Source organism: Salinimicrobium tongyeongense, from assembly GCF_026109735.1.
GTDB lineage: Bacteria > Bacteroidota > Bacteroidia > Flavobacteriales > Flavobacteriaceae > Salinimicrobium > Salinimicrobium tongyeongense.
The window spans coordinates 2,188,995-2,246,665 of record NZ_CP069620.1 but is presented as its reverse complement, the minus strand read 5'-3'; the positions used below and the strand labels follow the sequence as shown (position 1 = coordinate 2,246,665).

43 protein-coding genes, 4 tRNA genes and 3 rRNA genes (2 of these 50 cut by a window edge) are annotated in these 57,671 nt (G+C 43.4%); 19 read left to right on the top strand and 31 right to left on the bottom strand.

Annotated features, from left to right (window positions below; genetic code table 11):
* The 3 genes from JRG66_RS09950 to JRG66_RS09940 form a co-directional block, all read left to right on the top strand.
* A protein-coding gene (locus tag JRG66_RS09950; protein ID WP_265162617.1) for a M3 family metallopeptidase crosses the window boundary here: on the top strand, window positions 1-1,241 show its 3' portion. 796 nt of this gene lie to the left of the window's left edge; the window shows 1,241 of its 2,037 coding nt (coding positions 797-2,037); its start codon lies off the left edge, out of view; it ends in the stop codon at window positions 1,239-1,241.
* 92 nt (window positions 1,242-1,333) lie between these two features.
* On the top strand, window positions 1,334-1,885 hold the full coding sequence (locus tag JRG66_RS09945; RefSeq protein ID WP_265165431.1) for a sigma-70 family RNA polymerase sigma factor: 552 nt from the start codon (window positions 1,334-1,336) through the stop codon (window positions 1,883-1,885).
* 1 nt (window position 1,886) lies between these two features.
* On the top strand, window positions 1,887-2,147 hold the full coding sequence (locus tag JRG66_RS09940) for a hypothetical protein (RefSeq protein ID WP_265162616.1): 261 nt from the start codon (window positions 1,887-1,889) through the stop codon (window positions 2,145-2,147).
* On the opposite strand, the gene JRG66_RS09935 is transcribed toward JRG66_RS09940, so the two are convergent.
* Entirely contained in the window at window positions 2,133-2,960 is an 828-nt protein-coding gene (locus tag JRG66_RS09935; RefSeq protein ID WP_265162615.1) for a UbiA prenyltransferase family protein, read from the bottom strand. The genes JRG66_RS09940 and JRG66_RS09935 overlap by 15 nt on opposite strands.
* Before the next feature lie 100 nt (window positions 2,961-3,060).
* Here JRG66_RS09935 and gcvP point away from each other — a divergent pair, with 100 nt between their 5' ends.
* From gcvP to JRG66_RS09915, 4 genes are all read left to right on the top strand, one after another.
* Window positions 3,061-5,910, top strand: coding sequence for an aminomethyl-transferring glycine dehydrogenase (gene gcvP, locus JRG66_RS09930; protein ID WP_265162614.1), 2,850 nt, complete (start codon window positions 3,061-3,063; stop codon window positions 5,908-5,910).
* A gap of 224 nt (window positions 5,911-6,134) precedes the next feature.
* Complete coding sequence (locus JRG66_RS09925; protein WP_265162613.1) at window positions 6,135-7,193, top strand: 3-oxoacyl-ACP synthase III family protein; 1,059 nt, start codon at window positions 6,135-6,137, stop codon at window positions 7,191-7,193.
* Window positions 7,193-7,714 (top strand): class I SAM-dependent methyltransferase, encoded by a 522-nt coding sequence (locus JRG66_RS09920; RefSeq protein WP_265162612.1) that lies wholly within the window; start codon window positions 7,193-7,195, stop codon window positions 7,712-7,714. Before JRG66_RS09925 ends, JRG66_RS09920 begins: the two co-directional genes overlap by 1 nt.
* 122 nt (window positions 7,715-7,836) lie before the next feature.
* The gene (locus JRG66_RS09915) at window positions 7,837-8,685 is read left to right on the top strand and encodes a glycosyltransferase family 2 protein (RefSeq protein ID WP_265162611.1); all 849 of its coding nucleotides are present in this window, start codon (window positions 7,837-7,839) and stop codon (window positions 8,683-8,685) included.
* Here the strand turns inward: JRG66_RS09915 and pafA are convergent, their stop codons facing one another.
* Window positions 8,686-10,350, bottom strand: a complete 1,665-nt coding sequence (pafA, locus tag JRG66_RS09910) for an alkaline phosphatase PafA (protein WP_265162610.1) — start codon at window positions 10,348-10,350, stop codon at window positions 8,686-8,688.
* A 111-nt stretch (window positions 10,351-10,461) separates the two neighbouring features.
* Here pafA and JRG66_RS09905 point away from each other — a divergent pair, with 111 nt between their 5' ends.
* Together JRG66_RS09905 and JRG66_RS09900 are read left to right on the top strand one after the other, a co-directional pair.
* The gene (locus JRG66_RS09905) at window positions 10,462-11,199 is read left to right on the top strand and encodes an MlaE family ABC transporter permease (protein WP_265162609.1); all 738 of its coding nucleotides are present in this window, start codon (window positions 10,462-10,464) and stop codon (window positions 11,197-11,199) included.
* Complete coding sequence (locus JRG66_RS09900; protein ID WP_265162608.1) at window positions 11,199-11,963, top strand: ABC transporter ATP-binding protein; 765 nt, start codon at window positions 11,199-11,201, stop codon at window positions 11,961-11,963. Before JRG66_RS09905 ends, JRG66_RS09900 begins: the two co-directional genes overlap by 1 nt.
* Before the next feature lie 8 nt (window positions 11,964-11,971).
* Here JRG66_RS09900 and JRG66_RS09895 read toward each other — a convergent pair whose 3' ends face one another.
* From JRG66_RS09895 to porV, 9 genes are all read right to left on the bottom strand, one after another.
* On the bottom strand, window positions 11,972-13,396 hold the full coding sequence (locus JRG66_RS09895; RefSeq protein ID WP_265162607.1) for a DUF389 domain-containing protein: 1,425 nt from the start codon (window positions 13,394-13,396) through the stop codon (window positions 11,972-11,974).
* 3 nt (window positions 13,397-13,399) lie between these two features.
* Window positions 13,400-14,482, bottom strand: a complete 1,083-nt coding sequence (locus JRG66_RS09890; RefSeq protein WP_265162606.1) for a mannose-1-phosphate guanylyltransferase — start codon at window positions 14,480-14,482, stop codon at window positions 13,400-13,402.
* A gap of 1 nt (window position 14,483) precedes the next feature.
* Window positions 14,484-15,089 carry a SprT-like domain-containing protein gene (locus tag JRG66_RS09885; RefSeq protein WP_265162605.1) on the bottom strand — a complete coding sequence of 202 codons (606 nt, stop codon included), beginning with the start codon at window positions 15,087-15,089 and terminating at the stop codon, window positions 14,484-14,486.
* A gap of 5 nt (window positions 15,090-15,094) precedes the next feature.
* Entirely contained in the window at window positions 15,095-15,775 is a 681-nt protein-coding gene (locus JRG66_RS09880; RefSeq protein ID WP_265162604.1) for an SDR family NAD(P)-dependent oxidoreductase, read from the bottom strand.
* Window positions 15,772-16,764: a M28 family peptidase gene (locus JRG66_RS09875; protein ID WP_265162603.1), complete on the bottom strand. Its 993-nt coding sequence runs from the start codon at window positions 16,762-16,764 to the stop codon at window positions 15,772-15,774. Before JRG66_RS09875 ends, JRG66_RS09880 begins: the two co-directional genes overlap by 4 nt.
* A 63-nt stretch (window positions 16,765-16,827) precedes the next feature.
* Window positions 16,828-18,486: a pyruvate dehydrogenase complex dihydrolipoamide acetyltransferase gene (locus JRG66_RS09870; RefSeq protein ID WP_265162602.1), complete on the bottom strand. Its 1,659-nt coding sequence runs from the start codon at window positions 18,484-18,486 to the stop codon at window positions 16,828-16,830.
* A gap of 5 nt (window positions 18,487-18,491) precedes the next feature.
* Complete coding sequence (pdhA, locus tag JRG66_RS09865; RefSeq protein ID WP_265162601.1) at window positions 18,492-19,490, bottom strand: pyruvate dehydrogenase (acetyl-transferring) E1 component subunit alpha; 999 nt, start codon at window positions 19,488-19,490, stop codon at window positions 18,492-18,494.
* A 109-nt stretch (window positions 19,491-19,599) separates the two neighbouring features.
* Window positions 19,600-20,082 (bottom strand): cytidine deaminase, encoded by a 483-nt coding sequence (gene cdd / locus JRG66_RS09860; protein ID WP_265162600.1) that lies wholly within the window; start codon window positions 20,080-20,082, stop codon window positions 19,600-19,602.
* 121 nt (window positions 20,083-20,203) lie between these two features.
* Window positions 20,204-21,361 (bottom strand): type IX secretion system outer membrane channel protein PorV, encoded by a 1,158-nt coding sequence (porV, locus tag JRG66_RS09855; RefSeq protein ID WP_265162599.1) that lies wholly within the window; start codon window positions 21,359-21,361, stop codon window positions 20,204-20,206.
* 425 nt (window positions 21,362-21,786) lie between these two features.
* Here porV and gldJ point away from each other — a divergent pair, with 425 nt between their 5' ends.
* Entirely contained in the window at window positions 21,787-23,448 is a 1,662-nt protein-coding gene (gene gldJ, locus JRG66_RS09850) for a gliding motility lipoprotein GldJ (RefSeq protein WP_265162598.1), read from the top strand.
* 64 nt (window positions 23,449-23,512) lie between these two features.
* Window positions 23,513-24,790 (top strand): UDP-N-acetylmuramoyl-tripeptide--D-alanyl-D-alanine ligase, encoded by a 1,278-nt coding sequence (locus JRG66_RS09845; RefSeq protein ID WP_265162597.1) that lies wholly within the window; start codon window positions 23,513-23,515, stop codon window positions 24,788-24,790.
* Between the two features lie 55 nt (window positions 24,791-24,845).
* Here JRG66_RS09845 and JRG66_RS09840 read toward each other — a convergent pair whose 3' ends face one another.
* The 8 genes from JRG66_RS09840 to JRG66_RS09805 all read right to left on the bottom strand — a co-directional run bounded on the left by JRG66_RS09840 (window position 24,846) and on the right by JRG66_RS09805 (window position 31,623).
* Window positions 24,846-26,423, bottom strand: a complete 1,578-nt coding sequence (locus tag JRG66_RS09840; RefSeq protein WP_265162596.1) for an NADP-dependent glyceraldehyde-3-phosphate dehydrogenase — start codon at window positions 26,421-26,423, stop codon at window positions 24,846-24,848.
* Window positions 26,424-26,657: 234 nt separating this feature from the next.
* A tRNA-Val gene (locus tag JRG66_RS09835) sits at window positions 26,658-26,732 on the bottom strand.
* 42 nt (window positions 26,733-26,774) lie between these two features.
* Window positions 26,775-26,849: transfer RNA gene (locus JRG66_RS09830), tRNA-Val, on the bottom strand.
* A gap of 104 nt (window positions 26,850-26,953) precedes the next feature.
* Entirely contained in the window at window positions 26,954-28,171 is a 1,218-nt protein-coding gene (locus JRG66_RS09825; RefSeq protein ID WP_265162595.1) for a bifunctional folylpolyglutamate synthase/dihydrofolate synthase, read from the bottom strand.
* Between the two features lie 5 nt (window positions 28,172-28,176).
* Complete coding sequence (locus JRG66_RS09820) at window positions 28,177-28,995, bottom strand: energy transducer TonB (protein WP_265162594.1); 819 nt, start codon at window positions 28,993-28,995, stop codon at window positions 28,177-28,179.
* A gap of 72 nt (window positions 28,996-29,067) precedes the next feature.
* The gene (locus JRG66_RS09815; RefSeq protein WP_265162593.1) at window positions 29,068-29,460 is read right to left on the bottom strand and encodes an ExbD/TolR family protein; all 393 of its coding nucleotides are present in this window, start codon (window positions 29,458-29,460) and stop codon (window positions 29,068-29,070) included.
* 1 nt (window position 29,461) lies between these two features.
* Complete coding sequence (locus JRG66_RS09810; RefSeq protein WP_265162592.1) at window positions 29,462-30,163, bottom strand: MotA/TolQ/ExbB proton channel family protein; 702 nt, start codon at window positions 30,161-30,163, stop codon at window positions 29,462-29,464.
* A 233-nt stretch (window positions 30,164-30,396) separates the two neighbouring features.
* Window positions 30,397-31,623, bottom strand: a complete 1,227-nt coding sequence (locus tag JRG66_RS09805; protein WP_265162591.1) for a Glu/Leu/Phe/Val dehydrogenase dimerization domain-containing protein — start codon at window positions 31,621-31,623, stop codon at window positions 30,397-30,399.
* 392 nt (window positions 31,624-32,015) lie between these two features.
* On the opposite strand from JRG66_RS09805, the gene JRG66_RS09800 reads away from it, so the two are divergent.
* From JRG66_RS09800 to JRG66_RS09790, 3 genes are all read left to right on the top strand, one after another.
* Window positions 32,016-32,354, top strand: coding sequence for a P-II family nitrogen regulator (locus JRG66_RS09800; RefSeq protein ID WP_265162590.1), 339 nt, complete (start codon window positions 32,016-32,018; stop codon window positions 32,352-32,354).
* A 46-nt stretch (window positions 32,355-32,400) separates the two neighbouring features.
* The gene (locus JRG66_RS09795; protein WP_265162589.1) at window positions 32,401-33,648 is read left to right on the top strand and encodes an ammonium transporter; all 1,248 of its coding nucleotides are present in this window, start codon (window positions 32,401-32,403) and stop codon (window positions 33,646-33,648) included.
* Between the two features lie 94 nt (window positions 33,649-33,742).
* Window positions 33,743-34,852: a porin gene (locus JRG66_RS09790; protein WP_265162588.1), complete on the top strand. Its 1,110-nt coding sequence runs from the start codon at window positions 33,743-33,745 to the stop codon at window positions 34,850-34,852.
* A 121-nt stretch (window positions 34,853-34,973) separates the two neighbouring features.
* Here the strand turns inward: JRG66_RS09790 and JRG66_RS09785 are convergent, their stop codons facing one another.
* Entirely contained in the window at window positions 34,974-36,035 is a 1,062-nt protein-coding gene (locus JRG66_RS09785; protein WP_265162587.1) for an anhydro-N-acetylmuramic acid kinase, read from the bottom strand.
* 90 nt (window positions 36,036-36,125) lie between these two features.
* Here JRG66_RS09785 and JRG66_RS09780 point away from each other — a divergent pair, with 90 nt between their 5' ends.
* Window positions 36,126-37,268, top strand: coding sequence for an acyl-CoA dehydrogenase (locus tag JRG66_RS09780; protein WP_265162586.1), 1,143 nt, complete (start codon window positions 36,126-36,128; stop codon window positions 37,266-37,268).
* A 306-nt stretch (window positions 37,269-37,574) separates the two neighbouring features.
* On the opposite strand, the gene rrf is transcribed toward JRG66_RS09780, so the two are convergent.
* The 6 genes from rrf to JRG66_RS09750 form a co-directional block, all read right to left on the bottom strand.
* Window positions 37,575-37,684 (bottom strand): 5S ribosomal RNA (gene rrf, locus JRG66_RS09775).
* A gap of 177 nt (window positions 37,685-37,861) precedes the next feature.
* Window positions 37,862-40,694, bottom strand: a 23S ribosomal RNA gene (locus JRG66_RS09770).
* A 251-nt stretch (window positions 40,695-40,945) separates the two neighbouring features.
* Window positions 40,946-41,019 (bottom strand) — tRNA-Ala (locus JRG66_RS09765).
* A gap of 158 nt (window positions 41,020-41,177) precedes the next feature.
* Window positions 41,178-41,251: transfer RNA gene (locus tag JRG66_RS09760), tRNA-Ile, on the bottom strand.
* Between the two features lie 208 nt (window positions 41,252-41,459).
* Window positions 41,460-42,982: ribosomal RNA gene (locus JRG66_RS09755) — 16S ribosomal RNA — on the bottom strand.
* Together the 16S, 23S and 5S rRNA genes with 2 tRNA genes alongside form the textbook arrangement of a ribosomal RNA operon.
* Window positions 42,983-44,020: 1,038 nt before the next feature.
* The gene (locus JRG66_RS09750; RefSeq protein WP_265162585.1) at window positions 44,021-45,967 is read right to left on the bottom strand and encodes a putative porin; all 1,947 of its coding nucleotides are present in this window, start codon (window positions 45,965-45,967) and stop codon (window positions 44,021-44,023) included.
* A 211-nt stretch (window positions 45,968-46,178) separates the two neighbouring features.
* On the opposite strand from JRG66_RS09750, the gene JRG66_RS09745 reads away from it, so the two are divergent.
* Window positions 46,179-46,847, top strand: a complete 669-nt coding sequence (locus JRG66_RS09745) for a hypothetical protein (RefSeq protein WP_265162584.1) — start codon at window positions 46,179-46,181, stop codon at window positions 46,845-46,847.
* 788 nt (window positions 46,848-47,635) lie between these two features.
* Here JRG66_RS09745 and JRG66_RS09740 read toward each other — a convergent pair.
* From JRG66_RS09740 to JRG66_RS09730, 3 genes are read right to left on the bottom strand one after another with little or no spacing between them, the layout of a single operon-like run.
* Window positions 47,636-48,544 carry a hypothetical protein gene (locus JRG66_RS09740; protein ID WP_265162583.1) on the bottom strand — a complete coding sequence of 303 codons (909 nt, stop codon included), beginning with the start codon at window positions 48,542-48,544 and terminating at the stop codon, window positions 47,636-47,638.
* Between the two features lie 16 nt (window positions 48,545-48,560).
* Entirely contained in the window at window positions 48,561-50,015 is a 1,455-nt protein-coding gene (locus JRG66_RS09735) for a RagB/SusD family nutrient uptake outer membrane protein (RefSeq protein WP_265162582.1), read from the bottom strand.
* Between the two features lie 13 nt (window positions 50,016-50,028).
* The gene (locus tag JRG66_RS09730; RefSeq protein WP_265162581.1) at window positions 50,029-53,028 is read right to left on the bottom strand and encodes a SusC/RagA family TonB-linked outer membrane protein; all 3,000 of its coding nucleotides are present in this window, start codon (window positions 53,026-53,028) and stop codon (window positions 50,029-50,031) included.
* A 335-nt stretch (window positions 53,029-53,363) separates the two neighbouring features.
* On the opposite strand from JRG66_RS09730, the gene rnhB reads away from it, so the two are divergent.
* Together rnhB and JRG66_RS09720 are read left to right on the top strand one after the other, a co-directional pair.
* On the top strand, window positions 53,364-53,963 hold the full coding sequence (gene rnhB, locus JRG66_RS09725; protein ID WP_265162580.1) for a ribonuclease HII: 600 nt from the start codon (window positions 53,364-53,366) through the stop codon (window positions 53,961-53,963).
* A gap of 22 nt (window positions 53,964-53,985) precedes the next feature.
* Complete coding sequence (locus JRG66_RS09720; RefSeq protein WP_265162579.1) at window positions 53,986-56,409, top strand: hypothetical protein; 2,424 nt, start codon at window positions 53,986-53,988, stop codon at window positions 56,407-56,409.
* A gap of 129 nt (window positions 56,410-56,538) precedes the next feature.
* Here the strand turns inward: JRG66_RS09720 and lipB are convergent, their stop codons facing one another.
* Together lipB and JRG66_RS09710 are read right to left on the bottom strand one after the other, a co-directional pair.
* Window positions 56,539-57,237: a lipoyl(octanoyl) transferase LipB gene (gene lipB, locus JRG66_RS09715; RefSeq protein WP_265162578.1), complete on the bottom strand. Its 699-nt coding sequence runs from the start codon at window positions 57,235-57,237 to the stop codon at window positions 56,539-56,541.
* 11 nt (window positions 57,238-57,248) lie between these two features.
* The gene (locus JRG66_RS09710; RefSeq protein ID WP_265162577.1) at window positions 57,249-57,410 is read right to left on the bottom strand and encodes a YqaE/Pmp3 family membrane protein; all 162 of its coding nucleotides are present in this window, start codon (window positions 57,408-57,410) and stop codon (window positions 57,249-57,251) included.
* 120 nt (window positions 57,411-57,530) lie between these two features.
* Between JRG66_RS09710 and lysS the strand changes: the two genes are divergently transcribed.
* Window positions 57,531-57,671, top strand: the start of a protein-coding gene (gene lysS / locus JRG66_RS09705; RefSeq protein ID WP_265162576.1) for a lysine--tRNA ligase. 1,557 nt of this gene lie beyond the right edge of the window; the window shows 141 of its 1,698 coding nt (coding positions 1-141); the start codon lies at window positions 57,531-57,533; its stop codon lies off the right edge, out of view.

Sequence of the window (57,671 nt, the reverse complement as noted above, 5' to 3'; positions counted from 1 at the left end):
ACAAAAAAGCAAACCTTTTGGGCTACCCAACCTATGCGCATTTCAAGCTTGAAGAACGTATGGCCGAAACTCCTGAAAAAGTAAATTCCTTCATGGAAGAACTTTTAGAAAAAGCCAAACCTGCAGCCGAAAAAGAATTCGCAGAACTTGAAAACTTTGCCCGCGAGCTTGACAATATTGACCGACTAGAAAAATGGGATGCTGCCTATTATTCAGAAAAACTGAAACAAAAGCTCTTCGATCTCGATGACGAACAGCTCAAACCTTATTTTGAGCTCAACAACGTGATCAAAGGCGTCTTCATGGTAGCCGAAAAACTTTACGGCCTCAGGTTTCAGCAGGTTTTTGATGTGGAAACCTATCACCCCGAAGTACTTACATACCGCGTGAAAGATGAAGAAGATAAAGAAGTGGCCCTGTTCTATGCCGATTTCCACCCACGGGAGGGAAAACGCGGCGGGGCGTGGATGACTTCTTATAAATCTCAGTACCGCCAAAAGGGCAAAAATGAACGCCCCCATATTTCCATAGTTTGCAACTTCACAAAACCTACAGACGAAGAGCCCTCGCTGCTCACTTTTAACGAGGTCACTACCCTTTTCCACGAATTTGGCCACGCCCTGCACGGCATGCTGGCAGATACTGTTTACCCAAGTATTTCGGGGACTAACGTCTTCTGGGATTTTGTTGAGCTGCCAAGCCAGGTGCTCGAAAACTGGTGCTATGAAAAAGAAGCTCTAAAACTTTTTGCCACGCACTACGAGACAGGCGAAGTAATTCCCGATGAGCTTATCCAAAAGATCAAAGATTCGGCTGCTTTCCACGAAGGCATGGCTACCTTAAGGCAGTTGAGCTTTGGAATGCTTGACATGAGCTGGCACAGCGAAGACCCCTCGGGCATTGATGATGTCAAGGCCCATGAAGAAAAAGCCTTTGAACCCACCCAACTTTATCCCGAAGTGAAAGAGAACTGCATGAGCACTTCCTTTTCACATATTTTCCAGGGTGGCTATGCCGCCGGTTATTATTCCTATAAATGGGCAGAAGTGCTGGACGCCGATGCTTTTGAATTCTTTACTGAAAATGGCATTTTTGACAGGGAAACCGCCAATAAATTCAGGGAAACCATACTTTCACAGGGAGGCACCGAGCATCCGTTGACCCTGTACAAACGCTTCAGAGGAAAAGAAGCTGCCCCCGAAGCCTTGTTGCGAAGAGCAGGATTGCTTCCGAAGAAATAAGACCACACATCTTACAAGATAAGCAGAAGGTTTGGCGAATGCACAAAGCATTAACCAAATCTTTTGCTATTTTTGAGACAGACCGGCCAGTTATGGAAACAAACAGCATTAATCCCGAAAATTGGGTAGACAGGTATGCCGATTACCTGTTCAACTACACCATTGTGCGCGTGAATGACCGGGAAATAGCGAACGACCTTGTTTCTGAAACCTTCCTGGCAGGCCTCAACTCCATGAAAAATTTCAAGGGAGAGGCCTCGGAAAGAACCTGGCTCATTTCGATCTTAAAACGAAAGATCATTGATTATTACCGCCGCAACAATTCTCAAAAAGGCCAGGCCGAAGTAAAAATGCAATTTGGCGACAGTGAAAATGAAGGCGACTGGCTGGAAGAAAGGGTTGCCGACCTCTCTCACATGACTGCCGAAGATGAGATGGAAAACCACGAACTGGGGCTGGCAATTCTCGAGTGCCTTAACCAGTTAAACGAGAAACAGGCAGCCATTTTTAAAATGAAGACCATTGATGGCGTAGATACCGATACCATCTGTAATGAATTTGAAATTAGTCCGTCTAACCTTTGGGTGATCATTCACAGGGCCAGAACCTCTCTGGCCAAATGCCTGGAGAAAAATTGGTTTTAGCATGAAGAGACTACATTTTATGAAACTTAGCTGCGCCGAAGCAGAAAAAGTTTGCACAAAGGCCGAATATCAAGAGGCCGGTTTTATAGAAAAACTAAAACTGAAGCTTCACCTCTACTTCTGCCGAACCTGTAATGATTACTACCACAGCAATAAAAAACTAAGTAATCTTCTGAAAAAAGCCGATCTTAAAACCTGCTCTTCCAAGGAAAAGGAAGTTTTTAAAAATAAGATCAAAAACGGAACTTCAAAAGACGCTTAACACCCAAAGGATTATTAACCAAAAGACAGGAATGGCTTCTACCCAGAAAGCAGTAAAATAGCGGCTTCGGTGTTCTTTACTGGCCATTACAAAAGCGCCGGTAAGAAGGCACATAAGAACAAGGGCATAAAAAGAGGCCTGTGACCCCGAAGCCTTCAAAAAATCTGTCACCATCACGATTGCCAGTAACAGCAAACCCACAATTTTTGTTTGTGTCACCCCTATGCGCTGCGGAAGGGTTCCAAGTTGCTCGAGGTCGTACTTCAGGTCCCTTATCTCGAATGGCAGGATCCAGACCAGCACCAACAAAAACCGCTGAAAAAGCTCCACGAAAAGGTCTTCCAAAATGACATTTTTGACACCTGTCACCGGGAGAATTACCGTCACCCCGGCCCAAACAATTCCTATAATAAAGATCTTGAGCCCCGAGATGCTTCTCAAATTTCTCTTTTTGCTAAAAACCGGCAGGGCGTAAAGCGCAGTTAGGGATCCAAAAATGGCACTTAGCAGCAGGATTTTTACATCAACAAAAAAGGCGGAAACAAGCAACCCTAAAAAACACAAAAAAGAAAAAATCTGGATGTTTTGGAGACCGCGGGTGAGGGTGCGGTGGTGCAGGCCGGCTACTCCGGCGTACTTCACAAAATTATACCCCGTAATCACCGAAAAAAAGATAAAAATTAGCAGGCTAAGCTCAACCTGCCCCCCAAAATGCAAGCTCGTGACAAGGCAAAGCGAAATGACTGCCAAAGCCACGTGAATACTACTGTTAATATAGAAATCAAATATTTTTTTCACTACCTCAAAGGCCACAGCCAAAAGCTTGAAAACTTTACCAATCTTGCTGTTTTAAATCATTAAAAATTAGGTTGAAAATGCTTATTTTCGCCCTTCAAAACACAACTTTTACTTGATGAATACTTTTTCTTTTGCTACACGTCATATAGGCCCCCGGGAACATGATCTAAAGGATATGTTGGAGACTATTGGAGTTGACTCTATAGATCAACTAATTTACGAAACCCTGCCCGATGATATTCGCCTAAAAAAAGATCTTGAGCTTGCCCCGGCCATGAGCGAGCATGAGTATATTGCCCACAGCATCTCCCTGGCTGCCAAAAATAAGGTTTTCAGGACATATATCGGGCTTGGTTACCACCAATCTATTACGCCCCCGGTGATTCAGCGAAATATTTTGGAAAACCCGGGATGGTATACCGCCTACACTCCTTACCAGGCCGAGATTGCCCAGGGAAGGCTGGAAGCCCTTTTGAACTTCCAGACCGTAATAGCCGATCTTACCGGAATGGAACTGGCCAATGCCTCCCTTCTTGATGAAGGTACCGCTGCTGCCGAAGCCATGTCGCTGCTCTATGAAGTGAGGGAACGGGATCAAAAGAAAAGCAACGTAAATAAATTCTTTGTTTCTGAAGTTGTACTTCCGCAAACCATAGACCTTCTTAAAACCCGTGCAATTCCCCTGGGCATTGAACTTGTTATTGGCGATCATGAGGAATTTGATTTTTCCGAAGAATTTTTTGGAGCTTTTTTACAGTATCCGGGAAGGATGGGCCAGGTTTACGACTATTCAGGATTTGTTGCCAAAGCTAAAGAACACAATATAAAAACTGCAGTTGCCGCCGATATTCTGAGCCTGGTGAAACTGCGTGCTCCGGGAGAATTTGGAGTAGACGTGGTTGTGGGAACCACCCAGCGCTTCGGAATTCCGTTGGGCTACGGCGGCCCTCATGCTGCATATTTTGCCACAAAAGAAGAATACAAACGCAGTATTCCCGGCCGCATCATTGGTGTTACCAAAGACACCGACGGAAACTATGCCCTTCGAATGGCACTTCAAACCCGGGAGCAACATATTAAAAGAGACCGGGCCACTTCTAATATTTGTACCGCACAGGTACTTTTGGCTGTAATGGCGGGAATGTACGCTGTTTACCACGGCCCACGCGGACTCAAATTTATCGCGAACAGGGTTCACAGCCTTGCCGCAACTGTTGCTGAAAACGTTGAAAAATTAGGATATTCTCAGCTTAATTCAACATTTTTCGATACTGTACTCATTAAAGCCGAAGCAGCGAGAGTAAAGGAAATTGCAGAGCGAAACGAGGTGAATTTCTACTACCCTTCTTCAGATGTAGTGGCAATTTCCCTGAATGAGGCCACAAACCTTGATGATGTTAATACCATACTCGCAATTTTTGCTGAAGCTGCCGGTAAAGACGCCATTAAAGCTACTGACCTTTCAGAAAAAAGCTACATCCCTGCTTCAGTAGAACGCAAAACCGAGTTCCTTAAAAATGAGGTTTTCAACTCGTATCATTCAGAAACAGAGTTGATGCGGTACATCAAGAAGCTGGAGCGCAAGGATCTTTCCCTTAACCACTCCATGATCTCGCTGGGTTCATGCACCATGAAACTGAATGCCGCTGCCGAAATGCTCCCCATAAGTTACCCGCAGTGGGGCAACCTGCATCCTTTTGTTCCTGTAGACCAGGCCGAAGGTTATCAAATTGTACTGAAGCGGCTGGAAGAACAACTCACCGAAATCACCGGATTTGCCGGTACTTCCCTACAGCCAAACTCGGGCGCCCAGGGAGAATACGCCGGGCTCATGGTAATTCGCAAGTACCACGAATCACGCGGGGAAGCACACAGGAACATTTGTCTTATTCCGTCTTCGGCACACGGCACCAACCCTGCATCGGCAGTGATGGCCGGTATGAAAGTGGTGGTTACAAAATCTACCGAATCTGGCAATATTGACATTGAAGATCTTAAGGAAAAAGCCCTTAAACACAAAGATAAGCTGGCGGCACTCATGGTGACTTATCCTTCTACGCACGGCGTGTTTGAATCGGCCATTGTGGAAGTTATTGATATTATTCACCAGTACGGCGGGCAGGTTTATATGGATGGTGCAAACATGAACGCGCAGGTAGGCCTTACCAGCCCCGGAGTGATTGGTGCCGATGTTTGCCACCTCAATCTACACAAGACCTTTGCCATACCGCATGGTGGTGGTGGCCCTGGAGTTGGCCCCATATGCGTTGCAAAACAGCTGGTGCCGTTCCTTCCAGGAAACCCGGTAGTAAAAACCGGAGGCGATGACGCCATAACCGCAATTTCTTCTGCTCCATGGGGATCGGCCCTGGTTTGCCTTATCTCTTACGGCTACATTAAAATGCTGGGCGCAGAAGGCCTGAAAAAGGTGACCCAATATGCCATTTTGAACGCCAACTATATCAAGTCGCGTATAGAAGAACATTACAAGACACTTTACAGCGGTGAACGCGGAAGGGCTGCCCACGAAATGATCGTAGATTGCCGCCCGTTTAAAGCTAAAGGAATTGAAGTGACCGATATTGCAAAAAGGCTCATCGATTACGGTTTCCACGCTCCCACAGTGTCATTCCCGGTTGCCGGAACCCTCATGATAGAACCTACCGAAAGCGAGAGTAAAGCTGAACTCGACAGGTTTTGCGATGCCCTTATTTCCATCCGCAAAGAAATTGATGAGGCTACCGAAGATGAACCTAACAACGTACTGAAGAATTCCCCTCACACCCTGGCCATGCTAACTGCCAACGAGTGGAATTTCCCATACAGCAGGCAAAAAGCAGCCTTCCCTATGGATTACCTGGCCGAAAATAAATTCTGGCCCTCTATTCGACGGGTAGATGAAGCATTTGGAGATCGAAATCTCATTTGCACCTGCGCTCCAATAGAAGAATATATGGAAGATTAAAAAGGAGAAGACCGGAGGCAAATCACCTCCGGTTTTTTTAGCTAAACCACCATTAACAGCACCTTAACAAAAAGGCAGAAATTTTTATAACTTTTAAGCATATTCAAAGATTTTACCACTTCCTTTAGAGATGTCGCAAAAGTTAATTTTAATGTAAAAAATATAGCGAAACCGCAATAACATTTCTTAATTTTGATACTTGTCAACTTTATAACTGACACAGAATGAGCATAAAAATTACCGGAGTAGGAAGTTACATCCCCAGCAGAGTTGAAAAAAATTCAGATTTTCAAAAACATGAATTTTTGTATGAAGATGGCACCAACTTCTCACAGCCAAATGCAGTTATCATTGAAAAATTCAAAGCCATAACCGGAATTGCCGAAAGGCGCTATGTACACAATGAACTCAATAATTCCGACATCGCGTATCTCGCTGCCAACAGCGCAATAGAAGATGCCGGTATTGATCCCGAAGAACTCGATTATCTTATCGTTGCCCACAACTATGGCGACGTGCTTCACAATGACCAGCAAAGTGATACCGTTCCCAGTATTGCCACAAGAGTAAAACACAAGCTGCGCATCAAGAACCCAAAATGTGTTGCCTACGATATACTTTTTGGCTGCCCGGGCTGGGTTGAAGCCGTGATTCAGGCCAAAGCCTTTATACAAAGCGGGATGGCTAAAAAATGCCTCGTAATAGGTTCTGAAACCCTGTCTCGTGTGGTAGACAGGCATGACCGTGATTCCATGATCTATTCAGACGGGGCCGGGGCTACAGTGATTGAAGCCAGTGAAGAGGAAGGAGGGATTTTAGCCCATGAAAGTGCCACTTACTCTTTTGAAGAAGCTAACTTTATTTTCTTCGGAAAATCAAATAATTCAAAAGCGGCCGATGACCGCCGGTATATCAAGATGCACGGCCGTAAGATCTACGAATTTGCCCTGAGCCATGTACCAGGCGCCATGCAAAGCTGTCTTGAAAAAAGCGGCAAAAAAATAGAAGACATCAAGAAGATCCTCATCCACCAGGCGAACGAAAAGATGGATGAAGCTATCGTAAAGCGGTTTTACAGGCTATACGGGCAACAGATGCCTGAAGGCATCATGCCCATGAGTATTGATAAACTTGGCAACAGCAGCGTTGCTACCGTACCTACCCTGCTCGACCTCATTCTCAAGCAAAAAATGGAAGGCCAGTCTCTGGAAAAAGGAGATGTGATTATCCTGGCCAGCGTTGGCGCCGGAATGAATATTAACGCTATTGTGTACCAGTTCTAATGTACGAGAAGACCTTCCCGAACAAGCGCTACAAACACACTTTAGAATTTTTGAACAAGGCTGCTCCCGCTCCCGCCAGTATCCTGGACCTGGGCGTGAGAAATCCGTTCAGTGAACTCATGGAAGCACAGGGCTATAAGGTTACAAACACCAGAGGGGAAGACCTTGATCTCGACACCAGCAGCGTGAAAAATTCTACAGCCGAAATTGTCACTGCTTTCGAGATTTTTGAGCACCTCGTGGCACCATTTAACGTGCTTCGCGACATACAAGCTAAAAAGCTGGTGACCACAATCCCCTTAAATCTATGGTTCTCTCCTGCCTATCGCAGCAAAACCGATAAATGGGACAGGCACTACCACGAATTTGAAGACTGGCAGTTTGACTGGCTGCTGGAGAAAGCAGGCTGGGAAATCAGGAAACGCCATAAATGGACCAATCCGGTGAAGAAGCTCGGAATACGCCCACTGCTCAGGCAATTCACGCCCCGCTATTACGCCGTATATGCCGAAAGAAAATGATCGCTGAAAATGCCATTTTTGGGACCCCGTTCGGGAGCTGGCTTTAAATGTTCCATTCCTCTTTATACATCTTCCGGCGGAAACTAATGGAAGTCGTATTTTAGCCGAAAGTTATTATAACATTGAGATTCTACATCGTCATCCCAGCACATAATGAGGCAGCATTTATAGGGCAAAGCCTGAAGTCGCTTTGTAAACAAAGCCTGAAGCCAGCAAAACTGGTGGTGGTTGACGATCAATCTTCAGACGAGACGGCACAGGTGGTGAAAGATTACGCTCAAAAGCACCCCTTAATTTCCCTGGTGAGCACCACTTCTTCCGAAGCACATTTGCCCGGCAGCAAAGTGATAAAGGCTTTCAATCACGGCCTGAAGCATTTGGACGAGAACTACGACATTATCTGCAAATTTGACGCCGATCTTATTTTTCCTGAAAACTACCTCGAAACCATTAGCAGGCATTTTGAGGCAGACCCAAAGACAGGAATGGCCGGCGGATTTTGCCATATCAAAAAAGACGGAGCCTGGCGGCTTGAGAATTTGACCGGGAAAGACCACATTCGTGGGGCGCTAAAGGCTTACCGAAAAGCCTGTTTTAACGACATTGGGGGGCTTAAACCTTCTATGGGCTGGGACACTGTAGACGAGTTACTGGCACAATTTCACGGCTGGGAAATCAAAACTGATGCTTCCCTTGCCGTAAAGCACCTGCGGCCAACCGGTTTTACCTATAACAAAGCTGCAAAATGGAAACAGGGAGAGGCTTTTTACAAGCTGCGCTACGGCTGGATCATTACTGCGATCGCTTCGGTCAAACTGGCGCTTAAAAAAGGCAATGCCGCACTTGCACTAGATTACCTGGAAGGCTATAAAAGGGCAAAGGCTTCAAAAATGCCATTTTTGGTAGGTAAAAAAGAAGGAGCCTTCATAAGAAGGCTCCGCTATAAAAAGATGTTGTCGAAAATTTTCTAACTATTTTTCAAAGACCATATATAAGGGCCGGCCGGTAGCACCGCTTGGAAACGGAATGCCAAGCAGGGCCGAAATAGTGGGTGCAATATCTACAATTTCGGTTCTTTCAAGACTGTTCCCGGCTTTAATGCCTTTTCCGAAGAAAATAAGGGGCGCATGTGTGTCATAATTATTACCCGAACCATGAGTTGAGCCGGTGCGTGAATAAGAGATCACCGACGGATCGAGGAGCAGGGCAATATCGCCACTTCTTTTTTGGTTGAAACCGGTATCAACGGCCGATGCGATTTTTTCAGAAAAACTCGACGCCTGCAACTGACTCCTGGTAAAAACCCTGCTGATATTCTCATACTGAAGCAGAAAATGCAGGATCTCTCCCTGAAGATCTTCCGAAGAAATATCCATTTTTAGCACCTCATCATAGTTGAAAAAGATCTGGTTATTAGAAATATTCTCTATAAGGTTATCTTTCTGAAATTTCCCGCTAAGGAAAGCATTCAGTTCTTTTTTGAGCTTGTCCCAGTCAAAATATCCCGACGGCACTTTCACTGTTTCGAGATAAGCCGGAACCTGCACCCCACCGTGATCTGAGGTGAGGAACAGGGTGTAGTTGCCCTCTCCCACTTTTTGGTCCAGGGCCTTCAGCAATTTGGCAAGATCGCGGTCTAACCTAAGGTAAGTGTCCTGCACCTCTTTTGAGTTCACCCCAAAGTTATGGCCCACATAATCTGTTGAGGAAAAACTAACTGTTAGAAAATCGGTGTCGGCATCCTGCCCAAGCTGCTCCCCATCGAGTGCTGCTATGGCAAAATCGGCTGTGAGGCTGTTTCCGTAAGGCGTGGCCTTTAAGATGTCATAGCCCCCGTTTTGCTCTTTTAGAGACCTGAGGTCGTAAGGAAACCCTGTATCGGGTTTTCCTTTAAAACCTCCTTCAAAATCATTAATATCAGTACCACTTTCAATATAGGTGTTAATGTCGGCTAAGGTAGTCCAGGGTTTCAGGTAGCTTTCGGCTTTTCCTGAAGCATTGAATTTTTGCACCCATTGAGGCAGTTGGGTGGTATAGAATGAGCTGGTGATCCAGCTGCCTTCGCCTTTACCGTGAAACCAGTATGCCGCATTGGCCGTATGTCCTGCCGGAAGAACGGCACCACGGTCTTTGATAGCGATACCAATGGTTTTACCCCGCATTTGGGTATGAAGGCGGTTTTCATCGGCCACCGTGGTGGTAATTAGGCGGTGCGGAGACATTTTCCCGGCATCGTCTTTGGTTCCCACAGGCGCTACTGAAGCATCCTCAACACAGTAGACGTATTCCTTCTCAAATTTATTATACCAGTTATTTCCAATGATGCCGTGGGTTTGAGGCGCTGCACCAGTATATACCGAAGCATGGCCCGGCGCAGTATAGGTAGGGATGTAATTGAAATGGTTGTTGCGAAGATTAAAACCTTCAGAAACTAGCCTTTTAAAACCATCGTCTCCAAAATGGTTCCAGAACCTGGTGATATAATCATAACGCATTTGGTCTACCACCACGCCAACCACAAGTCTGGGAGTGGCATGAAGGTCTTTTTCAGGATCAAAAGATCGTTGGGGGACTTCCTGTGCACTTACCGCAGTAAAGCAGAAAGCCAGCAGGAACATCTGAACATAATATTTCATTGTAAAAATTTTAGTGTTGTAAAAATACGAAGTTTAAGGAGTATAAAGATTAAGTTAAGCTTAAATACATTCTTTCAAAAATTAGTATTTTAGCCATAACAAAAGCTTACAATGAGGTACCTGCAGTCTATTGGGGAATATTTTTTAATGTTGAAGGGCGTGTTTGGTAGAATGACCAAACGTTCGGTTTTAAGAGAACTGATATTTAAGGAAATAGACGAAATCATTATGGGGTCCCTGGGGATTGTGGCCTTTCTATCATTCTTTATTGGTGCGGTGGTTGCTTTGCAGACGGCGCTTAACCTCAACAACCCGTTAATCCCGAAGAGCCTTGTCGCTTTTGCCGCAAGGCAATCTATCATTCTTGAGTTTGCCCCTACTTTTATCTCTATCATTATGGCAGGTAAAGTGGGATCTTTTATTACTTCTAGCATAGGCTCAATGAGGGTTACGGAACAGATTGATGCGCTTGAGGTGATGGGGATCAACTCGTTAAATTACCTGATTTTCCCTAAGATCATTGCCATGCTCACCTATCCTTTTCTTATTGCGATTTCGATGTTCTTAGGAATTTTAGGGGCTTACACTGCCGCAGTGATGGGAGGTTTTGTACCTGCCGATCTCTTTTTACAGGGCCTGCAGGAAGAATTTGATCCATACCACCTTTTTTACGCGTTCTTTAAGACTTTCCTGTTTGCTTTTATCCTGGCAACCCTGCCTTCTTACCATGGCTATTACATGAAAGGAGGTTCTCTTGAAGTAGGGCAGGCCAGTACCACCTCATTTGTATGGACAAGTGTTGTTATTATTATTACAAATTACATAGTCACCCAGTTACTACTAAGCTAATGATTGAAGTAAAAGGATTACAGAAGAGTTTTGACGATGAGCACATCCTTAGAGGGATTGATTTTGTATTTGAAACAGGAAAGACCAATTTAATTATAGGCCAATCGGGTTCGGGAAAAAGCGTGTTGATGAAATGCATGCTTGGGCTTTTCACTCCTGATGAGGGAATTATAGAATACGACGGAAAACCATACTCTTCTTTTAGCGATGAACAAAAACGGGGATTAAGGCAGGAAATGGGAATGCTGTTCCAGGGAGGCGCGTTATTTGACTCCATGACCGTTCAGGAAAACGTGATGTTTCCACTCAGGATGTTCACCAAAAAGAAGAAAAGAGATCTAAAAGACCGGGTTGACGAAGTACTTGAAAGGGTAAACCTTGCCGATTCGGGTAAAAAATATCCTTCAGAAATTAGTGGAGGGATGCAAAAGCGGGTAGCAATTGCCCGCGCGATCGTTAACCGTCCAAAATACCTTTTTTGCGATGAGCCAAACTCTGGGCTTGATCCGCGCACTGCTACGGTGATCGATAACCTGATCCACGAACTCACTGTGGAGTACGACATCACTACGGTGGTGATTACTCACGATATGAATTCGGTACTCGAAATTGGTGAAAATATCGCCTTTTTGAAAGATGGCGTGCTGGCCTGGAAAGGCGATAAAAGCAAGGTCTTTAAAACCGATGACAAAACGGTGACCGACTTTGTTTATTCTTCCGATCTATTTAAAAAAGTACGGGACGCCCAGCAGCAAGGACTGTAATTTACACCTTAATCTACAGATCGAACTACCAGCGTGTCCAGTGACAGGCGCACCTGTAACCACTGTTCAAGTTGTTGCATCTGAGTTTTTCGGGCTGAACCCTTTAGTTTAGGAGACCATTTCACATTAAAGGTGGGGATGGTATCTATCTGCGAGAAATTTGTGACAAGGCTGTTGGCATAACTCATCTCCTGGACTCCAGAATAATTGATACGCACTTCTTTGGAAATACTTTCAAAAGGAATTCCCGCACTACGGTATTTAAGCAGTTCCTGCTCCAGCAGCTGTATACGCGCATCTTTATTTTCTACCAGTTGCTGATTTTTCACGTAGAGATCTTCCAGGATTCCTGCCCTTACTTCCGTAGAAAGCCGGGTGGCCATTTCTGAAGTTTGGTCAGAGCCCTGATGCACTTCGAGCACCACATCTTCCAGATTTGGCACCTGGGTGATGGCCTGCACCCACTGGTCAATTTGATCTTGCGGCACGGGCCGGCCTATCAGGTAAATTTCAATGATCTTTGTTTTGTAATCCTGTTCAAATTTCACCACTTCGGCCCCGGGGTAATTCACAACTTCGTGAACAAATTCTTTTGTTTTACTTACAAAAACCTGCTCCCGCAACAAATTCACGAACAGAATGATACTGGGTATCATCACGAGAACTGCCACCAAAGAGGCAAGGCGTGCAGTGTTCCTCCTTCTTTTGCTGTTCACGTACTTCACCAGTGGGAAACGCAGCAATTTTGCCATCAGGAAAGTAGAAAGCGCGATAAAAATAGAGTTGATGGTAAAAAGATAGAGAGCCCCGCCGGCATATTCCCAATTCGCTATTGCCAAACCGTAGCCTACCGTACATAAAGGTGGCATAAGAGCGGTGGCAATGGCAACCCCCATGATCACACTTGCAATTGCTCCTTTCTTTGTTTTTGCTATTATAAGCGCTGAGCCTCCAAAAATGGCAATTAGAACATCGAGTATGGTTGGATAAGTTCGGGCGACGAGCTCGGGAGTTTCTTCTTTGATGGGAGAGATCAAAAAGTACAAATAAGCGGTAAGCACACTTAAGAACACCATCACCCCAAGGTTGACAAGGCTGCGTTTTAAGGTATCAATATCATTTATGGCCACCGAAAAACCAATCCCCACAATGGGGCCCATTAAGGGGGAAATAAGCATGGCACCAATTACCACGGCGGTACTGCTCACGTTAAGGCCAATAGATGCCACAAAAATGGAAAAGATAAGGATCCAGGCGTTGTGCCCTTTAAACGAAATATCACGCTTCACCGTCTCGAGGGTCGTCTCCCTGTCGGTGTCGTCGTGAATATCCAGGAGTTCCTTAAGAAATTCCTTTATTTCCCTAAGGGCAGTCCTGCCCCTGTTTTCCTCTGCTGTAGGTATTGCTGTACCACTTCCTGATTTATCTTCCATTCCCTAACCCAAATTTTCACCGAATTTTTCCTTCACGCTCTCCCGTATCCTTTTTATATCCTGCTCCTTTTCACGGGGCACAATTAGCAGGACCTCATTCTCGTCTACAATGACGTAGTCGTTCATCCCTTCAAGCACCACAACCTTATTTTTATCTGAAGAAATTAAGTTCCCCGTGGCATTTTCAGCAAAAAGTCGGGCGTTTAGAGCTATGTTCCCGTCAGCATCCTTCACGGTCTCTTCATAAAGCGAGCCCCAGGTACCAAGGTCATTCCAGTCAAAAGAGGCTGGGATCACTTCAATAGTTCCCTGTTCCTTCTCTAAAATGGCATAATCAATCGAAATATTTTCAGCTTCCGGATAATTTTGTTTGATAAAATCTTTTTCTTCGGAAGTATTAAAAACAGGTGCACCTTTAGAAAAAAGGTCAAAGGTCTGCTGCAGGTTCTTCTGAAAAGCCCTGAGGATATACGCTGCATTCCACACAAAAATTCCTGCGTTCCACAGGAAATTTCCGCTCTTCAGAAAATCTTTGGCTACAGCGTAAGAAGGTTTTTCAGTAAATAATTCTACCGGCTTCACCCTTCCCGAAGCCAGGGGATCAAATTTAATATACCCGTAGCCTGTATTGGGAAAAGTGGGTTTTATACCCAAAGTAAGGATTTTATCCTGGCCACGCGCCGCTTCAAAAGCCGTAGTGAGGTCATTATGAAAAGCCTGCTCATCTTCTATCCAGTGGTCGCTGGGCGCCATGATCATCACGGCCTTGCTGTTCTTCTTCCAGATTTTTAAAGATGCGAGCAGCACTGCCGGGGCCGTATTCCTCATTACCGGCTCCAGCACAATCTGTTCTTCGTCAAGCTGGGGCAACTGCTGCTTCACCAGGTGGTCATAACGCTCATTGGTAAGCACGTAGATGTTCTTTGAAGGTACCAATTGGCTAAGGCGCCTAAACGTGGTCTGGATCAAAGTCTCCCCCCTGCCCAGTAAATCCCTGAACTGTTTTGGTTTTGCCGCAGTACTCACGGGCCAGAACCTCGATCCTACCCCGCCAGCCATTAAAATTGCAAAATTATTTTCCTTCATATTAATTGGCTGTTTTTAATAATTCCACCTCTGCATTGGGCTGGAACAGGTAAATTCTGCCTGTTTTCACTTCTACACATTCATATCTTTTTATACGCCGTTCCCCCTTTTTGAAAATCTTTCCGTTATAGATCCTAAAAACCCCACCATGCGGGATCTCAAAAATATAATTCCTGTCATTTTCGGGGTCAAACTGTTTTAAAGCTACCGAAAGATGTGCATCTGTATCACTGCTCGCCTTCGGATTTTTAAAATGCCTGGCAATTAACGGCAGTAACTGGGCAGGAAAAATCTCAGGCCTTATAAATGGCAGCATTAACCTTTGGAAACAGCTTTTCCACTCCTCCCCATGAGGTTTTATCTGGCGACCGTAATGTTCAAAAGCCACCAAATGTGCGATCTCATGAACCAGGGTAATTAGAAAACGGTACTGGTTGAGGTTGGCGTTTACCGTGATTTGATGAAGCCCTCCCGGTAAACTCCGGTAATCGCCATGGCGGGTTTTTCTTTCATTCACTATTTTAAGGTGAACATTATTAGCCTTTATTAAGCTGAAAATAGGCTCAACTGCATGGGTGGGAATATATTTTTCAAGAATATGCTTCATGCCTTTTACGGGGTACTGCTGGAAACCTGTAACAACTTACCATTGTAAAATTTATTCCCGGTAAGGGAAAAATCGGAGATGTACCGGGCCATTTCAGCGGGCTGCAGCGGGGCTTTATAACCCGGGAATGCCTCTGCGAGCATTTCGGTTTGTACCGCGCCCAAAGCTAGCACGTTAAACGAGGGGCCGGTTTCTTTGTATTCTTCGGCAAGCAGCTCGGTAAGTGTGATCACCGCGCCCTTGCTCGAACTGTATGCCGAAAGGCCCGGGAATTTCATGCTGCCCTGCACGCCGCCCATACTGCTTACCGTTACCACGTGGCCTTCTTTATTCATTAGATGCAGCAGGGCTTTGGTAAGAGCTGCAACGCCAAAAACATTAACCCTGTACACTTTTTCAAATTCTTCGGAAGTAATTTCTTCAAAAGGCTTGTTTATAATGGCACCTGCATTATTTATAAGGATGTCCAGGCCGCCCCATTCTTCTTTTACAAACGCTGAAACTTTCTGCAGGTCTTCTTCCGCGGTAATATCAAATTCAAAGAAATGCACATTTTCAAGACCCAGCTTTTTAATGGAATCCTGATTTCGGGATAATGCAAGTACTTTATGGCCGGCTTCAGCAAAGATCTTTACAAGTTCAAAACCAATTCCCCGGCTGGTACCTGTGACCACTATCTTTTTCATTGTTCGTTGAGTTTTATTTCTTTTTCTGCACTGTTCGCCATTCCGGCAATGCCGGGAATTATAGCTTCAATAAGGTGCTCCATATGGGAAACATCCATTTTTTCAAATTCATCTTCTACGTGATGGTAATAATCGAAATTTGTAAAATCAAAAGTAGAGATGGTTTGTGCGGGCACGTTAAATTCCTGAAAAAAGGGATAATTGTCACTCCTTTTGAAAAGGCTGTACTGTTTTGCTTCCGGAAGAAACCCCAACAGCTTCGCTCCAGAATATTCATTGAATTTTTGGGCTAAATTGGAATTTTCATAGCCTGTGAGGTAGGCCAGGTAATCTTTATCTTTCATGGGCACACCTACCATTTCAATATTGAACATGGTGTAAAGGTCTACTCCTTCGGTTTTTAATTCCTTTGCCAATTCAGCTGCGCCCACAAGCCCCAATTCTTCCGCAGAAAAAAGGCTGAAAAGCATGCTCCTTTTCGGCGGATTTTCAGCAAAGAATTTTGCGAGTTCCAGAACGGCTGTAGTTCCCGAAGCATTATCGTTGGCTCCATTTGCAATGGTATCGTCTTCAAAGGGCTTGCCGTGGCCCACATGGTCGTAATGCGCACCCACAACTAGGTATTCATTCTTCAATTGAGGATCTGTACCTTCTACAAGGCCCACGAGGTTATATCCTGTCTTGCCTTTCACCTCAAAAGAATCTCTATAGGTCTCAAAAAAGGGTTCTACGCCCTGCTCTTTGAACACCTTTTCTATGTATCGGGCAGCCTTTTCAATACCCTCTGTGCCGGTGGCTCTCCCCTGTAGCTCGTCAGACGACAGGTATTTTAAAGCCGAAGAAATATCCTCTTCTAAAATGGCATTTTTGACGCTCTCTTTTTGGAAAGAAACAGCTGCTGTCTCCTGCGCAGCTTCTTTTGACTGCCCGCAAGCTGCAAAAACCAGAAGGCTTGCGGCTGCGAGGCCGGTAAGGGTGAATTTTCTCATGCGGCTAAAGATAAAAAAATCCCGCGAGAAGCGGGATTTTTCGTTATTAGACTGGAAATCACCTTAGGCCAGCATGGTCACAGGATTTTCAATGTAAGTCTTAAGGGTTTGCAGGAACTGGGCCCCGGTTGCACCATCTACCGTACGGTGATCGCAGGCAAGCGTAAGCTTCATGGTATTCCCTACCACAATTTGCCCATTTCTCACTACCGGCTTCTCAACAATAGCTCCTACTGAAAGTATAGCGGAGTTTGGCTGATTGATAATGCTGGTAAACTCGGTGATTCCAAACATTCCAAGGTTAGAGACCGTAAAGGTGCTGCCTTCCATTTCCTGAGGCTGCAACTTCTTGTTACGGGCTTTCCCTGCAAGTTCTTTCACCTGTCCGCCAATTTGCGTAAGCGACATTTGATCTGCATATTTCAATACAGGAACCACGAGTCCTTCTTCAACGGCTACTGCAACCCCCATGTGGATGTGTTTCGCAATTTTGGTAGTATCTCCCGTCCACTGAGAATTCACCTGTGGGTGTTTTCTAAGGGCCATAGCCGAAGCTTTGATCACCATATCATTGAAGGAAACCTTCACGTCTGGGATCTCATTGATCTGCTTGCGGTTGGCCATAGCGTTGGCCATATCTACCTCGATGGTGAGATAGTAATGGGGGGCGTTGTATTTAGATTCAGAAAGCCTCTTGGCAATGGTCTTGCGCATTTGAGAATTCTTAACCTCTTCAAAGCTCTCTTCGCCTGCCGGAGTGTAAACCTGAACCGGTGAAGGCTGTGCCTGTTGCTGAGGCTGTGCGGCAGCAGCAGGTTTTGCTTCTTCGGTTTTTGCTGAAGGTTTGTAGTTCTCAATGTCTTTTTTGACAATGCGGTTGTTTTCTCCGGAACCTTTTACCTTAGAAAGGTCGATACCAAGATCATCGGCCATCTTTTTTGCCAGGGGCGAAGCAAAGATTCTACCTCCGTCTGAAGCTGTAGCCCCTTGCGAAGTTTCTTCGGAAGCCTGGGGCTTTTCTTCTTTTTTCTCTTCGGTGCTCTTTGAAGCTGATGGTTTCACTGCTCCTCCCGATTTAACTATCGAAGAAACGTCTGTACCTTTAGGGCCAATAATGGCAAGAACAGCATCTACCGGTGCAGTTTCGCCTTCCTGGATCCCCACGTGCAACAACGTACCCGAATAGAAAGATTCAAACTCCATGGTAGCCTTATCGGTTTCGATCTCGGCAAGGATGTCTCCCTCTTCAACCTCATCCCCTTCTTTCTTGATCCAGGAAGCAACAGTTCCTTCTTCCATGGTATCACTAAGGCGTGGCATTCTTACCACTTCTACTCCTTCAGGAATATCGGCTCCTTCGGCCTCTCCTTCCGAAGAAGAAGAATCTGAATCGGTTGAAGCTTCAGGTTTTTCTTCAGTTTCAGTTTTAGGAGCTTCTTTAGAAGCATCGGCTTTACCATCCAAAAGTGAGGAAATATCCTCTCCTTCTTCCCCAACTATTGCCAGCAGGGCATCAACGGGTGCAGTTTCGCCTTCATCAATTCCTATATGCAGCAAGGTGCCTTCGTAGAAAGATTCAAATTCCATGGTTGCCTTATCGGTCTCGATCTCGGCCAGAATATCCCCTTCTTCAATTTTGTCACCTTTTTGTTTTAACCACTTAGCAACAACACCTTCTTCCATGGTGTCACTAAGGCGTGGCATTTTAATTACTTCTGCCATAACTTTTATAATTTATGGGGTAAAAACGGATAATCTTTTTGCTCGTACACTACATCATACAACTGCTGGACATCTGGAAAATCGGATTCTTCAGCAAATTTCTCACATTCAGAAACCAGGTCTTTCACCTTTTTGTCTATAGCCTTAATTTCTTTATCTGTAGCGTATTTGTTCTTTTTGATGATATCCTTCACCTGGGTAATAGGATCAATTTTCTGGTACTCGGCTACCTCCTCTTTGGTACGGTACTGTTGAGCATCACTCATAGAGTGACCGCGGTAACGGTAGGTTTTCAGTTCAAGGAAAGTCGGCCCTTCCCCTTTACGCGCCCTTTTGATGGCTTCATCAAGAGCCTCGGCCACTTTTTCGGGGTTCATGGCATCTACAGGGCCACATGGCATATCGTATCCAAGACCAAGTTTCCAGATCTCTGTACTCTTTGAAGTACGCGCAACCGAAGTACCCATGGCGTAACCGTTATTCTCAACACAAAAAACCACCGGCAGGTTCCATTTTACGGCCATGGTGAAGGTCTCGTGCAGGGAACCCTGTCTTGCAGCACCATCACCAAGGAAGGTTAGGGTAACCGCATCTCTTTTAAAATATTTATCTGCAAAGGCAAGGCCGGCACCCAGAGGAATTTGCCCTCCCACAATACCGTGCCCGCCGTAAAAGCGGTGTTCTTTTGAGAAAATATGCATTGAACCACCCATACCGTGGGAAGTACCTGTTTTTTTACCGTATAACTCGGCCATCACCCTTCTTGGGTCCACCCCCATACCTATTGGCTGAACGTGGTTTCTATAAGCGGTGATCATTTTATCTTTAGAAAGATCCATTACGTGCAGCGCACCTGCAAGTATAGCTTCCTGCCCGTTATACAGGTGCAAAAAACCTCTAACCTTTTGCTGAATGTAAACCTGGGCCAGTTTGTCTTCAAACTTGCGCCAAAACAGCATGTCCTCATACCACTTTAGATAAGTGGCTTTTGTTATTTTCTTCATTTAACTACTTATTTTTAAGGCTAAGCGATGCTTGCGCCAAGCGAAACACAAAAATACTATTTTCAAAAGGAACTAAAAACAGTTTCCTATTGAAAAAAGCGCGAAAACGTTATAGGTATGTACTGTCAAATATTAGAGGTAAAAGATCGGAAACAGAACTGGCTTTTACCACCCTGCCTTTCTCTCCCATAAAGTAGATTTCAATAGGCTCATCCTGCCTCACCTCATACTCGGCAATTGCCTGCCTGCATGAGCCGCAGGGCGGCGTGGGCACTTCAACCTTCTGCTTTTCGGAACGCGCCGTTAAGGCCATTTTTTTGATCTTTATATTCGGATATGTCGCCCCCGCGTAAAAGATGGCGGTTCTCTCGGCGCACAAACCGGCAGGATAAGAAGCATTTTCCTGGTTACTCCCTGTGACCACTTTGCCGTTCTCAAGAAGAATTGCGGCCCCTACCTTGAACTGAGAATATGGCGAGTAAGATTTTTCCCTGGCTGCAATCGCCTCCTGCATTAATTTCTGCACATCTTCGGGCAATTCAGCTTCATTTTCATAGACCCCGAGATCTGCACTTATAGTTATTGTTTTCATTTTGTTCTTTATCTAGAAAAAATCTCCCGTAACTAAAATAGTCCGGGAGCTTGTTATTTCCTCGTTTTGAGGTACAAAGTTATGTAATAATCAAAAAAGTACCGCCGATTTTATTTCTCTCCTAATACTGTTCGTATTCGCTGCCAAAGTTAAAGGTGAGACCAAAACGCAAAGTACCTTCCAGCGGACTCACTACTTCGGAAGTTGAAAAAAGGTAAGAAAGGTCTATATCAACAATATTATGCCTGAAGCCGGCACCGAATGAAATAAATTCGCGTGAACCTTTTTCAGGGCTTTCGTGGAAATACCCGGTTCTAAGGGAAAATACCTCTTCATATACATACTCGGCCCCAACCGCATAAGTTATTTCCTTCAGCTCTTCACTCATGCCATCGGGTGCATCTCCAAAAGATTTAAAAATTCCTTCAATGGCACCTATAGAATTATACTCCTGAATATCTTCGGCATCCCTATCTCCGTCTCCGTCAAAATCCTGCGGAGTGGGCACGAGCAGTTTATTGAACTCCAAATAAGTCCCTATCCGGTTTGAGTTATCAAGGATAAAATCAAAACCACCCCCCAGCTTTAAATTGGTAGGAATGAAGTTTTCCTGCCCCCCCGCATCGTATTTTATCTTAGGCCCAATATTTGAAATGTTCACACCTGCCCTCCAGCGGCCGTCAAACTGTGTGAAATCTATCTGGTCACTCTGGTAAAAAGCCGAAACATCAACCCCAAAAGTATTGGCTGCACTGGCATCGGGATCCAATTCTGCAATTTTAAGGTCAGAGCGAAGAAACCTTCCCGCTACCGCCATAGAAAAATGGTCACTTAATTTAAGGGCGTAAGACAGGTCGAGCGTAAATTCATTAGGGCTAAGAATGCGCGCGACTTCATCGGGATAATCACGGGCTTCTATATTTCCCATACTAAAGTACTTCAGGCTGGCACCAAAAGCACTTCTTTCACTTATGCGGTTGTAATAAGTAACATTCCCCAAAAAGATATCATTCACGAGTTCACTTAAATAGGGCGTGTAATTTACCCCCAGGCCCTGCTCACTTTGAACAAAAACATATTTCGCCGGATTCCACTGCTGGGAATAAGCATCGGCAGAAGTTGCCACTCCCTGGTCACCCAAACCTGCAGCACGTGCATCGGCTGCTATCATTAGAGTAGAAGCCGCCGTGGTGATCACCCGGTCACGCTCTTCCTGAGCAAAAGATTTCCCACCAACGAGCAAAACCACCGCAAAGGTGTAGAGTGATATTTTTTTCATAAGACTATTAATAATTAACAAATATACCTGAAAACCTTTAGAATATATGATACGAACCCAATTTCTCCTTATACCATAATATAACGTATAATTTAACAGAAGCTTGTACAGCAACCCCAAAATACTTATTTACCCGCCGCCACCAGTACACCACCCATATTTTTACAGATAAATTATTGGTAACTAATTCAACTCAAGCTTAAAGAAAAGAAAAAAGTTGTCAAAAAACCACTACTTTTGCCTCTTAATGCATCAGGAAGTTTTATCAGCTGTTTTTAAAGGCAGTAAAATAATTTGTTAAAAGCTGCGTTATCATAAAGATTTTCAGGAAACTACAGGATTCCGTTTCAGTTGAAATAATCTTGGTAGTTTTGCGTTAATTACTATATTGCAGAGCCATAATTGCTATAAAAGATAATGTGAATATGAGAAACAAAGTTGCTGTAAAAGCTCTTTTTGCCATCGCGTTGAGTGCTGGACTTTTTAGCTGTAACAACTCGAGGGATTACAAAGACAATTCCCGCGCTACGGGTTGGGACATCAACTCAAAAGAAGGTGGTTTTAATTACAATGCCGATTACGATGAGCAGGATGCCGGCCCCGGGCTTATCTTCGTTGAAGGAGGTACCTTTACTATGGGAAGGGTACAGGATGATGTAATGCACGATTGGAACAACACCCCTACCCAACAACACGTTCAGTCTTTTTACATGGACGAAACCGAGGTGACCAACCTCATGTACCTTGAATATCTCGATTACCTTAAAAGAGTTTACCCTCCAAGTGAAGAAAGATATAGAAATATCTACCAGGGTGCCCTTCCCGATACTTTGGTCTGGAGAAACAGGTTGGGCTACAACGAGACCATGACCAATAATTATTTGCGCCACCCTGCCTATGCCAACTATCCTGTAGTGGGAGTGAGCTGGATACAGGCAGTTGAATTCAGTAAATGGAGAACCGACAGGGTGAACGAACTTCGCCTTGAAAAAGAAGGTTTCACTGCTGAAGGTGCACGTTTTGCTGCTGAACCAGGCCAGGGTTTTAGCACCGAAACCTATTTAAATGCACCAAACCAGGTCTACGGCGGAAGTGACAGCCTTGTGAGAGGCGGAAATAAAGCCGACCGTTTTATGACCAAAGACAGTACCAATCTATATGTACAGCGCAAACACGGAGTGCTCCTTCCCGAGTACCGACTTCCTACCGAAGCCGAGTGGGAATATGCAGCGCTTGCCCTTGTAGGTATTAGAAACTACAATGTTTACCGCGGAAGAAAAAAATACCCGTGGGACAGCCAGTACACCCGAAGTGGCGATGCCAGAAAACGTGGTGACCAAATGGCCAATTTCAAGCAGGGAGATGGAGATTACGGCGGAATTGCAGGATGGAGCGATGATGGTGCCGATATTACTGCCGAAGTAAAATCTTATGAACCAAATGATTTCGGACTTTACGACATGGCCGGTAACGTGGCCGAATGGGTTGCCGACGTTTACCGACCCATAGTAGATGACGAGTTCAACGACTTCAACTATTACCGCGGTAACGTATATACCAAACACGCTATTACCGAAGATGGAACCGTAAAAGTTTTAGGCGTTGATGAAATAGAATACGACACTTTGAGCAACGGCAGAATAGTAGCCAGGAACCTTCCGGGAGAAATTAAAACTGTTCCCATCACACCCCAGGATACTTACCTGCGCACCAACTTTAACGAAAGTGACCAGAGAAACTTCAGGGATGGCGATAGAAATTCCAGCAGGTACTACGATTCTTTTGGTGATGAAACCGTCCAGGACCCTAACAAGCGTATGTACAACTCTCCGGTTCACACCGCCAGCGTTGACAGCCTTGGGGGGCAAAGCCTACAGTACGACCAGTCTACGGGACGAACTACCCTTGTAGATGACAATGTAAGGGTCTATAAAGGAGGTTCATGGAGAGATCGCGCTTACTGGTTAGATCCTGCACAAAGAAGGTATTTCCCGCAAGACATGGCAACCGATTATATTGGGTTTAGAAACGCAATGTCAAGAGTTGGCTCCAAGTCCCTGAACAAGAACAAGACAGCAAGAGATTAATCTTCGCATAAATATTTCTAAAAAGCCCTAATTTGATTAGGGCTTTTTTTTATAGCTTTAGTTTATGAATATACCACAGCTCCACGAGCTTTTCCTGAAAAGCTCAGGAATTAGTACCGACACCAGGAAAATAAAAGATGACAGTATTTTCTTCGCTTTAAAAGGAGAGAATTTCAACGCCAATGAATTTGCTGCGGAAGCACTTCAAAAAGGTGCAGCATACGCTGTTATTGACGAACATTTAGAAGAAAACAACAGGTTCATTAAAGTTGAAGACAGCCTGAAAGCGCTTCAGGAACTAGCCGCTTTTCATCGAAAATATCTTAAGGTTCCTGTTCTCGCCCTTACCGGAAGCAACGGAAAAACCACCACCAAAGAATTGTTTAACGCGGTACTTTCCAAAAAGTACAGGACTGTGGCAACCCCTGGAAACCTCAATAACCACATTGGAGTCCCTCTCACTTTGCTGTCTATGAACCGTGAAACCGAACTGGGAATAGTTGAAATGGGCGCTAACCACCAAAAAGAAATAAGCTTCCTCTGCAACATTGCCCTGCCCGATTTTGGATACATCACAAATTTCGGCAAAGCCCACCTTGAAGGTTTTGGCGGGGTTGAAGGTGTTATAAAAGGCAAAAAAGAGCTCTACCAGCATTTAAAAAGCAGTGACAAAATGCTCTTTTTGAACCTTGATGATCCTTTGCAAAAAGAAGAGCAGAATTATAAAAAAACCTTCACTTTTGGCAATACAACAGAAGCCGATCTAAAGATTGAACTTACCAGCCGCGATTCTTTTGCGGGAATTAAAGCCGAAAACCAGGAAATAACAGGGAATCTTACCGGTGCCTACAACAGCACCAACATGGCCGCAGCTTATGCCGTAGGAACTTACTTTAAAGTACCCACAGAAGAGATCAAAAAAGCTCTTGAAGATTACCTTCCGCAGAACAACAGGTCGCAAATTATCCTTAAAGACAACCGCAAGATCATTATGGATGCCTACAATGCAAATCCTTCAAGTATGGCTGCAGCTTTAGACAATCTAAGCAGAATGGATATGTCTCCTAAAATAGCAATTTTGGGCGACATGTTTGAGCTGGGGGCTATGGCCGCGGCAGAACATGAGGAATTAACCGAAAATTACCAGAAGTCTCATGTCGATAAGGTTTTTCTGATAGGCTCCAATTTTGCCGCCACCTCGGTAAAATCAAAAAAGGTGAGGAAATTTGCCACTTTTGAAGAATTCAGAGCCTGGTACCAACCTTCAGAATTTAATCGGGGGGTGATCCTTATTAAAGGCTCCCGTGGCATGGCACTGGAACGGGTGCTGGAATTACTGTAAACCCACCCGCCTTAAAAAAACAAGCCCCGATCTCTTTAGACCGGGGCTTTTTGTGTTACAGGATATAATCTGTACTTACAAAATTTGAATTCCTGCTTTCCAGGAGCTCCCTTATTATTGCGTTGTTGTAATCATTCTCTTTTGAGGCCACAAAGGTCCTTATGGAGAAAGATCGCAGGGCATCATGCACACTTAGCGTACCTACTGCCGAATCTTTTCTTCCGGTGAAAGGGAACACATCGGGCCCTCGCTGGCAGGCACTGTTTAAATTTACACGACACACCAGGTTTACCATAGTATCTATAAGCGGAGACAATTGTTTAATACTACGCCCAAATAAACTCACCTGCTGCCCGTAGTTTGAGGCGGCAATTTCATCGAGCAACGAATCTATATCAGAAAAAGGCTTTACAGGAATTACAGGCCCAAACTGCTCTTCCTTATACACCCGCATCTCTGAAGTCACCGGATAAAGAACTGCAGGAAAAATAAAGTTCTCGGAAGTTTCCCCTCCCTTTTTGTTCAATACTGAAGCTCCTTTTTCCTTAGCGTCATCAATAAGCTCCCGGATGTATGACGGTTTATCTGGTTCGGGCAGTGGCGTAAGTTTTACGCCAGGCTCCCAGGGATTCCCAAATTTCAATTCATCTACGCGCCTGGCGAACCTCTCATTGAATTCCTCCCGGATATCTTCATGAACATAAACGATTTTAAGGGCGGTACAGCGTTGTCCGTTAAAAGACAGGGTTCCGGTAAGTACTTCTTCAATAGTGAGGTCGAGATCTGCATCGGGAAGGATGATAGCAGGGTTCTTCGCCTCCAGTCCAAGCACCAGCCTTAGACGATTCTTGTATGGATGCTGATCCTGCAGGGCAATGGCCGATTTACTGTTGCCAATGAGGGCAAGCACATCAATTCTCCCGCTCTTCATAATGGGAGCTGCAACCGTTCTCCCCCTTCCGAATATCACGTTCACCGCACCCTCCGGAAAACTATTCCTGAAAGCTTCAAGTAAAGGCGTGAGTAACAACACCCCGTGTTTGGCAGGTTTAAAGATCACTGTGTTACCCATAATAAGCGCCGGGATGAGCAGGGCAAAAGTTTCGTTTAGCGGATAATTATACGGCCCAAGGCACAACACCACTCCCAGCGGCCCCCTCCTAATATGCGCGTTTACCTTATCCCGTTTCTGAAACTTCGCACTGTCACGGTCAAGCTGCTTGTATTCTTCTATAGTATCGTAAATGTATTCTACGGTACGGTCAAATTCCTTTTCTGAATCGGGCAGGGATTTTCCAATTTCCCACATGAGCAGCTTCACAACCTCCTCCCTCTTGGTCTTCATTTGAGACACGAATTGCTCCATAGCCGCAATCCTGTCAGACACCTTCATGGTGGGCCATATGCCCTGGCCTTTACCATACGCCCTGCAGGCACTTTCAAGCACCTCAAGCGCAGTAGATTCATCCATGTGAGGCACTGTCCCCAGCAGGGTAGGCTCATAGCTATCACCGGTAGAAATAGTGGAATACACTTCATCCATTTCTCCTTCCCAGGGAATTAATTGGCCATTGGAGAGATAACTCTTTTGATGCAACAGGTTTTTAATTGCAAATCTTTCTGAATTTTTCATGTTATAGGGGCTTTGTATTTATATAAACAGATCTTCCCGATGTTCTACTTCAGCGAAAATTAGTTTCCACTGAAGACAAATGCTAAAGTTAATAAAAAATACATAGCTTCTACATTTTACACAAAATGTGAAAAATATAAAATTGAGTGTAGCCTGCTAAAAATGAAAAAACCTCACAGGTTTTGGAACCTGCGAGGTTTGTTTTGAATTTGAAATTTGGAATTTCCCACTATGTGGGTGATACTGGGTTCGAACCAGTGACCCCTACCTTGTCGAGGTAGTGCTCTGAACCAGCTGAGCTAATCACCCTGAAACCAAAAAAGGCCTCCAAAAAGGAAGCCTTTACTTGTGTGGGCAATGAGGGATTCGAACCCCCGACCCCCTCGGTGTAAACGAGGTGCTCTGAACCAACTGAGCTAATTGCCCTAAAATTTTAATGAACTTCGGCATTCTTGAAGTGTCTCTCTCTCTGAATGCGGATGCAAATATAGACTACATTTTCAATTATGCAAAGAATAATTTCAAAAAAATTAAATTATTTCTGCCACCGTGAAAGTACTGCCTCCCACATAGACCACATCTTTAGCAGAAGCCTCTTGTAGCGCGGCTTCGTAAGCTTCAGTAACTGAAGAAAATACCTTCCCAAAAAGGCCATTTTTGGCTGCTGTTTTTTGTAATTCTTCCGCAGCAAGTCCGCGGGGGACATCTGGTCTGGAAAAATAATATTTTGCCGATTTTGGAAAAATGGGCAGCACCGAAGCAAGATCTTTATCGTTTACCACTCCTATCACCAGGTGCAAATTCTCAAATTTTTCTTCCTGCAGCTGTTTCATGGCATAAACCAGCCCCTCTTTATTATGTGCCGTATCACAAATTACCCGTGGTGCTTCCTGCAGCACTTCCCAACGGCCACGAAGTCCGGTGTTAAAAATGACATTTTTGAGACCTTTTTCTGCAGCTTCTTCCCCCAGCTCCCACCCAAGGTCTTTCAGCACATCTAAAGCCATAGAAACTGTACGTATATTCCATTTCTGATACTGCCCCTTTAGATCGGAAGTATATGATCTTCCGCAGAAGTCTTCGGCTAAATAAAGTGGCGCAATTTTGGCTTCAGCCAATTCCTTAAAAACAGGAAAAGTCTCTTCCTGAAACTCCCCTATCACCACAGGAGTTTTTTCTTTGATAATTCCGCCTTTTTCCGCAGCAATCTTAGGCAGCGTGTTGCCAAGAATGTTCACGTGATCAAAACCTATATTGGTGATCACCGAAAGTTCCGGGGAAATGATATTGGTGGAATCGAGCCTTCCGCCAAGCCCCACTTCAATAATCGCAATGTCGACTTTCTCTTCGGAAAAGTAGCTAAAAGCCATTCCCACCGTCATTTCAAAGAACGACAGGCTTTCCTGTTCAAAAAATGTTTTATTGGCAGCAATGAATTGCACTACGGCAGCTTCAGGAATCATCTGGCCGTTGATCTTTATTCGCTCCCTAAAGTCTTTTAAATGCGGGGAAGTGTAAAGCCCTACCTTATACCCGGCCTCCTGAAAGACCGAAGCGAGCATGTGCGAAACAGAACCCTTGCCGTTGGTACCGGCAACGTGTATGCTTTTGAAAGCCCTGTGCGGATTGCCCAGCTGCTTTACCAGTTTATTGATATTGGAAAGGTCTACCCGGTAAGCTTTATTCCCCACCTGCTGATACATGGGCAACTGCTGAAACATCCAGTCAACAGTTTCAGTATAAGTCATCAAAGTTATTCGGTAAGTTTGAAATTGTAGATAATGGTTCCAACCTGCTTCACGGGAGCATCGGGGTCGCTGTTAAAGCGCGTGGCCAGGGCTGCCCTTTTTGCAGGATCGGTAAGACAGGTAGCGTTGTTTGTTGTTCCCTTAACGCCGGGAATGGCGTGGGTTACTGCACCGCTTCGATTTACCTCGATTTGCACCACCACTATACCCGATTCGTTACAATCCTGCACAAATTTTTCTTTGTTCAAAGCCTTACGGCCACCCAACCGGTAATTGCCATCGCCGTCAAGGCCCATTCCGGTTCCGTAGTATGATTTGGCGTTAGGATCGCCATCGGGGCTGCCTTTGTCGCCCGCAGCCTGGTCGTTACCTTCTCCGCCTCTCGCCTGCCCGTCGTTAGCGGGGCCGTTTAGTATACTGCTCAGGGCATCGGTAGTAGATTTTGAAGGTTTGGGATCGGGTTTTTTGACAGGTTCTTCCACCTTTTTCACCGGCGTTTCTACCTTTTGAACCAGCTTTTCTTCCTTCTTCTTCTCAATTACAGGCGCTTCGGTAATCTCCTGGGTAACCACTTCTTCTTCAATATTGGTCTCTACCGGGGTAACCGGGGCACTGGTTTGCTGCGGTGCTGTTTTTACAGGTTCAGTAGGCTGTTCAACGCCCGAACCTACTTCGGAAGTTCCAAAGTTTATGGCTATCCCGCTTTCTGGTGGCGGGTCGAGATACGTGAAACCAAAGAACAGCAATAGCAGGATAAGCAGTACGTGAAGCACCACCGTTATTGCCATCGACTTTCGTTCGTGTTCTGTTTCCAGGTATTTCACTTTGCTCTTCTCTTAAAATTTATGCCACAAACATAGTTCCACAATTATTAAAAATCTTGTGGAACATTTTTTTTATTCAGGTTTTACGGCAAGTACGATCTTGTAACGGTTCCTGTTGGCTATATCCATCACATCCACAGCTTTTTCGATTGGCACCCCTTCTTCGGCCCGCAGGATGATGGTAGGGTCTTCTTCGCCGCTCAGGACCTCTTTCAACCTTGCTTCGAGTGCGCTGTTGCTCACTCTTTCTTTGTTGATATATACCTGAAGGTCTTTTGTAATACTCACCGCCACATTTTGTTTGGTCGTGGTCTTACCTTTTGCCTTTGGCAGGATAAGATCAAGCGCTTCCGGAGTGATGGCCGGTGAGGTGAGCATAAAAAAGATCAACAACAGGAATACGATATCGGTCATTGAACTCATACTGAATTCGGGACTGATCTTATTTCTGCCTCTTAAATTCATACTATACAGGTTCGTTTAGAAGGTCAAGGAAATCTACTGCTGTGGCCTCCATTTGGTGCACCACCTTATCGGTCTTCACCACCAGGTGGTTATACCCAATGTAAGCGATAATCCCCACAATAAGCCCGGCCACGGTAGTGGTCATGGCGGTATAGATCCCTTCAGCCAAAGCACCCATTTCGGCCTGCCCGCTACTGGTAGCCAGCTCATGGAAAGCAATAACCATCCCTATTACGGTACCAAGAAAACCAATCATAGGCGCAGCTCCCGCTATGGTGGCAAGTACGCTCACGTTCTTTTCGAGCTTATACACTTCAAGCCTGCCGGCATTTTCAATAGCTGTATTGATATCTTCCAGCGGGCTCCCAATTCTGTCAAGCCCTTTCGCTGTTAGCCTGGCAACTGGCGAGTTAGCCTGGGCACAACGTATGCGCGCAGACTCAATATTGCCATGCAGCACGCTATCTTTGATCTGGTTCATGAAGTTATTGTCTGTTTCTGAAGCTGCCTTGATCGCAAACAACCTCTCAAAATAAATGTAAATGGCAGCAAATAATAAAATAAAGAGAATAAAGATGATCACCTGACCTCCTATCCCGCCACTTAGAAACAAATCGAATAAAGAAAGTGTCTTTTCCTCTACTATTGGTTCTGCCCCCTCTGCGGCCTGGGCAAGACCATCTTCCTGAAAAAAGTATAGCATTTGTGTATCTGGTTTTTTATGTAACGTGAGAATACAATTTTAATTGTAAAGATAAACAGCCTTTGATTTATTCCAACCTAAAAGCATAAATATAAATCAGGGAGATTTCAGCTACAAGCATTTTACCCTGCAAGACAAAAATTTAGTAGATTTCCCGTCCGATTTTATGCTGAAAAATTTCTCCCAATCTTTTTATTCTGAAGCCTGCCCCCTACCGTATTCACCTTACCAAATTACACCAGCTTTGTCAGCGCAACTTCAAAGGCGGTTTTACTAATATTGGTTTTATTGCTGTTGTGGTTAAATGTATTCTGAATAGCATTTCTAATGGTAATCGAAGTATCGTTGAAGATAGCTTCATCGGTCATTTGCACCCTGCGCTCCATGAAGTAGGCAAAAACCCTTGCCATTCCGCAGTTGGCGATAAAATCGGGAATTACGCTAATCTGCTCATCGGTGTATTCCATGATTGGCCCAAAGAAGATCTCCTTATCGGCAAACGGAACGTTGGCCCCATTCGAAATCACCTCCAAACCTGAACTCACCATTTGATCTACCTGCTCCCGGGTAATTAAACGCGAAGCTGCACAGGGCGCAAAAACCTGCGCTTTCAGCTTCCAGATACGCTCATTGATCTCTTCAAAAGGAATCAGTTTTTCAGATTTTAAGGTATTTCCTTCCTTATTGAGGAACAAGTTTCGGATCTCTTCAAAAGTAAAGCCCTCTTCATTGATCAATCCGCCCGCGCGATCAATAATCCCGACAACTTTTGCGCCCATTTGAGCCAGATAATATGCTGCAGCAGAACCTACATTCCCAAAGCCCTGCACAATGGCTTTTTTGCCCTGCACATTTCCTCCGTAAACGTCGTAGTAATGCCGCACGGCTTCGGCCACTCCATACCCGGTGATCATGTCGGCCACCGTGTATTTCCGGGAAACATCGGGTGAAAATCTGCCATTTTCAAGCACCTTGATCACGCCCTGCCTTAACTGGCCTATACGGTTGATCTTATCGGCTTCGGTAGGTTTAAAATGTCCGTTAAAAACCCCTTCCTGCGGATGCCAAACGCCAGAATCTTCTGTAATGGGAATTACTTCGTGTATCTCATCCACATTCAGGTCACCCCCGGTACCGTAATAGCTTTTCAGCAGCGGAGACACAGCTTTATACCAGCGCTCTAAAACGCCTTTTTTGCGAGGATCATTGGGATCAAAATTTATACCCGACTTTGCTCCGCCAATAGCAGGCCCCGAAACAGTGAATTTCACCTCCATGGTCTTAGCCAGGGAAAGCACCTCATTCATGTCAAGGCCTTTTCTCATACGGGTACCGCCGCCGGCAGCTCCCCCGCGCAGGGAATTGATCACCACCCAGCCTTCGGCTTCAGTTTCAGGATCTTTCCAGTTAAATACAATTTCAGGGGCTTTATTTTGATATAGATTAAGTAATTCTTTCATAATATTTAAAAATTGCTGAACAAATATAAAAAACTATGAATTGCGCAATGTTATAGGCATGGTATATTTTGAATTTCACAAAAAGTCAAGGGTATAAGTGAATGGATTCTGAATTTCCCTGCCAGATTCCATTTTAGGAACCTAATTGCCTTTTTCTGAAGTTTTTGCACAATTTTTCTCCCGATTTCCTTCTGAAAATCCCAAATATCTTCCCAACGCGTGTCTTTGATTTTATCTAAATAATAAAATTATATATTATTTATTATTACCCCCTAATTTTATAGGGGTTTAAAATATCAAACATATTATTTTACACACTTAACCCCTATTTTTTTAGAGTTAAATAGATTTTTAATATAATTTTACGGGTATTAACACAAAATTAGGTCTTTATGAAAAAAATCGAAGCCATCATTAGACAGTCAAAATTTGACGATGTAAAAAAGGCTCTTCATGAAATTGGTGTCAATTTCTTCAGTTATTGGGATGTTACCGGAGTAGGTAACGAGAAACAGGGACATGTCTATAGAGGTGTCGCCTACAGCACCACCGACATTCAACGCAGGAAGATATCTGTAGTTGTTTCTGATGAATTCCTCGAAAAAACTGTCGAGGCTATTCTCGATGCAGCCTATACCGGCGCTGTGGGAGACGGTAAAATCTTTGTCTCTCCGGTAGAGGAAGCCTTTAGAATTAGAACAAAAGAAAGAGGCAGCCTCTCGCTGGCGTAATGCACTACTAACTAAACTAAACCAATTCAACTTAATATTATATAAAATGGAATTACTTACTAATAACGTATGGATGATGGTCTGCACCGCACTGGTGTTTTTTATGCATCTTGGATTTTCTTTACTGGAAGTTGGACTCACCCGTCAAAAAAATGCCATTAACATCCTCTTTAAAAATGTTTTTATCATTTGTACCGGATTATTGCTCTATTGTCTCATAGGTTTTAACCTGATGTATCCGGGTTCATTCATTATGGGAATTATCCCCGACTATTTTGTGGGACTTTTTGGCTTACACGCTCCGGTAGCCGACGGTGCTCTAGACCTCACCTACAATGAAGGTTACACCTACTGGACAGACTTTTTATTCCAGGGAATGTTTGCTGCAACTGCTGCCACTATTGTATCGGGTGCGGTAGCTGAAAGGATCAAACTATCGGCTTTTATGCTATTCTCCATAATTTACCTGGCTTTTGTTTATCCCATTGCCGGTTCTTGGAAATGGGGGGGTGGCTTTCTTGATGAACTTGGGTTCTATGATTTTGCCGGCTCTACCCTGGTACATTCTGTTGGCGGCTGGGCTGCTCTTGTGGCAATTTCTTTGCTAGGTGCCAGAATTGGCAAATTTGGAGAAGACGGCAGCTCTCATGCTATTCCCGGTCACAATGTACCTTTAGCAACGGCCGGGGTTTTCATCCTCTGGCTTGGATGGTTTGGCTTTAACGGAGGTTCGGTACTCTCTGCAGATCCATCTGCAACTTCCCTTACTTTAGTGACCACCTGCCTTGCTGCAGCAGCCGGGGGTATTTCTGCTTTCCTTGTATCGACCATCTGGTACAAAAATTATGATCTCACCATGTTCCTGAACGGGATCCTCGGAGGGCTTGTGGGCATCACGGCAGGAGCAGACCTCATGTCTCCTACAGATGCCGTGCTAATTGGGCTAATTGCCGGAATACTCATAGTTGCAGGCGTTGCACTTATTGACAAAGTAAGACTGGACGATCCCGTAGGTGCAGTAGCCGTTCATCTTATTTGCGGAGTCTGGGGCACTCTGGCCGTTGGGGTCTTTGGATCACTGGCAGGCTTTGACCAGTTTCTCAACCAGCTAATAGGAGTTGCTGTAATTGGTGCTTTTTGCTGTATATCGGCATTTGTGATTCTTTTTGCTATTAAACGTTCCCTGGGTCTACGTATGGAAACGCATGAAGAAACCGAAGGCCTTGATATTCACGAACATGGTATGGATGCATATGCCGAATTCGCAGGCAAAGCAGAGCCTGTAAAACAATAAAAAAAGAAGGAACGCCTGGCAGGGCGCTCCTCCTGAATTCATTTCAAAAAAACTAAAGTTCAACTCATTTCAACTAATCAAACAAAGTTTTAACATGAAACAAATCACTATTACAAAAATGCAGAAATTTTTAATTTTTGCCTCCATCGGGCTGTGGAATCTTTCTGTTTCTGCACAGGAATCTGAAGTACTGGAAGAAGCACTACCCGGCTTTAGTATTACGGGATCTGTAGACACCTATTTCAGAACAAATTTCAATGGCCTCAATAAGTATGTGTATGGGTCCGATGGCGAAACTCCAATTGCTGGCCCCCAGGCTCCCGCAACTGCTTTTGCCAATGATCCGGGTTTTGCATTGGGAATGGCCAATGTCATTCTTGGCTACAGAGGCAAAAAAATAGGCTTCGTGGCCGACCTTGTGTTTGGACCCCGGGGCGAAGAAGCGGTTTTTCTCTCTATGGGCTCCAGTAATATTGTTAATCAGCTGTACGTGTTTTATAATGTAAGCGAGAAGGTCAGGCTCACCCTGGGAGATTTCAATACCTTTTTAGGCTATGAAGTGATTTCACCCGTAGATAATTTCAACTATTCTACTTCCTATATGTTTTCCTATGGCCCTTTTTCGCATACCGGTTTAAAGGCAGATATTGCCTTAAGCGATAACTGGAGTGCCATGTTGGCCATCATGAACCCCACAGATTATACTGAATTTGATCCTTTTGGAGTGTACACCTTTGGAGCTCAACTTGGTTATTCTAACAGTTCCGGAAGTGCATACTTAAACCTCATTTACGGAGAACAGGCTCCAGGCCTTGATCCCACTTTTCAAATAGACCTAACTACCGGCTGGGACTTCTCTGAGTCTTTTTACCTGGGGCTTAATACAACCTACAATAGTACAGATGATGTTGGGTTCTATGGTGTCGCACTATATCCGCAACTACAAACTTCTGAGAATTTTGCTATAGGCCTAAGGGCAGAATATTTTAAAGAACACGCAAATGGCCACGATGAAACCGTAGTGTACAATTCAGACGCTAGTCTCACTGCCTTCACCCTTACCGGCAACTATACTGTAGGAAGCCTAAGCATAAAACCCGAATTGAGACTGGACAGCGTTGACAGGGATGTCTTTCTTAACCAGGACCTGGAACCCACAGATAATCTATCCTCTTTTATTCTCGCCGCAGTTTATGCTTTTTAAAAACCCGGGCAGGATAGGTTGCCCCCGGCACTTCTATCCTGCTTATATTTCAGCTTAAACAGATACTTCCTTATACCCACGCCTTTAGTGATCCTTAAGCCTGTACATTATATAATAAGCTTCATGCATTAAAAATCTTTCCTGAAGAATGATCTTTTGAAGCTCCCGTCACCGAACTTAAAACATTGTTTTCTCCTCTCAGCTTCAGGACCCCCAAAAATGCGAAAATGAGAGCTTCTTTAAAGTTGACCACATCAGCCGGGGGGATCACAACTTCAGTTTTGGTGCGCTTCTGAATTTCCGCAATCAAAAACTGGTTAAAAGCGCCGCCACCGGTAACCAAAACTTTTTCTTCGGAAGAATTTCTGAATTCATTGGCGATCATTTCCGCAGCATGTTCGGTGTATGTCCGCAAAAGATCGGGGATAGAGCCATACTTCTGAAAAAGTGGAAAAATGTGCTTCTGCACCCATTCAATTCCGAGGGACTTTGGAGGACGGAGGCCGTAAAATGGTATTTTTTCAAGCTCTTCTCGCAGCCCGGGAATGACTTTCCCCGATGCCGCAACTTCCCCATCTTTGTCATAAGGCAGGTTTATATGTTGGGAAAGCACATTGAGCACGGTGTTTACAGCGCAGATATCGTAGGCCAGGCGTTTGCCGCCATTTATGGTTGAAATATTGGCAAATCCGCCAATATTAAGGCAGTAATCGTATTTCCCAAACAACAATTCGTCGCCAACAGGCACCAAAGGCGCGCCCTGCCCACCCAGCTGTACGTCTTGCACCCTGAAATCACACACCACCTTACAATTTAAGAGCTTTGCAAGCTCAGGTTGGTTGCCTATTTGCAGCGTAAATCCATTTTCCGGTTCATGTTTTATGGTATGTCCATGGCTGCAAACCGCATGGGGGTCAAAAATGTCATTTTTGACAAGAAATTCTGAAATGACTTTTCCTAACAAGTGCGTGTAGTCACGATCAAGTTTACGCAGCTTATGCTCGTCGAAATTGACAGCTTCAGAAAGAATTTTCTGCCAGTTTTGCGTATAAGGAATGGTTTCCGCAGCAGTTATTTGATAAGACCAGGTTTCAGAAAAGGTGAAGTTAACATAGGCTACATCTATGCCATCGAGGGAAGTTCCCGACATTACACCTACAACGTTATAGTTATTTTTGTTCATCAGGGTAAAAATAGCCAACTCAATTGAAAAAACGCCTGTAAAAAGGTATCTTTGACCTTAAAATTCAACATTTTCTAAAAAATATACTGAATGGATTTCAAACTCACCGAAGAACATATTATGATCCGCGATGCGGCACGAGATTTTGCAAAGAACGAGTTGCTCCCCGGAGTGATTGAGAGGGATGAAAAACAGGAATTCCCAAAAGAACAGATCAAGAAAATGGGGGAACTTGGCTTTTTGGGCATGATGGTGTCTCCTGAATATGGCGGTGGCGGTATGGACACGGTATCTTATGTTTTGGCGATGGAAGAGATCTCGAAGATAGATGCTTCGGCTTCCGTGGTAATGTCTGTCAACAATTCTTTGGTTTGTTGGGGGATTGAGAAATTCGGAAATGAAGAGCAAAAACAGAAATACCTTCCAAAACTGGCCACAGGAGAATCTATTGGTGCTTTTTGCCTCTCTGAACCTGAAGCCGGGAGTGATGCCACTTCTCAAAGAACAACGGCAATTGAGAAAGATGACCACTACCTTTTAAACGGAACCAAAAACTGGATCACCAACGGCAGCACCGCCGATTATTATATTGTGATCGCGCAAACACATCCCGAAAAGAAGCATAAGGGTATAAACGCCTTTATCATCGAAAAGGGCTGGAAAGGCTTTGAAATAGGCCCAAAGGAGCAGAAGCTGGGAATCCGCGGAAGCGACACGCACTCCCTAAACTTTAATGATGTAAAAATTCCAAAAGAAAACCGCATTGGTGAAGACGGGTTCGGATTCAAATTTGCCATGAAAACACTTTCAGGAGGGCGTATTGGAATTGCGGCCCAGGCTTTGGGTATTGCAGCCGGAGCTTACCAACTGGCAAAAGAATATTCTAAAGTGCGTAAGGCTTTTGGAACTGAGATCATGAACCACCAAGCTATTGCCTTTAAACTGGCCGATATGCATACTTCTATTGAGGCTTCACGCCATTTGGTGATGAAAGCGGCCTGTGATAAGGACAATGGAGAAAATTACGACCTGAGTGGTGCCATGGCTAAGTTGTTTGCTTCAAAAACAGCCATGGATGTTACTGTGGAAGCGGTACAGGTACACGGCGGAAACGGATATGTGAAAGAATACCATGTAGAACGCCTGATGCGTGACGCCAAGATCACTCAAATCTACGAAGGCACTTCAGAGATCCAGAAAATTGTGATCTCCAGGAGTATTTTGAGAGATTAGGACTGATTTAAAAACTGAAGATAATGATGAGCCCGTTCTTTTAGAGCGGGCTTTTTTATGGATACTATTTTGGAAGTAATACAATTTATTTGCAAAGCTGATCACAATTATTAATCCGCGCCAGCTAAAGGGATTTAAAATTCAAGATTTAAGGTTCGTTAGCATATTTAAAGGCAGGGAGGCTAAAACTTGGTTTATACCAAGAGAAAAATGTTCTTGATCCGCTATCGGGGCTCCCACGAGATGCACAGTACGCGAAATATTAAGAAAAAAAAGACCCTTACATTTCTGTAAGGGTCTTCTAAAGAAAGGCGGCGACATACTCTCCCACAAGATAGCAGTACCATCTGCGCTAACGGGCTTAACTTCTCTGTTCGGAATGGGAAGAGGTGAGCCCCGTTGCTATAACCACCTTAGATCGTTAGTATGGCAGTGTTCAGTGATCAGTTGGCAGTAGCCTTTTGATTACTTACTGGATGTCATACCTAATGAGTTGACATAATTGGAAAATAAAAATTGAGATTAACATGTCTTTTAAGCAAAGGTCATTTAAAGCTTTAGGTTTTCCTTTCCGGCCCTTGCGAGCCGGAAAGTGCACTAAGCTATACGGATTATTAGTATCACTCGGCTGTGACATTACTGCCTTTACACCTGTGACCTATCAACGTGGTGGTCTCCCACGATCCTTTAAAGAAATCTCATCTTGTGGTGGGTTTCGCGCTTATATGCTTTCAGCGCTTATCCCTTCCCAACGTAGCTACCCAGCAGTGCTCCTGGCGGAACAACTGGTACACCAGAGGTTGGTCCAACTCGGTCCTCTCGTACTAGAGTCAGATCCACTCAAATTTCTAACGCCCACTGTAGATAGAGACCGAACTGTCTCACGACGTTCTGAACCCAGCTCGCGTGCCACTTTAATGGGCGAACAGCCCAACCCTTGGGACCTTCTCCAGCCCCAGGATGTGACGAGCCGACATCGAGGTGCCAAACCCCCCCGTCGATGTGAGCTCTTGGGGGAGATCAGCCTGTTATCCCCGGAGTACCTTTTATCCTTTGAGCGATGGCCCTTCCATGCGGAACCACCGGATCACTATGCTCTACTTTCGTACCTGATCGACCTGTATGTCTCTCAGTCAAGCTCCCTTATGCCATTGCACTCTACGCACGGTTACCAAGCGTGCTGAGGGAACCTTTAGAAGCCTCCGTTACTCTTTTGGAGGCGACCACCCCAGTCAAACTACCCACCAAGCACTGTCCTTCCAATGGAAGTTAGGCTTCAAACAAGTAAAGGGTGGTATTTCAACAATGACTCCACAACCCCTGGCGAGGCTGCTTCAACGTCTCCCACCTATCCTACACATCACTTGTCCAAAGTCAATACTAAGCTATAGTAAAGGTTCACGGGGTCTTTTCGTCCCACAGCGGGTAATCGGCATCTTCACCGATACTACAATTTCACCGAGCTCATGGCTGAGACAGTGTCCAGATCGTTGCACCATTCGTGCAGGTCGGAACTTACCCGACAAGGAATTTCGCTACCTTAGGACCGTTATAGTTACGGCCGCCGTTTACTGGGGCTTCAATTCAATGCTTCGCAAAAGCTAACATCTCCTCTTAACCTTCCAGCACCGGGCAGGTGTCAGACCCTATACGTCATCTTTCGATTTAGCAGAGTCCTGTGTTTTTGATAAACAGTCGCCTGGACCTTTTCACTGCGGCCCACATCTCTGTGGGCGACCTTTCTCCCGAAGTTACAGGTCAATTTTGCCTAGTTCCTTAGCCATGAATCTCTCGAGCACCTTAGAATTCTCATCCCAACTACCTGTGTCGGTTTGCGGTACGGGCTGCTTTGCTCGCTTTTCTTGGAAGTCGATATTCAGGATTATCACCGCCGCCGAAGCTTGGGTGTACTATCGGGGTGTTACCACTCCCTTCAACGCACTATTCCGTCAGTGCGCACCTAATTCTCGCCTCCGTCACTTTTAACGCAAAGCAGGTACCAGAATATTAACTGGTTGTCCATCGACTACCCCTTTCGGGTTCGCCTTAGGCCCCGACTAACCCTCAGCTGATTAGCATAGCTGAGGAAACCTTAGTCTTTCGGTGTGCGGGTTTCTCGCCCGCATTATCGTTACTTATGCCTACATTTTCTTTTGTAACCGCTCCAGCAACCCTCGCAGATCACCTTCTACGCTGTTACAATGCTCCCCTACCACTCACAACTTATGTTGTAAATCCATAGCTTCGGTAGTATGTTTATGCCCGATTATTATCCATGCCGAACCGCTCGACTAGTGAGCTGTTACGCACTCTTTAAATGAATGGCTGCTTCCAAGCCAACATCCTAGCTGTCTAAGCAGTTCAACCGCGTTTTTTCAACTTAACATACATTTGGGGACCTTAGCTGATGGTCTGGGTTCTTTCCCTCTCGGACATGGACCTTAGCACCCATGCCCTCACTGATTAACAACATTTTATAGCATTCGGAGTTTGTCAGGAATTGGTAGGCGGTGAAGCCCCCGCATCCAATCAGTAGCTCTACCTCTATAAAACTAATTAATCGCTGCACCTAAATGCATTTCGGGGAGTACGAGCTATTTCCGAGTTTGATTGGCCTTTCACCCCTACCCTCAGGTCATCCCAAGACTTTTCAACGTCAACGGGTTCGGTCCTCCACTATGTGTTACCACAGCTTCAACCTGCCCAAGGGTAGATCACACGGTTTCGCGTCTAACACTACCAACTAAAGCGCCCTATTCAGACTCGCTTTCGCTACGGCTCCAGGTCTTAAACCCTTAACCTCGCTGGCAACGTTAACTCGTAGGCTCATTATGCAAAAGGCACGCCGTCACCCAAAAGGGCTCCGACCGCTTGTAAGCGTATGGTTTCAGGATCTATTTCACTCCGTTATTCACGGTTCTTTTCACCTTTCCCTCACGGTACTGGTTCACTATCGGTCTCTCAGGAGTATTTAGCCTTAGCGGATGGTCCCGCCAAATTCATACAGGGTTTCTCGTGCCCCGCACTACTCAGGATACCACTATGGTTTATGATCTTTACCTATACCGGGCTATCACCGTCTATGGCCGCTCTTTCCAAAGCGTTCTAGTTCATTACACAACCAATGTCGTGGTCCTACAACCCCATGCAGCCCGTAAGCTACATGGTTTGGGCTAATGCGCGTTCGCTCGCCACTACTAGCGCAATCACTATTGTTTTCTTCTCCTCCGGGTACTTAGATGTTTCAGTTCTCCGGGTTCGCCCTCCTTGCGGAGTAACATACCTTCAGTATGCTGGGTTGCCCCATTCGGATATCTGCGGATCAACCTGTATGTGCCAGTCCCCGCAGCTTTTCGCAGCTTATCACGTCCTTCATCGCCTCTGAGAGCCTAGGCATTCCCCATACGCCCTTATTTAGCTTATGTGCTTTTACCTAATATGCTCTTGCAAGTTATGAGTTATGAGTGCAGAGTTATAAAACTCCCTTCCCAATCCCTCAAAACTTAAAAATATAATTTGCTCTATCTATAATCTTACAACTATAGAAATTTTTATGTTTCTCGTATTCTTATTTTCCAATATGTCAATGAACGTTGTCGCGAGTCGCGACAGACAATAAATTATCTATCACTTCGCATGCAATACTCTTAAGATTTTCATCTCAAGGCATTGCCTTGTGGAGAATATCGGAGTCGAACCGATGACCTCCTGCGTGCAAGGCAGGCGCTCTAGCCAGCTGAGCTAATCCCCCGTTTTTTTCAGTTAGCAGTGATCAATATTCAGTAATCAGTCTTCACTGTACTGCGTACTGCTTAACTGCGTACTGTAAACTGGTTGCCCAACTTCTAAAATTTCCTTCAATAATTCTCAATGAACTTCGTACTCCGTATTTCTACCTTCGTACTTTAGTAGTCTCAGGCAGACTCGAACTGCCGACCTCTACATTATCAGTGTAGCGCTCTAACCAGCTGAGCTATGAGACTGCAATTTTATTGTATAGTGTATACTGTCTATTGTATATTGAAATGACCTTTACAAGATCCCTTTACATTATACATTCTACAAAATACATTATACAGTAAAAAATTAAATTGACAGTGAATTAAGACCAAAAGAAGTCTTTTACTTCATTTGTAAAAAGGCTCCTTATGTCGTAATTGTGTTTTGCCTTATAAGAGGCAAAAGCTCTAGAAAGGAGGTGTTCCAGCCGCACCTTCCGGTACGGCTACCTTGTTACGACTTAGCCCCAGTTACCAGTTTTACCCTAGGCGGCTCCTTGCGGTGACCGACTTCAGGTACCCCCAGCTTCCATGGCTTGACGGGCGGTGTGTACAAGGCCCGGGAACGTATTCACCGCATCATGGCTGATATGCGATTACTAGCGATTCCAGCTTCACGGAGTCGAGTTGCAGACTCCGATCCGAACTGTGATAAGGTTTATAGATTCGCTCCTGGTCACCCAGTGGCTGCTCTCTGTCCTTACCATTGTAGCACGTGTGTGGCCCAGGACGTAAGGGCCGTGATGATTTGACGTCATCCCCACCTTCCTCACGGTTTGCACCGGCAGTCTGGCTAGAGTTCCCGACATTACTCGCTGGCAACTAACCACAGGGGTTGCGCTCGTTATAGGACTTAACCTGACACCTCACGGCACGAGCTGACGACAACCATGCAGCACCTTGTAACTTGCCCGAAGGAAAAGGTGTTTCCACCCCTGTCAAGCTACATTTAAGCCCTGGTAAGGTTCCTCGCGTATCATCGAATTAAACCACATGCTCCACCGCTTGTGCGGGCCCCCGTCAATTCCTTTGAGTTTCATTCTTGCGAACGTACTCCCCAGGTGGGTTACTTATCACTTTCGCTTAGCCACTCAACCCTCAATTAGGTCAAACAGCTAGTAACCATCGTTTACGGCGTAGACTACCAGGGTATCTAATCCTGTTCGCTACCTACGCTTTCGTCCATCAGCGTCAGTAAATTATTAGTGATCTGCCTTCGCAATCGGTATTCTATGTAATATCTATGCATTTCACCGCTACACTACATATTCTAACCACTTCATAATTACTCAAGGTATGCAGTATCAATGGCAGTTCTACAGTTGAGCTGCAGACTTTCACCACTGACTTACAAACCCGCCTACGGACCCTTTAAACCCAATGATTCCGGATAACGCTTGGATCCTCCGTATTACCGCGGCTGCTGGCACGGAGTTAGCCGATCCTTATTCATACGGTACCGTCAAGCCTCTTCACGAAGAGGTGTTTCTTCCCATATAAAAGCAGTTTACAACCCATAGGGCAGTCTTCCTGCACGCGGCATGGCTGGATCAGGCTCTCGCCCATTGTCCAATATTCCTCACTGCTGCCTCCCGTAGGAGTCTGGTCCGTGTCTCAGTACCAGTGTGGGGGATCTCCCTCTCAGGACCCCTATCTATCGTAGCCATGGTAAGCCGTTACCTTACCATCTAGCTAATAGAACGCATACTCATCTTTTACCGCCGAAACTTTAATCATTCAAGTGATGCCACTAAATGATACTACGGGATATTAATCCGGGTTTCCCCGGGCTATGCCCCTGTAAAAGGTAGATTGTATACGCGTTACGCACCCGTGCGCCGGTCGCCACCATCCGAAGACGTGCTGCCCCTCGACTTGCATGTGTTAAGCCTGCCGCTAGCGTTCATCCTGAGCCAGGATCAAACTCTTCATCGTTAAATCTTATATACTTTAACAACTACTAAAGGAATTCCTCTTTTTCAAGACCATTAATGATCTATCAAAGCTCAAAACGTTCTTCTAGTCTTAATTCTTATTTTGCATTTGTTGCTAATTAAAGCAACATACGCGCTGTCAATTCAATATGTCAATGAACTCGGACCCCTCCGCCTTTCGGCACCTCCCCTTAGAAAGGGGAGGATCATTCCGTATAATTGGAAGGATCGTCTTGTGAAATAAAAGGAGTTGAACCTTTTCTATTATTACCCTAACCCGGGATTCCTTTTCAATATTTTTTCTGAACTTTTGCTCTTTCTCAAAGCGGCTGCAAATGTACAAGCTTTTTTAAAACTGGCAAGAAAAAAATTTTATTTTTTTCTGAACCCCTGAAGTTAGCTTTTCGCAAAAGAGGATGCAAACTTACAACCTTTTTACCCCAACTTCAAAATGTTTTTCAGAGAACTTTTTCGACTTTTTTACAACTCAAGGTTGCCTCTAAAAGCGGATGCAAAGATAAAACCAATTTCCTTTACAATCCAAGATAAAATTCAAAAAAAATTCAGAGAACTTATTTGCTTTGATCCTTTGCTACACCTAGGCTAAGCCATTGCTTCCCCTACTCCGTCACTCCCTCTCAAAGCGGCTGCAAATATACAACCGAATTTCAATCCCGCAAGCCTCAACCAAAAATATTTTAAGCTTTTTTTGACATTTTAAACCTCCCGGAAACTAAGGTGCTGAAAATGACATTTTTGAAGTCAGAGTTTAGAAGGTAGAATTTAGAAGTAAAAACTAAGATTGGGTGTCAGAAAAGTATTGCTCCTATTAGTACATCCAAAAAATTCTAAAGTCGCACATCTACTTTCGTACTTCGTTTGCGTTAGCGGGTGAAGCGGCAGCCCCCGATAGCTATCGGGGCTACAGCGGAACACGCGACCCGCCTTTGCTAAAGCCCCATCGGGCCCACCACTAACGAACGAACTACCGAATATACTTAAAATAGCTAAAATAAAAGGCGGGGAACGCCCAGAGGATCTACATAAAGAAATTCCAGACCAGCCCAAATCTTATTCCGAAGTCACGTGACGGATAAAGGGGTGCAGAAAAGTTGTTGTTGGTTTCTAACAGGTAATTCATGTTTTCGAGCTTGAAGAATATTCGTGCCTGCCTGATTTTACCGTTAAAAAAGAAATCGACTGTTGGGAAACCTTCAATTTCCTGGCTGTTTTGCACATAAAATTCGGCCAGGATCGGGTCGTAACCGTTCATTTCATAATTAGTGAAATAATTAAGCGTGAAACCTGTTTGAAGATAAAGCGCGCGCTGAAACCAGTAGTCTTTATAATAAAAAGTATTCCTGGTGACAAAATCGGGCACGTTCAAGACCTGGCCTCCATCAAGTACATTCTGGTAGAGCAGGGTATTATTAAGTGCAAATTTACCAAGACTAAATTCTCTCTCAGCTTTTATTTTCACATAACTTACCTGCTCGCCATGTTGAAATGGCCTAACCAAGCCTGTATCATCAAGTCCAAAATAAGCCATATCATTTATGGTAGAAAACTCGACATTAGCATTCAACAATTGTGGAGCCCACAACTCGAAACCCAGAGACTGTCGACTTTCATTAGAAAATGAAGTTTGCCAGTTATAGTTTATATAATCGCTCTGGTACAGAAGAAAATTGTAATTGGGGGCACGATCATTAATATTAGCTGTGGCCGCAACTAAAAAATCGGGTGAAAGAGCATATGACAATCGGGCACCGAGATCATACCCGTTAAAATCCCCTGTCAAATTGATCATCCCGCCAGCCTTGAACTGGAAATCCCCTAAAGTGCCCAAATAATCCCCCCCAGCCGAAAGAATGTTCCCTTTTAGCCTATTGACAATGAAACCGTCCTCAAGATCGAGCACCGTATTATAGCCGTAGTTGTAGTGGGTATGCCTTCCTCTTGCAATGATCTTTGCAAGATTCCCTGCTGTAAAACCAACATACACTTCATTGGCAACAGAAGTAAGCCGGGTTTCATCCCTTAAACTCTCTTCTTCAAATGAAGGGCCCAAAAGTTCACTGGCAGAGGCCTGCTGATACTGATATTTCTTATAGGTATAATTTAAACGGTGGCCAACACGAAAATCCCGCTGCGCAAGAGAATCGGCTCTTTTGTAAAGGGCATACGAATGGTCTAGGAAAAATCTTTTACCAAATAATGTAGATTGCGCATCTTCGAAGTTGACATCGAGACGGGAACGATCTTCAAATTCGGGATTCTGGGCGATATATTGCTCTAGCGCAGAAGGCGTGAGTCCGCCATTCTCCTCATTGAGCAAATCTTGGGAAACAAAATGCGTTTGTATATTATACCTCCCATTGGGAGAGCTGTAACTGAGCGTGGTTCGAAAATTCCCTGTACTGGTTAGCATATTTTGATATCGACCTAGCGAGCGAAGTCCTTTATATCCTATTGAAAAATTTAGATTAGGAGAAGTGTTTACAGTAAAAAGAGCATCAGCTGCCTGGCCTTGTTCAAATACTGTCTTAAAAAAAAGTTCGGTAAACGGAGTGGGAACGTTATAATAGAAGATGTCTTCCACTTCCATAAAATTATAATGTCTCGCTCTCGCCCCAAACTGAGGAAGTACCTCCCGCTCTTCAATAAAATTATACGTTAGCCGATTATAAGAACGACCGACATTAGAAAATGGCAGTAACCCGAAGTTATCTTTTCTAAGATAGTTAAAACGGTAATCTTTGTACATATGAAGGGTGGTATCTACTGTTGTGGTATCGTTATCTACGGAAATAATCTTGTAAAGATCAATTGGGGCTTTTTCTACAGAAGATTCATTTTTTGAGTCACGTGCAGTTTGATCCTGGCCCTGAATATTATTCACACCACGATTAAGCCTTCTTTCCTGGGCAAGTAAACCGAAGGGGATTAAGAATATAAGAACAAGTAAAATTGTTATTTTCTTCATACAAATCATTAACTGCAACAAAAGTATGATAAATGAAATAACATGATTAGAAAATAAAAAAAAACCTTCACGGATATACTTTCTATAACGTCATTTAGGAATAAGAAATACAATTACAGAATAATTAAAAAAAATTCACCCTTACATAATTACAACCTACACCTTTGGCATAATTTTAGTAGATTAGTCGAAAATCTATAAAAATTAAATTATGAAGTTCTGGCTTGTTTTATGCTTATTCATCACTCCATCTTTACTAATTACTGCACAGAATATTAACTTACCTACGGAATATATTAGAAACACTATTAGTGGAGAAAAAACCTTACCTGCTAATGTACAAGGGAGTCCATATCCCACAGAAGAGTTTCAGCAAGGCACCGTCAACATTCTTGATAAATCATTTACCACATTAGTTAGATACAATGCCTTAGCAGATGCTTTTGAAATAAAAGATCCAACAGGTGAAATAACTAATTTGTTAAGAAGACCCAATATCACAGTGGAATTAAATGGCAGTGATTACGAAATAGAATATTTTATTGATGATGATGGGAATAGACGTCAGGGCTACTTTCAAAAGTTAAATGATGGTGATGCCGTCTTTTTAAAAAGACGAGGGGTAATTAAACAAGATGCGTTGAGAGCTACTAACAGTTATGGACGTGATAAGCCAGCATCCCTGGATCATTATGAAAAGTATTTCTTGAAAAAGGGAGACACTCCAGCTGAAGAAGTAAGATTAAAAAGAAAGGATATCTTAAGACAATTGAATAATGAGGAAGTAGAACAATTTGTGAAGAAACATAAATTTAAGCTAAAGAATGAGTCTGAAGTTATACAAACCTTAGAATTCTATAATTCCTTGAATATTGAATGAAACTAAAATTTTTATTTATTTTTTCGCTCAAACCAGATTTGTAAAAGAAAATTAGAACTCTTTTAAGGTATATTAAGAAGAACCCTGTAAATAAACACTTTACAGAGTTTTTATTTACATATATGATAACATCTAAAATTCCTAATTAAGTTATTGTAATTGTCTAGCAGTATTACCATTTGCCCTTGCTGACTTAAAGTTCCCCGCCTTTAGACCAACCTGAAATTTAGCAGAGCAGTGTCACAAACTCAGCGAAGTGAAGGACTAAAAGAAGAGAAACACTTTTATTTGTTAATGATCCCAAAAACGCTGTAAAGCCGTTATGATGTGATGAGGATATTGTTTCGCGGCAGATATCTGAAAAAGTTATCCTTTAAACTAGCATATCCTCAGCCAAAAAAATTTCTTTTTTGAATTGAAACACTGTAGTGCTAATTGGAGAGGTCGATCCTATTCTTAAGGAATTCTGTTTTCAACTTCCTCAGAAATCTCTTTTTTAATCTTTTAATTTATGTGTCGCGTTTCTTTTTTAAGGTATAGCTACTGGCTTTGGTAAGATCTAGTCTGATGTATTATGTTTTCTATACCAATTATATGCTTCTGATTTTATTCAAAATATACAATACTAAGTTGCAATCCTTCTGTGTACGTTTAATTGTTTGTTTGTTGAAGAACTAATAATAAAATCAGATTACCATCAATTTATTTCAGAAAGAGGGTTGAGCAAAAAAAAGGGCTGCTCAATATAATTGAGCAGCCCTTTTTCATACTATTAACGCGTTTAAACGTTACTCTTCAGAAGAACCGTCGCCTTCTCCTGGATCATTCGACTCAACAGTATCCAGAGTAATTGTTTCTTTAAACTTAACTCCTCCATAAGCAGCAGGATTAATTACATCACCTCCAACTTTTAAAACAGGGAAAATCTGAAGTACTTTCTCACAAGAGTTGAGTACTGCACCTGTAGCACTCACAGTATATTCATATTCATCTCCATCATAAAGTGTGGTAACATGATATTGTTCTGCTATAGATAATTCTCCTGTTTCAAGGTTTACATCAACCTTTACAGGTGCGCTGTCAATAATTTGTTCACCCCAAAATTCAGGACCTTCAAGCCATTGATGCGCTAGACCAGTCATCATCAATTCTCCATTATCATTCAAAAAGGTTTCTACTTCTGTTTGATAACCATAGTGTTCGCTCCAGCTTCCCGGCCCGCTCCAGGTACCAACATACTCATCTAGAGTAGTCGTACACCATCTGAACATTTCTACCTCATACTCTCCAAGGGTGATACTGGCATCAGATCCTTCAATTCCAACAAGATCGAGTGCCAAAACAGAACTGCCTGTTTCAGGAATTGCATCGAAATCTGCAGTGATCGTAATAGTCCCAACAAAAGAATTAGCTGGAATTACCAGATTACTAATCTCATACTGATCTGGGGTAGCCGTAGTGTTCTCCTCATCAATCTCTACTTCAATAGATCTATCCGAAGAAGATCTTGTACTAACAGCCACTTCTACAGTAGTAGATCCTCCCTCTTCTGCTACAGGAATACTTCCTGAAGATGAAGAAAATTCAGCTAAAGTCTGTCCATTATTTACATCATAAATAAGTGGATCTTCCTCACAACCAACAAAGGCAACTGCTAGGAGAACCAATGTTGAAAGTTTAAAAATTTTATTTTTCATTATTATTTATTTTAAATTAATAACCTGGATTTTGTTGTTCTCTCAATTCAGGTGTCGCTGTTAATTCAACGATTGGAATTGGAAAAGTAAACCTGTAGTCTGTGACATCTAAAGAACATGCATTATTAACAGCACAATCTGCCGGAGCTCTTTCTATTCCTCTGTTACCACGCTCACCTAATCTCTTAAGGTCCTTATACCGGTGTCCTTCATAAGCTAACTCAATTCTTCTTTCGTCCAGAATAGCACCAAAAGCTTCAGTCTTACTTGCATAAACTGGTATCTGAGTATCAGCGCCTAATCTTAAGTCTCTTAATTGCTTAATAAGAGCAGCAGCATCTTCTAACCGATCCATAGCAACATATGCCTCTGCAAGAATTAACAACATTTCAGATGCTCTGAAAACTTTCAAATCATTCATCAACGGTTGAGATTCAGAACCAGAATATTTATCAATTACCGGAACCTCTGTCGTTGACTCGGGATGAAGCAAAACATTAAAACGTACATCAGCAGGATTTAATTCATTTAATAAAGACTGACTCATTACATAATAAACTCCCCCGTCTGGTCCAGGACCTGTAAATGCCCAATTAACTCCAACATAACCGGCACCGGCAGGACTTCCTGAAGCTCCCTGTTGGTCATAGTTATCACCAATTGTACGTTCCAGTTCAAAAATAATTTCAGTATTTCCTTCATCCTCCCAAATATTTTCATACTCTAAAGAATCGGCTATTGCGTAGTCTTCTAACAATTCTGAAGCATAGGTAGCAGCGTCAGGATAATTCTCACGGTATGCAGCCATACGAGCACGTAAGGCAGTAACAAAATCCTGACTCACAAAAGTTGCATTTGACTCCTCAACCAGAAGGTCTTCAGCTTTATTTAAATCATCTTTAATAAAAGCAAAAATTTCTCCATTTGTACTTCTAAGAACAGCTTCATCATTAATCGACGGCACATAATCAACTAAAGGCACACCTAGAGCTGAATCATCAGCATAATCAGTTGTGAAATAAGACTGTAACTGGAAGTAGAAAAATGCACGAAGCGCATAAGCCTGACCAAGAATACTATTATATTTCTCTTGTTGACCCTCTGACGGCTCAATACCTTGTGCTCCTTCAATTACCCTGTTAACCGCGTTAATAGCGGCATAATTACTTGTCCAAATCACAGCTGGGCCAGCAGACGAAGGATTTAAAACGAAACCATAATCCGACTGTCCCTGCCCTCCATTTTCCGGTGCATCAATACTCACCTCGTCTGTCCAGATAGTAGTGAAATAGATTTCCGGGTTAAGATCAAATTGTGCGTAAACCCCTGTTAATCCAAGTTCAAGGTCATTAACATTTTCATACGCTTGTTCTGCCGGTAAACGTCCCGGTTGATCAATTTCTATCGCATCATCACAACTTCCAAAGAAGAACAGAAGACCGACAACATAAATTAGATTTAATTTTTTCATTTTTTATTTTTTTTTAAAAAGCTAATTCTACTCCCAATGAAATAATTCTTGGTGTTGGGTAATCCCATTGAGCACTCTGTAAAGCCTCTACATCAAATCCCCTCCATTCAGAAAAAGTAACTAAATTCTCAGCGTTGGCGAATATTCTTAATTGATTAAAACCAGTAGGTTCTAAAAATCTATTTGGAACATTATACCCGACACCTAAAAACCTGATCCTTAAGTGATCTGTACTTCGCAAATACCTATCAGAAGTATAAGTGTTAATATTAGTCGCTGTAAGAGAAGGAATATCAGTCACCCTATTTTCTGGAGTCCATGCTCTAGCCAAGTCTCTGTTATGTCTAAAGGTACCTATACTAGAGGGATCCTGATAACCCGCAAGATCAAAATCAAATCTATCCCCACCTACGGCATAGTTAAACTGAGACTGTATAAAGAAACCTTTGTAATCCATGTTTATACCAAAACTTCCAGTATAATCAGGATAAATGTTTTTATCAGTCCACACTCTATCGGTATCAGTATTAGGAGTTTCTGTAACATCTCCGTCTGCTGTATAAAACAACACATTTCCATTAGCTGGGTTCACACCTGCAAATCTAATAACATAAATTTCTCCAAACTTTCCACCTTCACGTCCAATGTCTTCAATTACTCCAGTTTCACTTGGAAGATCAACGAATTCTTGTTTGTTATAATTCCCTACGAAATTCACATCCAAATTAAATCCTCCAGGACCACCTCTTAGAACATCATATTTAAGGTTCACATCATACCCCTGGTTTGTTAAAGAACCAATGTTTGTATTAATACCGGTTGTAGCATTAATTGCTGAAACTGGCATACTCTGGAACAAATCTTCTGTTTTTTTCCAATAAGCATCAAAAGACCCTCTCAACCTCCTGTTGAAAACTTCAAAATCAACACCAACATTCGTTTGTGTCACAGTTTCCCACTTAAGGGTAGGGTTTCCAATTTGACTAAGGAAAATTGCATTCTCTCCTCCATATCCAACACCAGAAGCAAATAAACTCTTCCCTAAATCTGGACCTGAGAAATATGTATCTCCTGTAATTCTTTGGTTTCCGGCAGTACCATGAGATGCACGTAGTTTAAGAATATCAAAAACAGAGCCATCCATAAAATCTTCATTATTAATGTTCCATCTTGCGGAAACAGAATAGAAAGTCCCCCATTTATTGGCATCCGGGAATCTATAAGAAGCATCACGTCTCACTGTCGCACCTAAACCATAGGTAGTATCATAATCATAGTTTATTTGACCAAAATAGGAGAAAAGCCCTGCATTTCTGCTAGTAGCAAATGCTTCATCAGTATACCAGTCATTTTGAGAGTTATCACTAATAAAACCAGCACCGTCTCCCAAAGCAAAAGTTTTTGAGAATAAACCGTTAGCTGTGTAGCCAAAACTTCTTAGGTGAGCTTTGAAATACTCTGTAAATACTCCTACATCAAGAGTATGCTTATCCCAGGACTCATTAAAGTTAAGAGAGGCTACCTGGTTGTAACTAAACACCCTACGGCTGCTCTGAGTCTGCCGGCCATCATTGTCATTACCTGTTTCAGCAAAAAGAGCGATGTTAAAAGACTCTGAAGGAACCGCCTGAACATAAATTTCATTTTCATAATCTGCACTCATTACAATACTAGCAGACAAATAGTCGGTGATATTATAATTAGCATTAAAACTTCCTAATATTTTTACTTCTTCATCAGCCTGTCTGAAGTACTTTAATTTATCCATTAACATATATGGAGTCGCGGTAAAAGATGCTACAGGTGCCTCAGCCCATTCTTCATATCCTGAAGGCAACACATAAGGCAAGGCTTGAAAAGCTCCCAAAACAAAATTTTGGTTTACTCCACCCGTTCCAATACTACTAGGTTCATTTGAATTAGAATAATTTATAGAAAAACTAGATCCATAATTAAACTTGTCATTATCTGATTTTCCAGTGATGTTATTTCTAAAGTTGAATCTCTTCAAATCTGAACCTTTTAAGATTCCCTGAGTATCATAGAAACCAAGCGATGTAAATTGAGTAGCTCTTTCTCCACCACTAGAAAGATTAAGGGTATTATTCTTAGTAATACCAGTTCTGAAGAAATGGTTAAGCCAATCTGCAGATTCAGCTGAAGCAATTTCTTCTTCACTCATTGAAGCACCTCTTCCTGACCCGTAAAGATTTTCTAATCCAAGCTCCTCTGGTGCATTGTTTAAGTCATAATCATGATCTTGAAGTTTATTCCAACTTATAATGGATGTAGCACTGATTTGTAACGGAGAATCAAAATTCCCTTGTTTAGTTTCAATGATCACCACACCGTTAGCACCACGGTTACCGTAGATAGCAGTTGCACCTGCATCTTTTAGCACAGAGATCGATGCGATATCCTGAGGGTTCAAACTACGAAAGTTACTTTCATCAACAGGGATACCGTCGATAAGAAATAATGGCTGAGTATTACCATTGATAGAGTTAACACCTCTAAGGTTAATCACAGAAGCCGCTCCTGGCTGACCACTGTTTGTAGAAATGTTCAATCCCGCAACTTGTCCAGATAAAGTCTGCACAACACTGGCATTAGGTCGATTCTCAATAGATTCCGAACTAACAGTAATTGATGCAATATTAGACTTCTCCTTTGTCGAGGTGCGATAACCCTGTACAATAACCTCATCAAGCTCGGCAGCATCAGGGCTTAGAGTTACATTAATTGTATTAAGATTAGCAATAGGATATTCTATAGTTTCAAAACCAAGGTAAGAAAAAACAAGAATCTCATTCTCACTAGCCCTAATACTATAATTCCCATCGAAATCAGTCTGTGTCCCTCTATTTGTGTTTTTAACAAGTACGTTAACTCCAGGTAAGGGCAAACCTTCAGAATCGGTAACCATCCCGGCTATCGTTCTGTCTTGCGCAAACGAAATTTGCACCACCAACACCAGTAATAGTGTTAGTATTCCACTTAATCTTCTTTTCATTTTATAAATTATTTGAATTAGCCAACGCCAAAAATGGTAATAAAATCTTAATAAAACAAGGTTGGCTTATAAACTAAGCTGTTAATTATTTAAGAAGTTGATGAAACTCCACATCTATAACCTTATAGTTGATAAAATTAATTTCTCGATTTTGCCGTTATAGCTGAAAAAAAGAGATTTCTTTAATAATAAAACACAAACATCTAAGTTGTTCTATATTGAACAAATTGAACACAGCTTTTCAACATAAGACTTTCCCGCTGTTTTGAAATTTCTACTTTTGCAGCTACCTTAATATTTAAGGAATTTACATTTCTTCTTAATTCAGCTTTCCCATGTTAGCAAAGAGCTTTTCTAAACTTCCACTAGAATGCGGCACAGATGAAGCCGGCAGGGGTTGCCTTGCAGGGCCGGTAACTGCGGCTGCCGTTATCCTACCTAAAAATTTCCGGAATAAGATCATCAATGACTCAAAGCAGCTCAATGCACTTTCCAGAAATAAATTACAGAAAATCATCAGGGAAAAGGCAGTCTGTTATTCGGTGCAACATATTTATATGGAAGAAATAGACGAAATCAACATCCTAAACGCCTCTATCAGGGCAATGCATAAATGTATAGAAAACCTGAACCCAGTACCCGAATTCATTATCGTAGACGGCAACAGGTTCAAGAACTATAAAGAAGTTCCGCACGAGTGTATTATAAAAGGAGACGGCAAATTTCTAAGTATTGCAGCAGCGTCAATTTTAGCCAAGACTTACAGAGACGAATTCATGACCAGGATTCACGAAGAATATCCCATGTACAACTGGAAACAAAATAAAGGCTACCCCACAATTGAACATCGCGAAGCCATCAAAAAATACGGAGTCACAAAATACCACCGCAAAAGCTTTAAGCTCCTGCCCGAGCAACTGGAACTTTCTCTTTAAAATTTACTACATTCAACTTCCCATGAAGAAGATCCTGACATTTTTCACCATCCTGTTATTCTTTTCCTGCGCCAACGAAGCCCCGGTTTCGGGAGAACTTACCGATTTTTTGCCCCAGGATCCGGCGGTAATAGTGCAGATGGAAAACCCCGATCTTTTCTTCAGCAATATTCAAAACAACGATTTTCTCAAGCTCAATTCCAAAAATGAACTTTACCTTAAAATTAAAGAAGGACTCGAGATCCTGAAATATTTCCCTCATCAAAAAGAGGCATTACTCGTCTTTGATCCTAAAGCCGAAAAATCCCTGGATTTTCTATTTATTAGTCGCGATAACCTCAAACCTAAAAACCTTGACTCTATCCCCAACCGGCAGGTAGAAACAATGAACTTTGATGATCTCGAGGTGCAAAAATATGTTTTGGAAGGTAAAATGGCTTTTTCAACATATATAGATAGCATTAGTTTGTTAAGCAGCTCCCTGCCCCTGTTAAAAGAAACCGCCCGGGGCAATTCAGCCTTGAGTAAAGATCTACAGGTGGCTTTCAAAGCGGCCTCTCCCAAAAAAACTTCTGTATTTCTGAATTCCGATAAAGCAGCTCTTTTCCTTAAAAAGCTCTTTTTAACACCCTTTTCAAACTTTACAAAATGGACTGTCGTTGATACCGACATTTCCCAGAACGACATCAGGCTTAACGGCATCACTATTGCTTCCGATTCTCTTCCGCGCCTCATCAATGTCTTCAAGGGAGTAGGGACTTCAAAAAACACCCTGGCCAATATCACTCCCGTGACCAGCTCCGGATTCAATTCCATAAGCTTTCAGGATTTTAAAAAATTGAATGAGAATTTGCTCTTTTTGAGAGGTAAGGAAACAGAAACTACCTTTACTGAAGAAATCTCCCTCCTCAAAGCAGCCAGCGAAGCAGGAAGTATTCATCTTGCTGAAGGTTTAGTATTTGCTATACGCTCTTCGGAAGCTGAAAATGGCCTGCAGACATTAAATTATGAGCCGGAACAAACTGAAGAATTCCGTGGGCTACCCATCTATAAATTCCCTCATTCTAATTCTTTTTCCGAAATATTTCAGCCGCTACTGAATCCAAAAGACCTCCAATTTTTGACATTTTTGGATAGTTACATACTCTTTTCTGAAACTTCCGAAGCATTGAAAGAAGTGATTGCCGCTGTTCAGGATGATCTCGTATTGTCAAATACCGAAGCTTACAAAACCTCTTCAGAAAACCTCAGTTCAGAAGCTTCACTTTTGATAATCCGGAACAACCAGGCAGAAGGAACAAATGAAACAGAGCAACTTGACTACACTAATTACCCCATTACGGCAGTCCAATATATTTACCAGGACAATTTTGCCCACCTGCACAGTGTGGTGGCGAGGAGCGCTGCTCTAAAAACCGACAAACCTACTTCGCAGGCCGCGAGTGTTGCCCTGGCGGCAGCCCTGAACTCTCCGCCTGTCTTCTTCAAAAACCATCGCTCTAACGGAATGGATATTGTAGCGCAGGATGTTCAAAATACGCTGTACCTCATTTCGCCCGAAGGAAAGATTTACTGGAAAAAAGACCTGGGATCTCCCATTTTAGGAGAAGTACAAACGGTAGATATTTTAAAAAATGGCAGATATCAACTTGCCTTTGCGACTCAAAATGAAGTTCATGTCATAGATCGTGATGGAAATCCCGTTAAACCTTTCCCTCTTAAGTTTAAAGATAAGATTACCCAGCCTTTATCTGTCTTTGATTACGACAAGAAGCGCGATTACCGGTTTGTGGTTACGCAGGGGCGCGACGTTTATATGTATGACCGCAAGGGAAAAAGTGTAACAGGATTCAATTTCTCTAAAGCTTCTTCGGAAATTATTCAGCCTCCAAAACACATAAGGATTGGTCGCAAAGATTATATCGTAATTCCTGAAACTTCAGGGAAGCTGAATATTCTCAGCCGCACCGGAAATATTCGTGTTCCCGTGAAAGAAAGCCTGGAATTTTCAGAAAATGACTGGTTTGAGTACAATGGGAATTTTGTTTCTACGAACACTTCAGGCAAGATCATAAAGATCAGCGAAGAGGGAAATGTAAAAAAGGAAGATCTTGGCCTGGCCGAAAACACCCGCATCACAGCCACCGAAAAAACCCTGGTCACGCTTTCAGAAAATGAACTCAGTATAAAAGGCAATGCTGTGACCCTGGACTTCGGGCTCTACGCCCATCCGCAGATCTTCTTCCTCAACAATAAGATCTACGTCTCAGTAACCGATCTTCAAGCTAAAAAGGTGTATCTGTTTGACAGCAACGCCAGTCTAATAGAGGGGTTCCCCATTTACGGAACTTCTTTAACAGACCTCTCCAATGCCGACGCGGATGCCGCTTTGGAATTGGTGGTTCAGGGCGAAGAGAATGAGGTTTTGGTTTATGAGGTTCAGTGATCAGGAGTAGGCAGTAAATGTCAACTAAACTCTTCAGAAAAGAAGAACAGAAAAAATATTCCCCCGGCCTTAGCCCAAAAAGTTTACATAGTTGGTACTCCACCAACCTTGAACTTTAAAATTTGAACCTTAAACCAACACCGCTTCAAAAAGGGCAGAAAAATGCTTCTTTATTTTCTGCTTCACCTCCTCTAGCGGGACTTCCTTCACCCCCAGCTCTACATTTAATGACGTCACGGCCTTTCCTTTAATTCCGCAGGGAATAATATTGTCAAAATAGCCAAGATCGGTATTTACGTTAAAGGCAAAGCCGTGCATGGTAACCCAGCGGCTGGCTCGTACCCCCATAGCGCAGATTTTACGGGCAAAAGGGGTTTCGCTATCCAGCCACACTCCTGTTTCCCCTTTACTGCGGCCTGCTTTGATCCCGTACTCTTTAAGAGTGAGAATTATTGTTTCCTCAAGAAGCCTTAAGTATTTATGGATGTCTGAAAAGAAATTTTCGAGATCAAGTATCGGGTAGCCCACAATTTGCCCCGGACCATGGTAAGTAATATCCCCGCCCCTGTTGATCTTGTAAAAGGTGGCATTTTTTTGCCCCAGTTGTTCTTCGTTGATAAGAAGGTGCGATATATCACCGCTTTTTCCGAGGGTATAAACGTGGGGGTGTTCTACAAAAAGCAGGTGGTTTTTAGTCGGCTTTTCAGTTCCTTCCCTGCGGTTGGCAATCTTCTGGTCGAGGATTCGCTGGAACAGTTTTTCCTGGTACTCCCATATCTCTTTATAATCCCGCTGCCCTAACTCCTCAAATTCAATATTTCTGTTCAAATCTTCTTTCTTTACCTGCCTTTGTTGTTATTCAGGATGATGAGTGCGGCAATCACTCCCGGCACCCAGCCTAAAAGCGTAAGGATAAGCACAATAAGAATAGACCCACAACCTCTGTCTATCACAGCCAGGGGTGGAAAAAGAATTGACAATATTACTCTCCAAAGACTCATAGGCAGCTACAAAGATATTAAAAACTACACCAACTAGATAAGCCGTTTGCCCGGTAAAAAACAATTGATTGGTTGCTGTATAGTCTGTATCTTTGCAAGTCGAATTTTGAACTAAAGAAAATGCATTTATCTGAACAGGAACTCATTCGCCGGGAGAAACTCGATTCCCTGCGAAAACTGAATATCGACCCTTATCCCGCGGCCCTTTATCCCGTTGATCATACTACTTCGGAAATTAAAGCTGAATTTGAAGAGGACAAG

Coding starts and splice junctions, on each gene's coding strand:
- JRG66_RS09945 (WP_265165431.1), top strand. CDS start 1,334: ATGGAAACAAACAGCATTAATCCCGAAAATTGGGTAGACAGGTATGCC.
- JRG66_RS09940 (WP_265162616.1), top strand. CDS start 1,887: ATGAAGAGACTACATTTTATGAAACTTAGCTGCGCCGAAGCAGAAAAA.
- gcvP (WP_265162614.1), top strand. CDS start 3,061: ATGAATACTTTTTCTTTTGCTACACGTCATATAGGCCCCCGGGAACAT.
- JRG66_RS09925 (WP_265162613.1), top strand. CDS start 6,135: ATGAGCATAAAAATTACCGGAGTAGGAAGTTACATCCCCAGCAGAGTT.
- JRG66_RS09920 (WP_265162612.1), top strand. CDS start 7,193: ATGTACGAGAAGACCTTCCCGAACAAGCGCTACAAACACACTTTAGAA.
- pafA (WP_265162610.1), bottom strand. CDS start 10,350: ATGAAATATTATGTTCAGATGTTCCTGCTGGCTTTCTGCTTTACTGCG.
- JRG66_RS09905 (WP_265162609.1), top strand. CDS start 10,462: ATGAGGTACCTGCAGTCTATTGGGGAATATTTTTTAATGTTGAAGGGC.
- JRG66_RS09900 (WP_265162608.1), top strand. CDS start 11,199: ATGATTGAAGTAAAAGGATTACAGAAGAGTTTTGACGATGAGCACATC.
- JRG66_RS09895 (WP_265162607.1), bottom strand. CDS start 13,396: ATGGAAGATAAATCAGGAAGTGGTACAGCAATACCTACAGCAGAGGAA.
- JRG66_RS09890 (WP_265162606.1), bottom strand. CDS start 14,482: ATGAAGGAAAATAATTTTGCAATTTTAATGGCTGGCGGGGTAGGATCG.
- JRG66_RS09885 (WP_265162605.1), bottom strand. CDS start 15,089: ATGAAGCATATTCTTGAAAAATATATTCCCACCCATGCAGTTGAGCCT.
- JRG66_RS09880 (WP_265162604.1), bottom strand. CDS start 15,775: ATGAAAAAGATAGTGGTCACAGGTACCAGCCGGGGAATTGGTTTTGAA.
- JRG66_RS09875 (WP_265162603.1), bottom strand. CDS start 16,764: ATGAGAAAATTCACCCTTACCGGCCTCGCAGCCGCAAGCCTTCTGGTT.
- JRG66_RS09870 (WP_265162602.1), bottom strand. CDS start 18,486: ATGGCAGAAGTAATTAAAATGCCACGCCTTAGTGACACCATGGAAGAA.
- pdhA (WP_265162601.1), bottom strand. CDS start 19,490: ATGAAGAAAATAACAAAAGCCACTTATCTAAAGTGGTATGAGGACATG.
- cdd (WP_265162600.1), bottom strand. CDS start 20,082: ATGAAAACAATAACTATAAGTGCAGATCTCGGGGTCTATGAAAATGAA.
- porV (WP_265162599.1), bottom strand. CDS start 21,361: ATGAAAAAAATATCACTCTACACCTTTGCGGTGGTTTTGCTCGTTGGT.
- gldJ (WP_265162598.1), top strand. CDS start 21,787: ATGAGAAACAAAGTTGCTGTAAAAGCTCTTTTTGCCATCGCGTTGAGT.
- JRG66_RS09845 (WP_265162597.1), top strand. CDS start 23,513: ATGAATATACCACAGCTCCACGAGCTTTTCCTGAAAAGCTCAGGAATT.
- JRG66_RS09840 (WP_265162596.1), bottom strand. CDS start 26,423: ATGAAAAATTCAGAAAGATTTGCAATTAAAAACCTGTTGCATCAAAAG.
- JRG66_RS09825 (WP_265162595.1), bottom strand. CDS start 28,171: ATGACTTATACTGAAACTGTTGACTGGATGTTTCAGCAGTTGCCCATG.
- JRG66_RS09815 (WP_265162593.1), bottom strand. CDS start 29,460: ATGAATTTAAGAGGCAGAAATAAGATCAGTCCCGAATTCAGTATGAGT.
- JRG66_RS09810 (WP_265162592.1), bottom strand. CDS start 30,163: ATGCTATACTTTTTTCAGGAAGATGGTCTTGCCCAGGCCGCAGAGGGG.
- JRG66_RS09805 (WP_265162591.1), bottom strand. CDS start 31,623: ATGAAAGAATTACTTAATCTATATCAAAATAAAGCCCCTGAAATTGTA.
- JRG66_RS09800 (WP_265162590.1), top strand. CDS start 32,016: ATGAAAAAAATCGAAGCCATCATTAGACAGTCAAAATTTGACGATGTA.
- JRG66_RS09795 (WP_265162589.1), top strand. CDS start 32,401: ATGGAATTACTTACTAATAACGTATGGATGATGGTCTGCACCGCACTG.
- JRG66_RS09790 (WP_265162588.1), top strand. CDS start 33,743: ATGAAACAAATCACTATTACAAAAATGCAGAAATTTTTAATTTTTGCC.
- JRG66_RS09785 (WP_265162587.1), bottom strand. CDS start 36,035: ATGAACAAAAATAACTATAACGTTGTAGGTGTAATGTCGGGAACTTCC.
- JRG66_RS09780 (WP_265162586.1), top strand. CDS start 36,126: ATGGATTTCAAACTCACCGAAGAACATATTATGATCCGCGATGCGGCA.
- JRG66_RS09750 (WP_265162585.1), bottom strand. CDS start 45,967: ATGAAGAAAATAACAATTTTACTTGTTCTTATATTCTTAATCCCCTTC.
- JRG66_RS09745 (WP_265162584.1), top strand. CDS start 46,179: ATGAAGTTCTGGCTTGTTTTATGCTTATTCATCACTCCATCTTTACTA.
- JRG66_RS09740 (WP_265162583.1), bottom strand. CDS start 48,544: ATGAAAAATAAAATTTTTAAACTTTCAACATTGGTTCTCCTAGCAGTT.
- JRG66_RS09735 (WP_265162582.1), bottom strand. CDS start 50,015: ATGAAAAAATTAAATCTAATTTATGTTGTCGGTCTTCTGTTCTTCTTT.
- JRG66_RS09730 (WP_265162581.1), bottom strand. CDS start 53,028: ATGAAAAGAAGATTAAGTGGAATACTAACACTATTACTGGTGTTGGTG.
- rnhB (WP_265162580.1), top strand. CDS start 53,364: ATGTTAGCAAAGAGCTTTTCTAAACTTCCACTAGAATGCGGCACAGAT.
- JRG66_RS09720 (WP_265162579.1), top strand. CDS start 53,986: ATGAAGAAGATCCTGACATTTTTCACCATCCTGTTATTCTTTTCCTGC.
- JRG66_RS09710 (WP_265162577.1), bottom strand. CDS start 57,410: ATGAGTCTTTGGAGAGTAATATTGTCAATTCTTTTTCCACCCCTGGCT.